We start from the raw sequence: 57,671 nt of genomic DNA on the forward strand, positions 1-57,671 counted from the left end.
TGGTATAATCTTTAAAAAGAAAGAAAATTTATATTTTATCAATTATTTTTCTTTCAATTTTATACGTGAAACTTACCGCAGGAAAATAAAACAGACCGACATTAGAAACCGATCAGGTGAAAGGAGGATGTCATATGTTACACAGCACACAGACAACGAAAAAACACACAGGAAATTTGATTCTGAGATTCGGAATGGCAGGCCTCCTGGCGGCCGGATTATTTTTTTCCGCTCCGTATTCGGCAGCAGCCGAGACAGTTCCAAGTGCAGAAAATACAGACGCCGGTGAAATTACCATTCACTTCACCCATTACGATGCACAGGACCTGGAATTCTATCTGAACACCGATCAGGCGGCCCTTGCTTTTACCGATGCTGCCCTGACATTTCAGGATTCCACAATGGATGCGCCGGTCACCATGTCATATCTTTCCGATGATGGTTCCTATGTCCTGTATCAGAACAGCGAACCGGTCGAGGAAGTAAACGGAACGTTCTCCGTATCGATGGTTACGGAACCTGGCTACACACTGGATATGGATCAGATTTCCTTCTATGTTAATGGACAGGCCGTTTCCAATGGCGGTTCCGTTGTGATTACGGATTCTTCGGCGGCGATGACTTCTCTTGTTTACTGTACCGCAATCCCGGAAACACCGGCAACTGACCCGGAGCCATCTCTTCCAGAAGAGCCATCTGCACCGGAAGTTCCGGAAGAACCGGCCGCTCCAGAACCATCCGTTCCGGAACAGCCATCCGCACCGGCAGAAACCCCAACCGTGGTACAGCCATCTGCTTCGGAACAGCCGGCACAGGAAAATATTCTTCCGGAAACCGCAGCTCCTGCATCCAAAACCGCACCGGAACAGGTTCCTGCATCCGAACCGATCGCAGCAGAACCGATTGCCAGCGCAGTTGTTACAGAAGACGAAGAAGTTGATCTTTCCACCATCACCCGGAAGTTACCGCATCCGCTGTTACTTCTTCCAGCCAGCTTCCAGCCGCAACGCAGATTGTACCATCTGTCAGAACAACAGACCCGGATGCACAGATTATTACTTCGGAAACTGCAGCTCTTGAAAATGCCGCACAGACCGAGAATACACAGACTGCACACACAGGAATCGGCTCCTGGTTCCATCAGCGAACAAATCAGATCCTCGCAGTCATGATCGCTGTGATCCTGCTTCTGATCCTGATCGAATCACTTCTGGCACTAAAGGATTCCATGAATCAGAAAAGATCGCATCGCTTCTATTAAAAATAAGGTCCATAATAAAAAATAAGCATACAAAAAGAAGGAACGTATCTCATGAAACATGGGATACGTTCCTTCTCTTATATTATTTTTTATCCTCTTTTTTTCGCAGCCGCTTTCTGAATCTCACAGAAATCGTGCAGCGCCTGACGGCCGATTTTTACAATTTTACGGATGTTGATGGAATTTGTTCCTCCCTGACGCGGCTTGAAGCTGATCGGGATGAAACGGATTTTCCGGTGAAAATACGCTCCGAAGGCAGTCAGCAGTGCGTTCGGCAGATTGTAGTTTTCCGGCATCAGCGGCAGATACTCGGCCACGTAGTCTGTTTTCATCAGACGGAACGGGGCATTTGCATCCGGCACGGATACGTGGAAATAGGTCCAGAGCACCGCGCACAGCACTTTTTCCACGACAGCGCGGGAAAAGCCGTCGCCGCGGCTTGTGCGGTTTCCGAAAATGGCGTCGTAGCCCTCGCGGATCTGCCAGAACTTTTCGAACTCCTCCGGATCGGTCTGACCGTCGGAATCGGTCTGGAAGATATAGTCCGCACCGTTTTCAAGTGCATAGCGGTAGCCGTACAGAACGGTGGAACCGTGGCCGCCGTTTGGCTTCGTCAGCACGGTGAGCAACGGGTGGGTTTCGCACTCTGCTGAAGCAATTTCATACGTATCGTCGCGGCTTCCGTCGTTGATGATCACAAGACGGGACGCACCGCCGCCGTTATGCTTCTCCACGACGGGACACCATTCCTCGATCGTTCTTTTGATATTTTCCGACTCATTATAGGCTGGTATTACAATATATAAGGTATCCATTGGTATTCTCCTTGCATTTCCTTCCATCCATTATACAGGATTTCTTTTCATTGCGAAAGATGCACTCATGGAGAAAATTTCCCAGTACCGTTCGTTTGTTATTCTTCCCACAGTTTCTGCGGATAACGGCCCTCGTCTTTTAATTTCTGCAGTGCTGCCATGACATTTTCTTTGTCTTCTTTGTACGTTACGCCGTACCAGTTATCATAGGAGCGGAGTACGGTGACTTCCGCTTTTTTCTCCTGCAGCAGTTCATCGACAACGAACGGCAGGAAGTATTCGCCTTTTAACGGGTTGGTTTTGTATACATTCTCGAGGAACGGCAGGAAGCGGCGTTTCAGCTCGATCAGAATGCTCGGTGTGAAGCCCCAGAGGTTCATGGAAACGATGGTTCCCTGCGGCAGTCCGGTCCAGGTTGCGCCGTCATCCTCGGTGTATTCGGCCTGTCCGCCGTGGTTTTCGATTCTTGTGCGCTCATGAATGCCGACAAGGTGGTTCTGGTCGTCTGCGGTGCAGATGCCGCGGGCTACGTGGCCATTGTCGGTCAGGGTTTTGTACAGGTCGTAGGCAACCATCGCGTACTGATAGGTCGCGCCGTCCTGCTCGGTTGTCAGCTGACGGTAGATCTCCTCGAATGCCGTTCTTCCATAATAATCATCGGAATTGATGACTGCGAACGGTGCGCCGTCGATGGCTTCTGCCGCACAGAGAATCGCATGACCGGTTCCCCACGGTTTGACGCGGCCTTCCGGCACTTCGTAGCCTTTCGGGAGAACGTCGAGTTCCTGGTAAACATACTCTACATCCATGTATTTCTCAATTCGCTTGCCGATGCCCTCGCGGAATGCCTCGTCGATGGCTTTTTTGATGATAAAGATGACTTTCTCAAAACCTGCCTGTTTTGCATCATAAATGGAAAAGTCGATAATCATATTTCCGTACGGGTCAACTGGATCAATCTGTTTTAATCCGCCGTAACGGCTTCCCATTCCTGCTGCCATGATGACTAATACTGGTTTTTTGCTCATGATGTTCTCTCCTTTTTATTCTCCAAAATAAACTTTTAATCTCTCCGCAAAGTCTGCCGGGATTTCTCTTTCAAATGGAAATGGTTCTGCATCCGCCAGATACTCGGCGATTTCGCCCAGGACACCGGCGCTCCGGTTCAGTGACCAGGCGGAGATCCAGTCGATCGTATCGTGGCAGGTATGCATGCCGAAACCATCGCGGTTCAGCGTCATCGCCGGGATGCCCTTCCATGCGAAGGTGTTGGAATCGCTGCTCCAGATGTTGTTGATGAGCGATACGCCTTTGTCCGCCTGTTTTAAGTGCTCCATGATCGCGTCGCATGCCTCTTTCGTTGCTGCCACGCCAAGCACGGTTCCGCCGATGGCCTGTCCGGCGAGGTCGACGTTCATGTTGAAGCGGTGCTGCGCCAGCTCGGCTTCATGCGCTTTCACATACGCCCGGCTTCCGCAGAGACCCAGCTCCTCCGCGCCGAACCAGATGCATTCCAGTGTCCGTTTCGGGCGGTTTTCGGCGAAGTAGTGTGCCAGCTCCATGATGATCGCTGCGCCCGCCATGTTGTCGTATGCACCAGGTCCCTGCGGAACGGAATCGTAATGAGCCGTCAGCGTCAGGATTTCCTCTGGCTGCTCGGTTCCCGGGATGCGCAGGATGATATTTTTCGACGTTCTCCTGATTTTTTTCTGCTGTAAAACGAGGCGTGCACGGCTCGTTCCCCGTTCTACCAGTTCCATCGCATCAAGATAATGAATGACGGCGCACGGCAGTTTCGGATTTTTTACGCCGCGCAGGGTGCGGTAGTCCGGCAGACGGTCCTCATCTTTGTCCAGTGGCGTTCCGGTCAGGATCAGAAATCCGACGGCTCCTGCTTTTTCCAGTTTTTCATAGTTTTCTGCATTGGCACCGCCGTTGATCAGGACGATTTTCCCCTCTGCATGGGAAAGGCTGACCGGGTCGCCGTTTTCTACGTAGAGGAATGGTGCCTCCACGCCTTCCGGAGCGGTATTGGCTGCCGCGAAGCAGCCGCGGACGGTGTATGTTTTCTCATATGGCTCTGTGACCGTAAAGACAGCTTCGTCAACCTGCCATGTCTCAATCTCGAACGGCTCGCGGCGGATCTGCAATTCGCCCTGCCCCCATTTTTCTGCGATTTCAGAAAGTTCTTTTTCGATCCGGCAGGCTGCTTTTTCTTCGCCTTCCGTTCCGGCTTCGCGGATGTAGTTAAACTGGCTGACGAACGCATACTGCCGCTGGCCGCTGATGGTATTTGCTTTCATAATAATGTTATGTCCTTTTCTTTTCTTTTTTTATTTTCTTAAAGTTCTTCCAGTACCACTCTCGCGCTGCGTACGGCTTTGACGTCCGTGCGGTAGAGGGTGTATTCGCTTAAGGATGGAAGTCCCATGTTCACATTTTCTTTCCGGTACTGCATCGGGCTCGCCAGTTCGATTTTTCCGGACATATGGTAGGCGGTCACGCCGGTTTTCGGATACAGCTCGCGGATCGCATCCGCGCAGATACCGCCGCCCGCCTGAATACGGATGCGTCCCGCCGCCTGGCGCTGCAGTTCGGCGAGAAGCTCTGCTCCTTTTACCGCACTGTTCTGCTGACCGGAGGTAAGAATGGTGTTCATACCAAGCGATACCGCCTGCTCAAGCGCTTCTTTGGGATCGCGGCAGACATCAAACGCGCGGTGCAGCGTCACGGACATGCCGTCGGCTGCCTCCATCAGCTGTTCCATTGCCGCCATATTCATCGTTCCATCCTCTTTCAGCACACCGACCACAACGCCCTCTGCACCAAGTTCGCGGTACATCGCGACTTCCTCGCGGATTTCTTCTAATTCATATGGGGTGTAGCAGAAATCCCCGAACCGCGGGCGGATCAATGCATGAATCGGAATGGTTGTCTGTCTGCGGATCACCTCAAACAGCTTCGAACCCGGCGTTGTTCCGCCGATCACCAGATTCTGACACAGCTCCAGCCGGCTTGCCCCGCCTTTTGCCGCCGCAAGCGCCGACTCCGCCGAGTCCACACAGACTTCCAGGATATAATCGTTCATAAAATTCCCTCTGTTTTCGTAATTTTCTTTCTCTATCATACCCTATTTGAGGCAATTAGGAAAGAGCTTCTTTGGTTCACTTTCGTTCACTTCTGCTTCTGATGCAGATATTTTTCTCTCGTTGCCATGCCGCCGCGAATGTGGCGTTCAGACTTGTTCACATCCAGAATTTTCCTTGCCTCTGCCGCCAGACCCGGATTCACTTGTACCAGACGTGATGTCAGATCCTTATGCACGGTACTTTTGCTCACTCCGAATTTTTTCGCCGTCTGCCGTACGGTCGCTTTCGTCTCAATCATGTAAATTGCTGTCTCCACAGCACGCTCTTCGATATAGTCCCTCACAAAAAGCCTCCGAAGACGCTGTTTTTACAGTGTATTCGGAGGCTTTGATGGGTATGTCTTCTATTTTATTATTTGTAATATACCCATACCGCTTTTGTCTGTTCCAGCACCTGATCGATATCCCAGGTTTTTTCGGAATTTTTTCTGCTGTTTGGGTCGTTGATTTTCAGTCTGCCATTCTGCAATCCGGTAAGAACGATAAAATGACCGTTGCTGGTAAACTCCCCGGGTCCCATCAGGGCAATGATGGGGTTTCCGGCCTGCAGGTTGTTTTCCACCCGTTCCCGTTCCACAGGGATTTCTTTGCTGGAAAGGCCGATCTGCCGGGCTCCTTCCAGCATCAGAGACCAGGCGGTTCCGCTGCCGTCTACGGCATAGCCGTTCTGTGAGGCAAAATCGGCGACCCAGCGCGGATTTTTTGTGATATCGCCGGTCATGAAAATGGCAACCATGGAAAGTGCTGTCGGTCCGCAGCCGCTTAATCCCATCACTTCACCGGCATATCGGTGATAGCCCCATCTCTGATCCCACTGCAAGAGAAGCGGAACCTCCGATGCGGATGACAGGTCGCTCAGGTCAATCTCCGGCTCCTCCTCTTTTTTCAACGGATATTCTTCGACGAACGTCTCCGTCTCATTGTTTCTCTCGTAAAGCGACAACAGCTCCTCCGGGTACTGATCCATTGAAATGCCGTTTGCTTTCGCATACCGCTGGATCGGATTCTGCCGGAAGCGCCGCACACCGCCCAAAAACAGAAGACAGCCGAACAGCAATAGCAGCCCGCGGATCCGCCATACCTTTCTTTTTCGTCTCCGTGCTCTTTCTCTTCTTTGTATTATCCTTCTTTGTGTCATTCTTTTTTGTTCTGCTATCTCTTGCCATTCCAGTGTATTGTTTTCACGGATCATGAAAAATCCCCCTCCCGATCTTATGGTGTACTCCCAAAATCTTTCTGTGCCTGATTTTGTGAGATGATTGAGAGTACATTCTTCCTTTTCATCATAACAAATTTCCGATTTTTCTTTTTGTATATTTTCCGAAGAAAAACTGCTTTTTTTCCGTCTGCTTTCTTAAGATTTTTTGTATCTGTGCAAAGCCATGCGAAACGGAAGCAAAACCGCAAGCAGGAAAAAGATGGCAAATTCCGGAAATATCATTGAGAAAAAAGTTCAAAAATGGTAAAATAGGAAAAACAACATCTTTAAGCGGAGGATAAAACAAAATGAAAAAACTGAAAGTAAAAAAAGGCAGCACCTGTATGGCTTGTCTTGCCTGTGTGGGAGCATGTTCTGAGGCATTTTATAAGGTATTTGATCCGGACAAGGCATGTCTGCAGATCGTAGAGAAAAAGGCTGTCCGCCCGATCGCCTGTCCGCAGTGCGGTAAATGTGCCGAGGCCTGTCCGGAAGGCGCCATTACCCAGAACCCGAAGGGCGTTTACATGATCAACAAGAAAAAATGTACGGGATGCGGAGCCTGTGCGAAGGCCTGTCCATTTGGCCTGATCGTAAAAACCGAGGGAAATCCGGCTTCCAAATGTATCGCCTGCGGTATCTGCGCGAAAGCCTGCCCGATGGATGTACTGGAAGTTGTGGACGAATAATGATCCGAACTCTTAGATATCGCCAGGATCTCGTGTAAGCACAGATCCTGACTCATTGCTCACATAAACATAAAAATGCACTGTGGAACGTCGTCGGACAATTCCACAGTGCATTTTTCTGTTAAACGAAAAACAATTGATTCCCGCTCGCCGCCTGGCAGAATGATCGATGCCCGTTTCCGCAGACAGCATTCCGACAAAAAGGGACAAAATTTACAATTTTACTCCCGCGCCAGCAGAACCATCGATTTTGCCGGAAGCATCATGCTTTCTTTCATCTCTGCTCCATCCTCTGCGCAGCGTTTTCCATCGCAGAGCAGTTTCCAGTTTCCTTCCGGAAGTTTCTGCAAAGCTTCTTTTTCCCATGGATTGTAGAAGACGCAGACTGCGTGGCCATCCGGGTATTCCAGTTCGTAACCTGCGATCTGGTTTTCACGGAAAAATGTCTTTTTACAGTCCGGCTCGCACGTTCCGTATGCCTGAAATTTTCGGCGCAGAGCGAGAAGACCACGGTAATAGTCCACCAGCTCTTCCTGCTCTAAGGCGCGTGTCCAGTCAATTTTGTTGAGCTGCCACGACGATTTGAAGCTGTTTCCTTCGCCATGCTTCGTGCGCGCAAATTCCTCACCCGCCTGGAAAAACGGCATTCCCTTGCAGGTCATCACAATGCCCGCCGCCAGACGGTTCATCGAAAGCGTCCGCTCATCCATCTTGCCAAAATCCGGCTCCGCATCCTCCTTCCGCTTCGGATCGGACAGTTTTAATTTATCCCACAGTGTATAATTATCATGTGCCGACACATACGGAATCAGCTGGCTCGCATTGCGCGGCTCGTAGGCTCCTTTTCCGTCCATCCAGCCATCTGTCGCAGAAAGTATTCCTGCGGAAAGACGCTCTTTTCCATTGACATAGCCTCCCTCTGCGGCAATAAAAACGCTTCCCTTGATCGAATCTCTCGTATCGTCGCAGAACATGGAAATGCCATCCATCAGCCTTCCGATATTCTGTTTATCCGACGGAAAATATCCCTCCTGCATTGCGCTTGCCGCTGCTTTCCACGGTTCACCGTAAACCAGAATCTCCTCGCCGCGCGGCATCCGGTTCAGAGCTGTGCGGATCGCATTCATGGTCTCCGTGTCATGCAGTGCCATCAGATCGAAGCGGAAACCGTCGATATGATATTCCTTCGCCCAGTAACAAACCGAGTGAACCATAAAGCGGCGGAACATCTCCCGCTCACTTGCCGTCTCGTTTCCACAGTCGGAGCCATTGGAAATCGTGCCATCCTCCCATTCACGGTAATAATAATAAGGAACTGTTTTCTGAAGCGGCGAATCGAGATTATACGTATGATTGTATACCACATCCATAATCACGCCGATGCCGGCTTTATGCAGTGCCTGAACCATTTCCTTCATTTCCCGGATACGTACCTCTCCGTGGAAAGGATCGGTTGCATAGGATCCCTCCGGCACATTGTACTGCACCGGGTCGTAGCCCCAGTTGAACGCTTCCGCATCGTCTTCCGGCACACTTCCGAAATCGAAAACAGGAAGCAGATGCACATGAGAAATGCCAAGCGACTTCAGATAATCGAGCCCTGTCGCATGAATTCCGTCTCCATTCAGCGTTGTGCCTTCTTCCGTAAATGCCAGAAACTTTCCACGGTGCTTATCCGAAACACCGGAATTCGGATCGCTTGAAAAATCCTTCACATGAAGCTCATACACACAGCGGTCCTCCGGCCGGATTTCCGGTCTTTTATCCTGCTCCCAGCCCACCGGGTCCGTCTCTGCAAGATTTACTACCATACTCCGCTCCGAATCAACACCGGAAGCCACGCCGTACGGATCGACCGTATCAAAAACGCCATCTGAGTGCAGAATGTGATACGTATAATACGTTCCATACCGCGCTCCCTGCAATGCACAACTCCAGACACCCTTTTCACCGCGCGTCATCGCAATCGAGGCTATTTTTCGGTCCCCGTGCTCCCGGCTGCTGCCACGTGAAAACAGCTCCAGCGAAACCTCCATTGCTGTCGGCGCCCAGAGCTTCCACTCTGTCACAAACTGTTCATCCTTTTTCGGCATCTGCCAGTTTCCATCACATTCCCTGCTCTTCTTCACCGAGACACCGAGGTCATCCCCTTCATACGTAAAGTTTTCCACAAATTCTTCCGATTCAAAAAAGCTTTTCCACTCCGCCGGCGTTCTTTTCACCACCGCATTCATCTTCTTTCCCTCTATTTCTTTGTAAACTCGCAGAATCTCTCCGACACTCCACGCCTGCGCATAGCAGCCCTTCGACATCACCGGCGCCGCACCATCATAAATCTCCGCCAGATGAAACAGGCATCCTTCCTGCATCCAGCTCGCAAGACGCTCCAGTCCGCGATGCACTTCCTGTTTTCCCTCCTTCGGGAAATAGTTCAGCACCGCGCGGAAATACGCCCCAAGTGGAAATCCCCAGACTGTCCCCTGATGATATGCCCTGTCACGCTCCGGCTGACTTCCGCCGATCCATGGATGAAACGCCGGATCCTCCATCTCCAATGACCGCAGTCCTGCTGTCGTATACAGCTTTTCTTTGACCTCCTGTAAGATCCGCTGCCCCTGCTTCTGACTCACCATCTGAAACGGAAGCGCCAGCACAAAGACCTGATTGCATCGAAACTGCTTCTCTTCATACGTGCCGTTCAGCACATCCTTCAGATATCCTTCCTCTTCCATCCAGAACTTTTCGAGGAAACTCTTCTTCACCTGCTCCGCAAGCTTCCCATACGCCGATCCATCCTTTCCGACAAATGGCGCCAGCTCTTCCAGAATCCTCAGACCATTATACCAGTACGCATTAATCTCCACCGGCTTCCCGTGACGCGGTGTCGGCAGCTCCTTGTCAATCCGCACATCCATCCACGTCACCTGCTCCAGACCGCCCCCGGCCATAATCAGCCCGTCACTGTCCATTTTAATATGGAAATCCGTTCCCTTCTGATACCAGAACACAATATCCTCCATCACCGGAAACGCCTCACGTACAAACTCCACATCTCCTGTCTCAAGGTAATACTCATACACCACATCCAGAAACAAAAGTGCCGCATCCACCGTATTATACATCGGAAGCGCATCCCCCTCCGGAAACAGGTTCGGCATCAGTCCTTCTTTTGTATATGCCATAAAAGTCCGAAGAATGCTCTTACACTCCTCATACTCCCCAATTGCCAGCGTGCATCCCGGAAGCGAAATCATCGTATCCCGCCCCCAGTCCGCAAAATAAGGAAAGCCAGCCATAATACTCTTCCCGCCTGTCGATGCCCGTTCCGTAATATACTGACTCGCACTCACCGCCAGCCGCTTTCCCACCGGATCAGAAATCCCGGACTTTTCCGCAATCGCCTCCTGCCGCTTTTCTTCCTCTTCTATCCACAGCGCAATCCTTTCCTCATCCCACTTATCCACATCATCCGCGAGACTATACACAACAAAAAAGACCTGCTCCCTGCCGTCTCCCGTCATCTCAAACCGAATCCGGTGATTCACGACAGCACTTCCGATGCCATCTCTTCCATCCCGTGCATCCTGCTCAAAAAACAAATCCCTCCAGACCTTCTCCTTCTCCATCTGAAGCTCCCCATTCGTTCCATAAGAAAGAATCACACCGTTGCTCGCAATACACTTCCGGTCCACCGCAAAATCCTGCCCCTCCTGCAGCTGCTCCCCCTTCGCCGCAAACCGCATCACCGGCCGAACCGAAAAACTCCCCTTCTTCCCACTTCTCACCCGATACCGGACAAGAACCGTATTCTCCCCCTGAACCATCCCAATCGTCTTCTCAATTTCAATCCCCTTCACCCGGTAAAACCATACCGGCAGACTCCCCATCTCAAATCCTTCCAGAAACCGAAACCCCTCCACATTCTGCGTCCGATTCACAAACTCCTGTGAAAACAGCTCCGTCTCCTCACCATCCACCTCCAACGTCTCCCAGACATTCGAAATCAGATGCTCCCGCACCGTAGGCGCCTTCAATGCTCCCATTAACAGCGCCTGATCATTCCTCGCCGCATTCCCCATCACCGTCAGCGAACAATAACCTCCCAGTCCGTTTGTCAGCAAAAAACACTTCTTTTCTCCACTCCGGAAATCCATCCACTCCGAAGCATTCAGTCGAATCCTATCCATGCCCCAAAACCTCCATAATTCGTACAATGTGTTCCCGGAACTTTTCTGTTCTCATAAATCAATCACAAAAAACTCCGAAAATATTTTTTTCATTCTATCTCCAAACTTTGCACCAGTCAACAAACTCACGCCGATTCGCCCTACGGGCGAATCCAGCCCCTCTCCCCGTCCTCCAACACACTCTCCCCTTCCACACACAACAATCTCACGCCGATCTGCCCTCCGGGCAGATCCAGACCACTCCTCCCGTCCTCCAACCCCAGGATCTGGCTCCGGCGTCGTGGCACCTGCCGCGCAGACAGGCGCATTGGCATCGGCGGCATGCGGATGATGCACGCGTGGGAGGCAGTGGAGTGAGGATGACGGACGGCCATCCAGGCCGGAAGTCAAGAGGCTCTGAGACGGGAAATCATCAGATTTCCTGTCGAATAGCCTCGGTTCCTCAATCCACCGCCTCCCACACGTCATCATCCGCCCGCCGATGCCACCGCGCCCGTCTGTGCGGCAGGTGCCACGGCGCCGGAGCCAGATCCGTCCCTCCCCCCACACACAAATAGAGCAGCCGACCCCTCATCGGCTGCTCCACACATCATCCTTTGACGGCTCCTGAAAGCCCATCTGTATAATATCTCTGCATTACAACAAACAAAATCGCAATCGGCACCGAAATGCAAACCGCTCCCGCCGCAAAGCAAGTATACCAGCTGTCGATATACTCCTTCTCCAGCATCTTCCACAGACCCAGTGCAACCGTATAATACTTCGCATTCGCTCTGCAGATAACCTTTGCGAAAATAAAGTCCAGCCACGGTCCCAGAAATGCACTCAAAGTCGTGTACACAATAATCGGCTTACTCAGTGGAATTGTCACCTTCGTAAATACCTGGAATCTCGTTGCTCCATCCAGATAAGCCGCCTCATCCAGTGCCTTCGGAACCGTATCAAAAAATCCCTTTGCAAGCAGGAATCCCGCTCCGGAACCGCCCGAGTACACCAGAATCAATGCCACACGGATCATCGATCCCTCCGAAAGGCCAACTGCCTTTAAAATATAGTAGACAGCAACCATCGACATAAATGCCGGGAACAGACCTAAGATCATCGCGATGTTCATGTAAGTCTTACGGATTTTAAAACGCATTCTCGACATACAGTAAGAAACCGAAAGCACGAATACCGTAGAGATCAGACAACTGAACACAGCAATGATAAACGTATTCTTAAACATCTGCGGAAAGTCCAAAACCTGCGTATCTGTAAACAGACGCACATAATTATGAAGCGTATATCCCTTTGGGAAAAAGCTGGTAACATAAGATCCCTTCTGTGTGCTGAAGCTTAAGAGTGCAATCCACAGAACCGGAATCACCCATACAATCGCAAGCAGTGCCAGAACCACATGTACAACCACATCGGAAATCATTCCGCGCGCTTTCATGGAGTGTGTTTTTTTCTCTTTGTTATTCATTATTGGAATCCCTCCTCGTTCTTGTAAGAACCAGTATTCCGGTACGTGATCAGTGAAACTACCGCCAGAATGACAAAGGTAAGAATACCGACAACCGCACCAACGTTAAAGTACTGTAAGTCAACCGTCAGCTTGTACAGCCAGGTAACCAGAAGGTCCGTCTTTCCGGCGGTTGCTCCGACCGGAACCGGTGCTCCTGCAGTCAGCAGATAGATAACGTTGAAGTTGTTGATATTACCCGTAAACGTTGTAATCAGATACGGAGTCGTGACAAACAGCATATACGGCAGCGTAATTTTAAAGAAAATTGTCACAGGGCCTGCGCCGTCCACACGGGCTGCCTCGTAAAGCTCACCCGGAATGTTCTGTAAGATACCGGTAACCTGCATCATGGTAAACGGAATACCAACCCAGAGGTTGATGATAACAACCGTTGCTCTCGCCCAGGTCGCATTTGTCAGGAACGGAAGCGGACTGCTGATCAGACCGGCCTGAACCAAGAGGTTGTTGATCAGGCCGTTGTCCTTTAACATCGTACGCATCAGAAGAAGAGAAACGAACTGCGGAATTGCAGCGGAGAGCATAAAACAGAATCTCCAGAATCCCTTGATGCGGGTTGTTTTACGATTGATGACAATCGCAAGAATCATACCAAGAATATAGTTCAGGAAGGTAGCGAGCACAGCCCAGATCAGGGTCCATCCAAGAACAGACCAGAATGTCTTGCCGATCGAGTTGCCCATGCCAAGAACCGTACTGAAATTTTTCAGTCCAACCCAGTGAAAAATCGTCAGATGGTCGCCGACTTTACTGTAGCTGGTGAAAGCCATACAGATCATAAAGACCAGTGGAAGGATTGTGAAAATCACAATACCGAGAATCGGAAGTGTCAGCAGGGTCCAGTGCAGTCTCTTGTCAACGAGTGCTTCCAGATCCTCTTTGATGGTGTTGATATGTTTCCCTTCCTTTGCACGACACTCTACCTCATAAGCGCTCTTCATATTGACACGCCAGATCATAAAGAAGAGAACCGTAATAAAAATCGTTGCTACTCCGTAGAGCAGGAACAGAATTGTCATATCGCCGCCGGTATATTCATAAATACCCTTGGCCTCGTTCCACACCTCTTCCTGCGCACGGCCGCCCAAGGTGATGAGATGATAGAGATTGTTGATACCGCCTTCAATCATAAACAGGAGATACGCAATTTCTACTGCCAGAAATAAAATACCCTTTACGATCTGTTTGTGAGCCAGATTTCCCAGTCCCATGACAAACATGGAAAGTTTCGTGACCGCATCGCCCTTTGTGATGGCTTTTGTCACCGGATAGGGAGTCTCAAACTCTTTGGCGCGTTTTTTCAATGATGCCATAATCTATCCTTTCCGAAAGACAGGCATTGTCAATCCTGGTGTCTGACAATGCCTGTGGTTTCAATCCTGTTGATTTCCGAACACTTCAGTGCCTGTCTTGCTTACTCGACTGCAGAAGTATTCATGCTTGTGTTCAGTTTCTCTGTCATTTCTGCAGCGTTATCATGGGTAACTTCACCGTTGACCAGAGATTTACCAAAATTCTCTGCCGGAGTCCAGTAGTTGCTCATATTCTTAACGAACGGCTGGATGATAGAAGTATTGTTGAAGGTATCGTTCTGAGCAGTTACCAGTGCATCGTCTGTGATCTGGGAAAGCAGCTCTTCGTTACACGGAACTACGTTTCTCAGTTCATAGTGTGCTTTCTGAGCATCTGCGCTTCCGAGATATCTTGCAAGAGCAACTGCAACCTGCGGATATTCACAGTTCGGATTCACACCGATTGCTTTAGAACCGGAGAAGGATTTCATCTGTTTCTCCTCACCGTTGATGGTGATCGTCGGAAGCTGTACAACACCATAGTTGTCGCCGAGTGCCTCTTTGACTGCGGACGCATCCCAGGAACCGGAGAACATTGCTTTTACAGAACCGTCACGCAGACCGGAAAGACCGGATCCGTCTGCATCAGATACGAAGTTCGGATTGTTTACCAGGTCAACCAGGTAATCGGTTACTGCTTTTGCTTTATCGCCTTCGAAGTCAACGCCTGCTGCCTCGTCTGTTCCGTCCTCACCGAACAGCGTACAGCCGTTTGCTACGTAGAAGGAAGCAATGTACCAGGAGTTTGTAATCGGGAAGGAAATCTTGTCTTTTGCGATCATGGTATCCAGGTTTTTCACTTCATCCTCAGTGAATGCAGATTTATCATAGTACATAAACCAGGTGTTTGTGGTGAATGGTACACCGTAGATATCGCCGTCAACGGATACGGAATCTACAATTGCCTGAGAGTTGTTCTCTTTTACCTCCTCAACTGTCTGTCCGCCGAGTTTTGAAATTCCGTTTGCAGCGATCAGGGATGTCAGGTTGTCGTTTGCAAACATGTAAACATCTGCTGCTCCTTCCACGTCCTGTGTTACGGTATCTTTTGCATCGCTCTCTGCGCATACACCGTAATCAAAGGTAATGTGCCAGGATGGATGCTCCTCTGCAAACTGATTGCACATGGTCTGCAGCCACTCACCGCTGTCGCTTGCCTGATCCTCTGACGGAGACCATACGGTAAGGGTTGTGGTAATTTCCTCTTCCTCTGCTGCGTTGGAAGCAGATGCGCTTGTGCTTCCTGCCTCGGATGTGCTCTTGGAATCGTTTCCGGAAGCGGCATTTGAAGAACCGCTGTCGCTGTTTCCGCATCCTGCCAGCATGCCAACTGCAAGTGCTGCGGTCATCATAATAGATACTACTTTCTTTTTCATATTGAAAATCCTCCTTATATGATTTTTCTTTCTGGAACGTCTGCTGTCATATCGCATTTGCTGCTTGGTATCTCTCGTTCTTGTTGATTTTATTATAGCAGTTGGCGGATTTTTCTGAAATATCAAGAATCTATGATCTATGTTGGATTTCTACGTTACATTTCTACACCGGAGCGTATCCGGAAAATCATTTCCGCAATCTGCAGAATTCTTTTCCGCAGCAGAAAAAGAGGCAGCGCACCGTTTTTCCGGTGCGTCCTGCCTCCTCTTCTGTTTTTTATTCTGTTTTTTCTTCTGTTTTTTCTTCCGCCTTCTGATCTTCCTGTGAACTCAGGCTTTTCCTTTCCTGAATCATCTCCTGAATGATTTCATCTCCGCCTTCCTCCTGCCACTCTTTTACAAAATCATCAAAAGAAGAAAGCTCAGACTCGCCCCGGATAATTTTTAAAAAGGTCTCCGACTCCAGTTCTTTTAAGGTGTAACGATATGCTTCTGTGGTCTTCGTCCGGGTCGGATAAATCGTATTCACTCTTTGAATCTTTTCGTCGCTCAAAAGCGAGCAGGCTTTGATACGGGATAAATACGCGCTCCACTCCTCCGCACTCGCTGTTTTCGGGTTCTCCAGATAGGCGCGGCATACCTTTTCGAACGATCTTTCCAGAATCTCCAGCTCATCCTCCGATTTTTCCCCGTTCAGTGCCGCCTGCAGATTTTCGTAACAGATCGTCAGTGCCTGATTATAGTCGAGATTGATTGCTAAGGGGCGTGCCGTCGGATCGATATTTCCCGTATAATATTGCTGAAATTCTCCCCTTGGATCATCGTAGGAATAGCGCATATAATCAAACATCACCGACAGGATCTTCGGCACAATCTCCGGATATTCATACCCTTTTCGCACTACCACATAATTTCCGGTCAGCTTTTCGTTGCAGTACCGCACACTTCCATCCTTCCCGGTCCGAATCAGAAACGGCTGCCAGTCGGCCTCCGGATCCGTCTCATGACAGCGCCAGAGCGGGTTGTTCGGTGCCCACCACGGTGCGAAGAAAATGCCGCAGCGTCCCTGGGCAATGAGATCGGCAATGTCATCCTGTGTGCGGATCAAAAAGTCCCGGTCAAGGACGCCCTCCTGGTACCAGTCTGCCAACATGCCAAGTGCGTCTTTTACATTGGGCTGAACGGAACCATAAACCGGCATTCCTTCCGCATCCGTCAGCCATCTTCCCGGATATGCACCAAATGAGGCAAAAATAAGATTCATGCCGTATTCCGAAGAAATGCCCGTGCCGCCGTACAGAGTTGTGCTGACTGCAAGACCGATGTTACCCATCTCCTGGTTTGCCGGATTCTCCTCTGCAAACGTCAACGCAATATGTTTCACATCATCGATCGTTTCCGGTACGGAAAGTCCCAGTTTTTCCATCCAGTCCTTCCGCACCCATAGAAGATTCGGACCGTCCGAAATGTTGGTTTCCGGGAATGCCATCAGCTTTCCGTCAAAGGTACAGCCCTGCAGAATCTCCTCACCGTAGCTTGCATAAATATCCTTGATACGGTCGCTGGCACAATTTGCATAAACCTCTGTAAGATCGGCAAGCTGATCGTTTTTCTGCATGGCATTCATCGTTTTCTGATCCACAACCATGATATCGGCAATGTTTCCTGTTGCAATCATGGTAGAAATGCCAACGTTATAGGTATCACCGTAGTTTCATAAACATCCTCGTTCTGTACATTAATGATTTCGCGGATCAGGCGTGTATAGGCATTGTCCTCATAGGTTTCTCCCTCCGGGAGATTGGAATTATTCACACCCGTCATTTTTGCCAGCGTGTACGTGATGGTTTCCGGGTAACGTCCGTACGGCGTTGTTTTCGCTTCCGTAAGAGCCGCAGCCTCATTTCCGGCAGCATCGGAAACAGAATCATTCCCTGCTGCGCCACTTTCTCCGCAGCCACCCAGAATCGTTCCCGCTGCCAGCAATACAGCGAGGCCTGCCGCAATTTTTTTTTGCATCATGCCTGTACCTCCCTTTCCACACCCGGAATCCGTACCGTCACTTTCGTTCCCTTTCCCGGCTCACTCTCAATCGAAAGACCATACGCTTCTCCGTATTCGAGCTGAATCCTGGAATTGACATTCCGCACACCGTAGCCGCTGCTCTTCTCCGTCAGAATGGTCTGTGCTTTTTCCTGTTCCATGCCAACGCCATTATCCGCCACGGAAAGCACCACACAGTCTCCGTCGCGCCGTCCGCTGATTGTGATCACGCCTGGCTCACTGCCGCGCCGCCGGTCAATTCCATGCGCAATCGCATTTTCGGCAAGCGGCTGCAGAATCAGGTTCAGTGTACGGTAATCCAGAATATCCTCCGCCACATCCATTTTGACCGTAAAGCTGTAGTCGTGAAACATTTCCTGAATCTGCAGATACGAACGCACATTGTCGATCTCCTCGCGGATGGACATCGTATTTTTGCCTTTGTTCAGAGAAGTCCGGTAGTACCGCGAAAGCGCCAGCGTAGCCTTGCTGATATCATCCGAACCGATTTCCAATGCTTTCCAGTTGATCAGCGACAACGAATTATACAGAAAATGCGGGTTAATCTGCGCACGGAGCGCCGTCATTTCATACTGCTTCTGGCGGATGCGGCTCTCATAGACTTCCTGAATCAGCTGACGGATACGCGACAGCATCTGGTTAAAGCCGCGCGTCAGATCACCGATCTCATCTCTTTCCGTAGAAACCAGCTCTACTTCCAGATTTCCTTCGTCTACCTCAGCCATTGTCATTTTCAGCCTTTCAAGGCGGTGTGCCATATTTCCGGAGAATCTCATAATCACGACCGCAGAGAAAAGGACGCAGCCCGCCCACATCAGAAGAACCATCAGAAGAATCGGCTGCATCGGACTGATGATGCCTTTTTTCGGCAGATAGCACGCGGCATGCCATCCATTCTGCTCAATCTCCTTTTCCAGGAGAATGTAATTCGCTGTATTCTGCTTCTCTTTTTTTTGTATCTTCTGAAAGTCTGAAAATTCCATCTGGTATTTTGCATTCCTGGTCATCTTCTGATTTTCATACAGCACTTCTTTGCCCTCATTGTAGACGAAAACACCGTAATCCTCATTGACTGCAAGCTCCATGGAGCCAAAAATCTTACTGTAGTCCATGGAAATGTACAAAAAACCGCCTTTTCCGTCATCAATCAGCGGCATCGAGCGCACCAGAGTCACCGTTCCCTGATTCATATCGGCATACCAGTGAACATCATTGTCCGCCGGCGCTGTCCATTCATCATTTTCAATCTCCTGCGCCGGGCGCAGATACGTGCCGTGCGGAATAACGGAATCACGCACATAGACTGTAGACTGTCGGATTTCCGGGTAAAAATAACTTAAGGAATCCATCATCGGATCAAACTCTTTCACCATGCGCTCGTATGCTTCGAAGCTGTTTTTGTCTTCTGCCTTTATAATCTGAACAATCGTCTGGTCGAATGCCAGATAGTCCGACATACTCTGGTGCAGCGCAAGCTCCGTATTCACATCGTCCACTGCCTGATCAAAGGTGGTCTGCAGATTTTTGATCTCACGCTCGACAAGTACACGGCGCATCTGGGTGTAAAACAGTGTGAACATCAGGCACATTGGGAAAAGGCCTGTGAGAACATAAGCCACGATAAGCTTCCGGTGTACCTTCATATCTGAAAATGCTTTTTTTATTCTGCCGGCAAATGATGTCATCTTACTCCCCCTGATCCCGGTATTTCTGCGGGCTGATTCCAAAAAATTCGCGGAAGCTCTGACAGAAATAGGACACATTCACAAAACCGCATTTTTCGCAGATTATACCGATTTTCTCATTCGTATTTTCAAGCATCTCCCGCGCACGCTCCATGCGGAAGCTTTTTAAATAACGGCTCAGGTTTTCTCCTGTATTTTTCTTGAAAATGCTGCTCAGGTAATTCGGTGTCATGCCGACCTCGCGCGCAAGCTGGTCGACGCCCATGCCGCTGTCAGAATAGTTCTCGCGGATATACTGTTTGATCTGCTCGACTTCTCTGCGTTTCGCAACACCACCGTCCGCGCGGAAGACCGTTTCAAGCCGTTCAATACCCATACGGACTGCCTGAATCACACCGGCCATGTTGCTGCTGTGATACAGGGCGTCAATCTCACGGTCCAGCTCCCGCTCATCTTTTCTCTCGAGATTGTCGTAAATCTCTTTCAGCAGATTGGAAAACATAAACTTAATGTAAATCTGGGAGAAAATCGTCTGATGTTCATACTTCTCGCAGAACTGATCAAAGTGTTCCCGCAGACTCTCCAGATCCTTCATGCGAATGTCCTGCTGGATCTGGCGGATCAGGATTTCAGCATCAATCTGCACCAGCACCTCAGACTGCTCCTCCTGAAAGGGAAGGAAAACGTGGTTTCCCGTGTGATAAAAGCGACGCTCCATGAGCTGCTCCGTCTGCGCAAATGCATCGTAAAGCTCACAGTCCGGCGTGATCTCACCCGACACGGCCAGAAAGCATTCCTGATCCCACATTTCGCGGATATACCGGTACAGCTTCCGTCCGAAGGCTTCCCAGCCGCCATCCGGCTCCTCGCTGAAAAAAAGAATGGACTGCTGTGGGTTCAGGTTCAGATAGTGAAAGGGCATCTGCAAATCGCTCTGCATCTTTTCAATCTGTTCGCTGTTTACCTGTTCAAAATAGTTGTTGGCACACTCCAGCAGTACCATACGGCAGAAATCCCGGACAAAGCTCATATCGAGAAGCATCTGTGTTTTCTCCTGCATTGCGCTGCGGCTCTGCCCATTGACCATCAGATACAGCAAATGTTCCCGCAGAAACTCCATGCTTTCGTCCTTCCGTTTTTCCTCACGCTCACTTTTTGCAAGCTTTTCCGTGATTTCACCAACCACCTTTTCAAATTCTTCCGGGTTGACCGGTTTTAAAATATAGGCGGAAACACCGTAGGAAATCGCCTTTTTTGCGTAGGAAAACTCATCATACCCGCTGAAAATCACCGTTTCCGTCCCCGGATACGCCTCATGAATCCGGGAAAGAAGCTCAATTCCATCCATGAACGGCATATTGATGTCGGTCAGCAGTACGTCAATTTTCTCTTTTTCAAACACCTCCAGCGCTTCCTCTCCATTGGAGGCCTCCAGAATATTCTCCCGGATATTCATCCGCGAAAGCAGCATCCGAATGCCCTTTCGCTCTATCATTTCATCATCTACAATCAGATATGTGTACATGCATCGATCCTCTTTCTAAGCAGCCTGCCTAAAGCGGCGCATACTGGTTTTATTATACCATTCCCGCGGCAGAATTGCATAGCATTTACCGCTCAAAACCGTTACCGGAAACGCAAAACCAGAGCCGGTGAAAACATTCTCATCCGACTCTGGTTTTTCTATTACATGATTTCAGGACACCACTCATCCTGTCCCGAATCAGGCCTTCGTCCTCTCCCTTTTACTTCTGATATTCCTCAATTCTGCAAACATGTTCTTTTGTCTTTTTATTATAATTAATTCCTACCAGAAGCAAGTTTCCCTGATATTCTTCCAGACTTCTGCAATATTCTTTGTCCTTAATCTGCGCAAGCGCACCCTCTGCTGTTTTGTCCCATTTCAGTTCTACAACCAGCGCCGGTTTGTCCTGGTATCTTTTTCTTGGTACGAAAACAAGATCCGCAAACCCTTTTCCCCCAGGCAGTTCACGGTAAACCGTGTAAAAATTCCGTGCTGCATACAGCGCCAGTGAAATCGTATAGCTCAACGCATTTTCATCATTGTACTGAAGCTGTGACGTTTCAAAATGTGCCAGCCGAATTCCCTCTGCTACCTGTGTTTCCTGTTTTTCCCACACAGCCTGCAGAAGATCTGCGGAATTTTTCAGTGCCTTTGAAATATCTCCCCATTGGGAAACGGTTACCGCACTGGCATATTCTGACTGTACCTCGGCATTCGGAATAAAAACATATTTATTCTGTTCCTCATAACCAAGATATCCAAGATGAATCAGCAGTGTCAGCACATCATCCTCTGTCCGGAAAGTTGTCATATCATTCGTAAAACTGCCCGTGTTCACCGGAATCTTTTTCCCTGCCATCATCTGCAGTACGTCATCCCGAGGCCGTCAAAATTCAGATCAATATACCACTGTAGTGCTTCAAATGTTTCTGTCTGATTCCAGTAATTGCCGATTTTCCGGAATCGCATGGCATTGACAACCGAACGCGGGCTGTAAACCGAACTTTCTCCCGGGAACGAATAGCCGTCATACCAGTTTTTAATTTCTGCCAGATCCATCTGATACCGGCCGCAGAGTTCTTCTACTTCCTGCTCCGTAAATCCTACATATTCTGCGAGCGGCCCTGGATCAAGCATTGTAAATTCATCAAACATATTCAGTGCAGAATGGGTTCCATATTTTTTGATCGGCAGAATACCCGTCAGATAGGCAAGTGCTACGTAAACCTTATCTTTCAGAAAATCCCGCAGGAAATCAAGATACTCTTCCTGTGCTTTTTTATCCTGCTGATATTCCCGGAAAACACAGTCCCATTCATCAATGATAATGACAAACGACTGTTTTGTTGCCGCATAAATATCCTGCAGCGATTCTACCAGATCCGTATCGTCAAAGTAGTCCACGTCCGGATAACTGTTTTTCAGTTCCCGCAGCAGCATTCTTCGAACACGGTCAATCACCTGGCCAATTTCCTTGCTCCGGCTCAGAAATTCCTGCATATTCAAAAAAATCGTAGGATATTGATTTAAGTGCTGTGCAAATACAGCATTTTGAGAAATTTTCAATCCAGAAAAAAGTTCTCTGGAATCGCATTCCTTCCCATAATAAGCCGTCAGCATATCCGCCGTCATAGATTTTCCAAAGCGCCGCGGACGGCTGACACAGACATATCTCTGCACAGTATTAATCACCTGATTGGTATACTCGATCAGCCCTGTTTTATCCACATAAATTTCGGACTGAACCGCTTTTGCAAATTTTTCATTTCCCGGATTCAGATAAACTCCCATATTCCACCTGCGCCTTTCTCTTTCTACCTCTATCATACGATATTCTTGCCTTAAGTTCAATTTAGCATAAGTTGAAAAATGCCAGAATGTTTTTAACTGAGGCAAAACATTCTGGCTGTTTTTTCTGGGATTGCTATGAGTCAATTAATTAATGAATAAAGAACGCGTCCTCTTCCTCGTCTTCCACAACCGGTGTCATCGGGTTATACTCGGTTTCCACCAATTTTTTCACCAGCTCGTGATCGAAGTTGCGGCGGATTTCACAGGTTCTGTCGAAAATCATGGTTGCTTCATCCCCTGGGGTGCATGCCGGCCAGTTCGGGAGGGATGGGGTTTCCGGACTTCCGTAGCGGGCAAAGTTGATCCAGGCGGTGGCCATACGCTCCTGCAGACGGTCTGTTTCGCCCGGGACATTGCATACGGCGATGCGGTTGATGTTATGGAATACGAACGGAATCTCGGCACAATGCCATGCGGCTTTTCCGCCATCGATCGGGAATTCATAGGTAAACTGGTAGGAATAGGTCGGCGCTTCTGTAAACTCCGATTTCTGACGAATGAATTCGATCGTGTCCGGACGGAAGAACGTATCCACAGACCACAGATCCACAATTGTTTTGTCCGGATATGCTTTTTCAAAAAGAGAAATCAGCTCCGGCGTTGCATCACCATATTTTCTCGTCAGGAACGCAATCTGTTCCTCACGGTTCATCTCATGTTTTCCCGGCACAACCGGTCCAAAATCAAACTCACCGATGTTGGTTCCTGCCAGCACAGGAATCGTTTTAGCGTGATCCGTAAATCCGCACTTGATCGGATTTCCGCGGAACCAGCCGTTCTCCATCGGTCCCTGTCCGATATAGCAGCCTTTCGCAGCAACCTCTGCCTCAACTTTATTGTACGCATTTGACAGCTCATAATACGGGATCGTCTCAAGCTTCTCCACCTCGGACTCGTCCAGATTCAGTTCTTTTAACAGAGCCTTCACAATCGCGGTGCCGTCTCCGTCCTCTTTCTGATAAACCTTTGCCTCATAAACACCGCTCTCGATGATACCCTTCTGGAACAGGCCGTCTGCTGCCGGCGTATTCATCAGCGTTGCCACCTTCATACCGCCGCCGGACTGACCGAAAATCGTAACATTCTCCGGGTCTCCGCCGAATGCCGCGATATTGTCATGTACCCACTGCAATGCAGCTACCATATCTGCGTTTCCTGCATTCGCAGAATTTTTGTATTTTTCGCCAAACGGCGAGAGATCGAGATAACCGAGGATATTCAGCCGATGGTTCACGGAAACAACAACGACATCACCGAACTCGCTTAAGTGATCCCCCTCATATGCCACATGCTCAATCGCAGAGCCGGCGCTGAAGCCGCCGCCGTGGAGCCATACCATGACCGGCTTTTTCGCACCCGGATCAAGACTCTGTGTCCAGACATTCAGGTTCTGGCAATGCTCGTCCTGCGGCCAGTAGCGATGCGGTACCAGCACCTCCATGTTCGGCTCATCCTGCTTTAAAAGCGGGCATACATAGCCGTATGCCAGTGCATTTTTGATTCCTTTCCACGGTTTCACCGGCTGCGGCATCTGGAAACGATCCGCCTCGGCGTAATGGATTCCATGAAACGCGTATGTCGTATTCAGGCGGAAGCCGCGTACCTTTCCCGCCTTTGTCTCTACTACCGGATCTGTTTTACTGCATACAAAATAATCTCCCATATTTCAGTTACCTTCTTTCTATCCTGTTCTGTGACGCGCAGTTTCCAAAAAACCACCGCAAAATCCCCCTGATCTTTCCGTTTTTGCACCGGTCTTTGAAGCATCTGTTGTTTTTGCATTTACGCATCTGCTCCTTATTATACCAGACAATTTTTTCAGAAACAATTCTTTTCACTTTTATTTTCGGCTGTTTATATCAATAAAGTCCGAAAATCGCGTCAAAAACTGATATTTCCATCACAACTTCAAAGTGCTACAATAAAAAAGAAGGTAAAATCAACGTAAAAAAGGGGACTACTATGACGAAAACAGTACAAAAGAGCAAAGCCCGCGATATGACCCAGGGCTCTATCTGGAAACAGCTTCTTCTCTTCTCGCTTCCGCTGATGGCCGGAAATCTCTTCCAGCAGCTTTACAACACCGTTGACAGCATCGTTGTCGGCAACTTTGTCGGCAAGGAAGCACTCGCCGCCGTCGGCTCCGTCGGTCCAATCATCAATTCTCTGATCGGCTTTTTCATGGGACTTTCCACCGGTGCCGGTGTCATTATCTCTCAGTATTATGGCGCAAAGGCGGATGAAAAGGTCAGCCGCACCGTCAGCACGACACTGGTGATGACATTTTTTCTCTCTATTGTCTTTACTATTCTCGGCATCTTCATTACACCGTACATGCTCCGCATGATGAGTACGCCGAACGACGTCATCCGCGAGTCAGCAACGTATCTTAAAATTTACTTTGGCGGTGTTGCCGGTCTGATGTTCTACAACATGGGCTCCGGCGTTCTCCGCGCTGTCGGCGATTCCCGCCATCCGCTGTATTTCCTGATTTTTTCCGCTGTTATCAATACCGTGCTCGATCTTTTGTTTGTCGTTTCCTTCGGCATGGGAATCGAGGGTGTGGCGCTTGCAACCGTTATTGCACAGTGCCTTTCGGCGGTTCTGACGCTGTATGTGCTGACCACAACAGACGGCCCATACCGCATCTGTTGGAAAAAGCTCTGCATGGACTGGTCTTTGCTGTACCGCATCGTCTGCGTCGGACTGCCGGCAGCGATCCAGCAGATGGTGACTTCCGTTTCCAACGTTTTCGTGCAGTCCTATATCAATGTATTCGGCTCGGATGTTATGGCAGGCTGGAGTGCCTGCATGAAAATCGACCAGTTTATGATGCTGCCGATGATGAGTGTTGGTCTTGCTTCGACCACCTTCACCGGACAGAACGTCGGTGCCAGCTACATTGACCGTGCAAAGAAGGGTGCTACAACCGCATTCCTGCTTGCTGAGCTTGTAACCATTGTGATGATGATTCCTCTGCTGATTTTCGCTCCGCAAATGGTCTATCTGTTTAACCAGGAGGCAGCTGTGATTCGTTACGGAACCCTGTTCCTGTATCTCCTCTCCCCGTTCTACATTCTCTGCTGCGTCAACCAGGTTTATTCTAACGTCCTGCGTGGCGCAGGAGACACCAGAACACCAATGATCGTAATGCTCGGAAGCTTCGTCGTGTTCCGCCAGATTTATCTGTTTGTGATGTCTCATATATTTGATTCCATCATTCCGATTGCACTTGGTTATCCGGCGGGATGGCTGGTATGCAGTGTTCTGATCTATGCCTGCTATCGGAAATTCCGGTGGGATAAAGGAATGCGGAAAAACTGAAGGATTCCTTTCCTGACATAAGCAAAAGGGGCTGTCGCACTAAGAATGATATGCTCCCTTCTAGGTAGACAAGTGAAATAATAAAAACTTGTCACTTAGGAGGGAGCATATTTTATGTCCAAAAGAAAAGTATCTGTTGAGGATAAGACATATGCTGTAAATCTATATCTGGATGGAAAAGAAAGCCAACGGCGAATTGCCGATATGTTTGATGTAAGTCTCGCATCTGTCCAACAATGGATTCGAAACTATGAATCTATGGGAGCAAATGCATTCACATTGAAAGGAAATAAAAAATATTCCAAAGAATTGAAACAACAAGCAGTCTTAGATTATTTAGCAGGCTATGGTTCTCAGGATGATATTTGCAAAAAATACGGAATCCGTTCAAAAGCTAAGTTACAAATCTGGATAAAGAAGTATAATGGTCATGAAGAATTAAAATCTTCTGGAACAGGAGGAAACATTATCATGACCAAAGGAAGAAAAACCACTTTTGAAGAACGGGTTGAAATAGTACAGTATTGTATCGCACATGATCGTAATTATGCCCAAACAGCAGAACAATACCAGGTGTCCTATCAACAGGCTCGCAATTATATAGTCAAATATGAAGCTGGTGGAGTGGAAGCTTTAAGAGATAACCGTGGCAAACGAAAACGTCCCGATGAGATGAGTGAATTAGAAAAGCTGCGTGCTGAAGTTAAAATTTTAAAAGCAGAGAAAGAACGTGCTGAAATGGAGGCATCTTTTTTAAAAAAACTCGAAGAAATAGAGAGGAGGCGGGGCTAAGCCTGATCCGTCATGAACATATATATCAGGCAATCAAAGAAGAACACAAAGAACATAATTATCCAATCGCTGCACTTTGTAAACTTGGTAAAGTTTCTAGAGCAGCTTATTATAAATGGCTACACAGAGAAATTCCTAAAAGTGAGCAAAAGAATAGGCTTATTGCCGACGAGATAGAAAAGATTCACACAGACTCACCGGATAAAGGCTATCGAAGGATCAGGGATGATTTGGAACGATATCATGGTATTGATGTAAACGATAAACGTGTGCTACGCATTTGCCGTAAACTTAATATAAAATCAACTATCAAGTATTCTAACAACGGATGCACAAGACAGGCTGCAAGCCCTCAGTATATAGCTGAAAACATACTTAATCGGGAGTTCACTGCCAAAGCACCAAATGAAAAATGGCTCACTGATGTGACAGAATTCCATTATTATATTGGGATGGAAAAGCATAAAATTTATCTAAGTGCAATACTGGATCTATATGATAGACGGATTGTTTCGTATGTTATTCGTGATAAGAGCAACAATGCTTTGGTGTTTGATACGGTAGACAATGCTTTACTTAGAAATCCTGGTGCGCAGCCACTGTTTCACAGTGACAGAGGATTCCAATATACGAACAGGACATTTCATACAAAACTTGTAACTGCTGGAATAATACAAAGCATGTCGCGAGTTGCTAAATGTATCGACAATGGACCAATGGAAGGCTTTTGGGGAATTCTGAAGAGAGAGCGATATTATGGAAAACGATTCACTGATAGAGGTACTCTCGTAAAAATGATCGAAGATTATATAGATTACTACAACAATAAACGCTTGCAAAGGAATCTTGGAATTTTAACGCCAATGGAAAAACATGAAATTTACTTGCAAGCTGCATAAAAACTGCCAGCAGATAAATTTCTACTGGCAGGAAAAATTTATATTTTTTCAATTGTCTACTTGACGGGGAGCGGTTCAGAAAATGAACGTAGTGCGACAGTCCATTTTTTCGCATTATTTTTTCAGGAGTGCTGCTGAATGCTCTTTAATCAGAACAACTCTGCAATCGCCGCGATCTTCTCACAGTTTTCCGGCAGCGGACCATTGATTTTCGGTGACTGGCGCGTTGCCACGTAACAGCTTGCGATTCCGGCAGAGGCTGCACCGTGGCAGTCAGCGATGTCGTCATTTCCTGTCATCAGGCATTCTGCCGGATCGAGGTGATACTGCTTCAGCAGCATCTCATAAAACGCCGGATCCGGCTTTTCACACCGGCATCCGATGAGAGCAGGATTCCGTCAAAATATCTTGTCAGGTCGAGCAAGGAAATTTCCGGCGCGGTGAAAAGCGCCTGTGCGTTGGACAGCAGAAAAACCTTCTTTCCTGCGTCTTTTAAACGCTGCAGCATTTCCGGCACGCCGGGGAACAGTTTCAGTTCTTCTATCGAAATCGCACGGAACATTTTCGCCAGATCTGCAATTTCTTTTTCCGTTACCGAAACAGCTTGATCCTCAAACAGCTGCCGGAACACATCCGCAATGTCGATTTCCGGTACATGGCTGCCGCGGCATTCCATTTTAAGCGCAGCTTCCTGCTCTTTGATTTTTGTCTCATACGCCATCCGGAGTTCTTTCGGCTCATAGGCGGCCCCTTTCATGCCGAAGAACAGGCTCATTTTTTTCCAGAGATACGCTTTCTTTTCATTCGTATGTATATCTACCAGAGTTCCATATAAATCAAAAATATAATTCTGATACATCCTTCATCATCCTTTCTTACGGAAAGTTTTCCACACGACACGTATTCTACCAGACTTTTCTCCACAATTCCATGTCTTTTTTCCAGACTTCCTATCTTTTTTCTCCACCCGGGCTTTCCATCAGACCAGATCGTTGAACTCTGTTTTGCAAAAAAATTCCCCCGTACAGATTTTGTCCGCAACAGGGGAATTCATTACATCTCACAGTTTCCTGCGAATTGTAATCTTTGATTTACTTTCTCGCATCCAGCATTTCTTTCACCAGACGAATATACTCCGGTGTTGTTCCGCAGCAGCCGCCGACAATGCCTGCACCCGCGTCTACCAGAATGTTCATATATTTTGCAAACGTCGGCGCATCCATGCTGTAGATTGCCTCACCGGTCGGCGTGATTTTCGGCAGGCCGGCATTCGGTTTTACGATAACCGGTACTCTTGCCACTTTTTTCATGGAATTTACGACTGCCTCAAGCTGATCCGGTCCGACCGAGCAGTTCAGTCCTACGGCGGATGCTCCCATTTCCTGCAGTGTCTCAACTGCTTCCACAGCGTTTCCGCCGAACAGGGCAGAACCGTCTGCTTCCAGCGTCAGAGAACACATAATCGGCAGATCGCAGACAGAAAGTGCAGCATCCATAAAGACACACGTTTCGTCCACGCTCAGCATCGTCTCCGCTACCAGAAGATCAACGCCCGCATTTGCTACCGCTGTTACCTGCTCTGTGTAGGATTCCAGCAGCTCTTCATAAGAGAGATCGCCTTTTGGCTGCAGCATTTTTCCTGGTGTAGAAAAATCTCCCGCGATCAGCGCGCCTGTTCCGGCAAGCGCTTTTTTCGAGATGTCCACCAGGCGTGCATTCAGCTCCTCCACCTCGTTTTCTCTTCCATAATCCGCTAATTTCAATCTGTTTGCACCAAAGGTCGGCGCATAGACAATCTGGCTTCCCGCCTCCACGTAAGCCTTCTGTAAATTTACCAGAATATCAGGGTGCTCCAGAACCCAAAGCTCTGTACTGACTCCTTTTGGCATTCCCGCTTTTGTCAGATTTGATCCGGTTGCGCCATCCAATAAAATGACACCTGCTCCGGCAAGCTGTTCAAATTCTTCTCTTGTCATTTTCTTTTCTCCATTCTGCCCGAGTTACCTGCAGCACATGTCCGCGTATACTGACAAATCCCGGCTGTTTTTTCTGAACCTGCCGCACTTTTCGCGTCAAATTCATGTTCAGTATAGCATTGTATTGTTTTCCCGACAAGTAGAAAAGAGGTATCCGTTTTGGATACCCCTTCGTCTGTTTCTGTTCACGGATGTTCAGCAAACCCCGACATTCTCAATCATGATGCGCGTCTGAATGATGTGTCTCCGAATGATGCGTCTCCGAATGATGTGTCCTGCCCGAGCTGTTCCCCCCACCGGACGGGATATTCTTCGGTGACCCCGGAGACAAATTTGTTCCCTGGTTCACACGGGTTGCTTTCTGTCCATTTTCCACCTGCGAGGATGCCGATACCGTTGAAACACCCGAATCGGAACTGTTTTCCGTTGCAGCATTTTTTCCACACGCAACGAAAGCCAATACTGCTGTACCGACAAGTACGGAAATTACTGCCTTCTTCATTTCTCCACCTTCTTTCCTGGTACATCGTTTTCGCCTGAACATTAGAGCGTGTCTGAAAAATTATTTCCGCAATTTGCGAGATACACTCTGGTTGTAATTTCATTTTAAATGAACTTCTTACTATTGTCAATTTACTCTACAAATTCCCTATTATTTTCTTTTTTTGTAACGATTCAGAGCCATGCGAAATGGAAGAAAAATCGCGAAGCAGCCGGACCCCTCTCCCAGATCCGGCTGCCGTTTGTCCCGTATCGTATGCTTTTATTCTGCAGTGCTTGAAGACGTTGAAGCAGTGCCTGTGCTGCTTGTCGATGTCGTTTCGGTACTGCCTGATGTCGTGCTGTCAGACGTTGTACTGTCCGTTGCGGTACTGTCCGTTGTTGTGCTGTCGGTTGTGGTTCCATCTGTGGAATCTGTAGAAGCGCTGTCAACTGTCATCGTATACAGATCTGCGTCCGTTACTTCAAGCTTTTTCCAGTTGGATGCGACCTTGATATCGCTCTCCTTCACCCATCCGTCCAGTGTATCGTTGTACTTATCCGATTTGCGGTTGGAAATGATAGTCTGTCTTCTGGACTCGGTTTTATCCTCGTCGAATGCTTTATCTACACGGATCACATAATATGCATTGTCGCCTTCGATGACACCGTCATAATACTCGCCATCCTTCAGCTTTGCTGCTTCTTCCGCTACTTTATCTCCAAGAGAACAGGTATCGTCATCGTCTTTCTCCGATCCGGTTCCAAAGGATGTCTCGGAAGAGGTCAGATAAGAAACCTCAGAGGAGGAATCGCTGTCGGAACTGCTCGATGTGCTCGCGCTTGAAGCGTCGGATGCGCTTGTGTCGGAAGCATCGGAAGAAGAACTGCTCTCATCGGAGCCATCTGCAGAATCGGTGGAATCTGGGGTATTCTCCGCATTTAACTGATCGTTCAGCTCCTTGCGCAGATCGGTAAACGATGCGGCTGCCGGATCCTCAGACTCTTTTAAGAGATCCAGGAATCTCTGTGCGATTTCTTTCTTTGCCGCTTTTTCCTCGTCCGTCAAATCAATCGTTTTTCCATCGTCATCCTTCTCGGTTCCTGCTGTGGATACCGTGATGTAGCTGATGGAGGTCTGCTTTGCCTCTTCATCGGATACCTCGGTATCTACATCTGCGATGATCGGATCATAAATTCTGGTCTGAATAACATACAGCTCCAGTGCATCCTGGATGTCCTCAACGGTTGCGTGCAGCTTTTTCATCACATCGTCACCGTTCTTATCTGCGAATGCCTGTGCAGCCTCTTTCGCCTGCTGTTTTTCCTCGTCTGTCAGGGAAATTCCGTATTCCTCTGCGTGCTGCCGCATCAGAAGCTCTTTTTCGATCGTATCAAGAGACTGCTCCTTGAACGTTTCCCCGGTAGTCTTTCCATCGTCGCCTTCCTTGTCGTACATCTCAGACGGCATCTGCATTCCGTACATAGAGTACATCTTGGAATAATAATTGTACATGGTTGCCTGCTGATATCTCAGCATGAAATTTGCCTGTCCGAGTGTAATCGACTCGTCATTTACAGTAACTGCCGTTTTTGTTCCGTCCACATTGTCGGAACCGCAGCCGGTCAGTCCCATCGCTGCCATCGAAGCACTCAGCATAACGCAGACTGCTTTTGCTTTTAAATTTTTCATTACTTCCTCCTCATGCAGGGCGAAATGTATGCTCAAAAAGAGTTTTTCTTTTTACACGTTCGAATTTCCGGTCCTGCATCGATTTTTATAAACGCTTTTCCTATTATACCCTTTTTGTTGATACAGGGCAACTTTTTTCTTCCCTGTTCACGCCTTTTTCACACGATTTTGTGGTTATGCGAGTATTTCACTCCTGTGTGATCTGCAGCAGATCTTCCACCAGTGCATGGCTCTTCTCCAGCAGATCGATCTTTTCCTTTGAATTTCTCCGCCGCGGCGTGTAGACAAACGCCAGCGACTCCATCTGGAATTTCAGTTCGTCGCGGTATTTCTGCAGCAGCTCCGGAATCCGCGCCACATCGATTTTTGCATGCTGCTGTAAGGTGACTCGTACCGAATCGCCCATCTGTTTCAGCTCCGTCACATACGCACAGTGCGCCAGCGCTTTCAGTTCTGCAACAGCCAGAAGATTCTGTACATTTTTCGGCGGTTCCCCGAAGCGGTCGGTCAGCTCCTCCGTCATGTCCTCATACTCTTCCTTATTTTCAATCGCCGCAATTCGCTTATAGGTGTCAAGCTTCAGAGACTCGTTGCTGATGTAGCTGTCCGGAATATAGGCACTGACATTCAGATCAATCGTTGTCTCGAACGCTTCTGCCGGTGCGATGCCCTTCGCCTCCTGGACAGCCTCTGCGAGCATTTTACAATAGAGATCGTATCCAACCGATTCCATATGGCCCGACTGCTCTGCGCCCAGCAGATTTCCGGCGCCTCGGATCTCAAGATCACGCATTGCAATTTTAAAGCCGCTTCCCATCTCCGTAAATTCACGGATCGCATGGAGACGTTTCTCCGCTACTTCTTTTAGCATCTTGTTTCTGCGGTACATCAGAAACGCATACGACGTCCGGTTCGACCTACCGACACGGCCACGGAGCTGATAGAGCTGTGACAGTCCCATCTGGTCGGAATCGTGGATAATCATCGTGTTGACATTCGAAATATCGAGTCCTGTCTCAATGATCGTTGTTGACACGAGCACATCGATCTCTCCGTTGATAAAGCCGTACATGATCTTTTCCAGCTCACGCTCTTTCATCTGTCCGTGCGCAAAGCCTACATTTGCATCCGGCACGAGCTTCTGGATCGTGTTCGCCATATCCGCAATCGACTGGACACGGTTATAGACATAGTAAACCTGCCCGCCCCGCGCAAGTTCACGGTTAATCGCCTCGCGAACCATTTCTTCATTGTATTCACAGACAAAGGTCTGGATCGGCTGTCGATCCTGCGGTGCTTCCTCGAGCACACTCATATCCCGGATGCCGATCAGGCTCATGTGCATGGTACGTGGAATCGGCGTCGCCGTCAGTGTCAGAACATCCACATTTTTTTGCAGCTGTTTGATTTTTTCTTTATGCGTCACGCCGAACCGCTGCTCCTCATCGACAATCAGAAGGCCAAGATCTTTGAACTTTACGTCCTTCGACAGAACGCGGTGTGTTCCGATGACAATATCCACGAGTCCTTTTTTCAGATCCTCCAGCGTTTTTTTCTGCTCTGCCGGCGTGCGGAACCGGCACAGAAGATCAACGCGCACCGGAAAGTCCTTCATGCGCTCAACGAACGTATTGTAATGCTGCTGTGCCAGAATGGTGGTCGGAACGAGGTAAACGACCTGTTTGCTCTCCTGTACTGCCTTGAACGCTGCACGGATTGCAACCTCGGTTTTGCCGTATCCGACATCGCCGCAGATCAGGCGGTCCATGATCTTTTTGCTCTCCATGTCCGCCTTTGTCGCCTCGATCGCCGCAAGCTGATCGTCCGTCTCCTCAAACGGAAACAGTTCCTCAAATTCCTTCTGCCAGATCGTATCCTTTCCGAACTGATAGCCGGATGACGCCTGCCGCTCGGCATACAGCTTCACGAGATCCTGTGCGATATTTTTTACCGCATGGCGAACCCGTGTTTTCGTCTTATTCCATTCCTGACCGCCGATTTTATTCAGCTTCGGCACCTTTGCAGCTTCGCCGGACGCATACTTCTGCAGCGTATCGAGCTGGGTGGCCAGCACATAGAGGTTCGATCCGCCCGCATACTCGATTTTCATGTAATCACGCGTTACGCGGTCCATCTCAATTTTTTCGATACCGCGGTAAATACCAAGACCGTGGCTCTCGTGCACGACATAGTCACCGATCGAAAGATCCGCAAAATTTTGGATTTTCTGACCGGAATACTCCGATTTCTTCCGGTTTTTCTTCTTCTCTTTTCCAAAAATATCCGTCTCTGTAATCAGCACAAATTTCTGCATCGGATATTCAAAGCCTCTGCGGGCCGCGCCGTGGATCAGCATGACCTCGCCCGGTTTCAGAACACGCTCCTCATTCTCGCTGTAGAAGGCCGGAATCTCCTCATTCTGCAGGTCCTCTGCCAGATGCTGCGCCCTCGTCCGCGACGGACTCGCCAGTACAATACGGTAACCCGCTTTTTTCCAGGATTTCAGATCTTTTACCAGAAGCGGGAACTGATTGTTATACGAATTGACCGATTTCACCGTCACACTGAATTCGTCACGGATATTCCACTCGCCCTTCTGCGGCTCCATCAGCGATACGGCAACACAGCCGCGGCGGTTCAGTTTTGCCACAAGCTCCGCCGTACTGCACATCAGCTTCGCCTGTCCCGGCAGGAGGTATCCCTTTTCGAGACGGTGGCTCACGCTCTCCTGAAATTCTGCTTCCAGCGCATCGGCACACTCGATGATGCGGTTCGGCTCATCGAGGAAAATGCGGCTGTTCTCCGGCAGATACTCAAGAAACGAGACGGTCTCCGGATAAAAATAATGAAGATACTGCTCCGCTCCCTGCAGAATTTCGCCTTCTCCGATCCGGTCGCAGATTTCCTCTGCTGCACGGCGGATCCTTGCCGCTTCCTCTGTCATCATTTTGTCGCGGAATTTTGTGCTTTGCGCTTTCGCCTCTTTTTTTATAGCTTTTACGCCGCGCGCAATCGTATCCTCTGTTAAAATCAGCTCCGATGCCGGATAGATTGTGATCTCCTCGAGGTTTTCAATCGACCGCTGGCTCTCCGCATCGAAGCTTCGGATGGAATCTATCTCATCGCCCCAGAGCTCAATCCGGATCGGGTTCTGTTCCGTCAGCGGATAAATATCGAGAATGCCGCCGCGGACGGAAAACTGACCGGTCGACTCCACCTGAAAGGTACTCTCATAGCCGAGCCGCACCAGCTCTTTTCTTATTTTATCCAGATCGAGTTCGCTGTCATTGCGCAGATGGATGCAATGTTTTTCGAACACGCCAAGAGGCAGAAGAAAGTCCATACATCCCCCTACACTGGTGATGATGGTAACTTCCTTCCGCTCAAGAAGTGCCTGGATCACCTGAAGCCGCTGCCGGATCAGCAGATTTCCGTGAATGTCTGCCTGATAGAAAATCAGGTCCTTCGCCGGATAATACAGCGTCTCCGCATCGTACAGCCGGTAATCCTCATATAATTCTTTTGCTTTTAATTCATTTTCCGCGATCAGAAGCCGCACCGGGGCATCCTCGGAGAGGCCTGCGATCATGTGGGCTTTCTGGCTTTCCAGACAGCCCGAGATCACCGTCACACCTGCGGTTCCTTTTTTCAGATCACGGAACAGCTCGTCAAAACGGGCAATTTCTTTGATCGGTTCTAATAACGCTTTCATTTTCCTTACTCTGCCGGGTTTGCAGATTTGCGGTTATACTCATTCATAGCTGCGTCCACATCCCCGTTCAGCATCTGCTCAATTGCTTTTGCCGCATGCTCGATCGCCAGATTTACAAGGGGACGTTCGTCTTTCGTAAACGGACTTAACACGTAGTCCGCCAGATCCCAGTTTTTCGGTTTCTCACCGACGCCGACCTTCACACGCATAAAACGGTCGGTACCGAGATTGGCGATGATGTTTTTGATGCCGTTGTGGCCGCCCGCGCTTCCTTTTTTACGGATGCGGATCTGTCCCGGTGCCAGGCTGATGTCGTCATACACCACGATCAGCTCGCTCTCCGGATCTGCCTTGTAATAGTTTACCAGCTCCCGCACGGACTCACCGCTCAGGTTCATATATGTCATCGGCTTTGCAACGATAACCTTCTGACCTGCGATCATGCCTTTTCCGAACAGAGCCTTGTGGCCTGTACCGGAGGAAGAGATCTGATATTCATCGATCAGATAATCGATGGTATCAAATCCGACATTGTGCTTCGTCCCTTCGTACTGGCGCGTTGGATTTCCCAGACCTACTATAATATACATAAATTCTCCTGTCTTCAGACCATTTTCCGGCGCAGTTTTTATTCACGCTACGATCAAAGCGGACATTCGCAATCCGCTTCGCTACCTGCTCACAATCGAATAGCGGTTTCGCCGCACCGTAAAATGGTGTATTGTTTTTCCATCTGCCGGAAAGAAAGAACACGAATAAAAGAGCAGTCGTTTTCCTGCTCTTTTATTCGCTGAAACGCTTCGGCAATGCTTAGTTAAAATATACCAGCTCACTCTCCGGCTTTTTGGTCGGTTTGATTTCTTTTGCATACAGAACCGGGCCTTCGCCGTCGTAAACCTTCATGTAGCCCCACTTTACAGTTGCAGTCACGTCAACCCAGGAACCCATCACGAGAGATTTGGCGCTTGCGCATTTGCAGACATAGCCGATAAAAGAAGTATCATCTGCACAGCAGGTCATTGCCATACGGCCAGGAACAAAGAAATCGGCTCCGACATCTTTGCTCTTTAATACCATACCGCGGAAATGAACCGTCTTGCCCTCGTAACGCTCCGGGTTGTCGCCCATATCGACATACCAGATTCCGTAATCGGCGTCATCAATCTCGATCACATCGGCATCGGTATCAAACGGCATCTGATCCTCAAAAATGTTGTCAATTTCGCCTTCTTCGTTCTCAAACAGAACGTCGCATGCCTGGTTGACTACTTTGATGCTGCGGCGGAATGCCGGAAGCGGATCTTCCGGACGACAGCGGTTGAACATAACCATATCCGCATTTTTTGCCATCTCCATGAAAACAGATTTCATATTCTGCATATAAATCTGGAAGCAGCTTGCATCGACCGTCACAATCTCCTGTACAATGCCCCAGCCGCGCGGCAGCTCCATTTCTTCCAGTTTTTTTACACTCCAGAGCGGATTGTATTCCAGAATAATACGCTCCGGGCGATATTTACGGTTCAGTTTTTTCAGGTAATCTAAAGTAAACTGCTCCGGTCCTTCTACAATCTCCAGTACTGTATTGTGTTTGAGCAGTTCTTTTTCGTCATACTCTACCTCACCCTCCTCGGTTGTGATCAGAAGAGTCGGCCCGTCAATCTGGAAATATTCCTGTGCTACGGTAAAATTGATAAAAGAGGTTTTTCCACTCTCCAGAAATCCTGTTATGAGATAAATCGGAATTTCTACTTCGTCTTCTTCGTACATTTTGTACCTCCGTTGTCTTTGACGTACTCCCGGAATCTTTCTGCACTTGCTTTTGTGTCTGAGATTCCGGGCGTACCTTTTGCTTTGTCTCTAAATCAAGAAAAAAGCTGCCACATCGGATTTTGTTTCTGATGCGGCAGCTTCACTACAGTTCACAGGTACCCTGCGGACCGTAATTTTCGCAGCTACTTTGTATTTTTACAGTCCGAACAGCTCTGCCAGCTTATCTTCTGCTAATTTGGAACCGATGACACAGATTCTTCCGGTGAATTCCGGTGCTCCGTCACGTACTTCGTACTCTTCCGGAACCATATCGAAATAGATCCACTGTCCATCGGCGCCTGCTACCATACCTTTGGCACGAAGAACCATACCATAAGCGGTATCCTCGGAAAGTTTCTTTAAGATGCCTTCGATCTGCTCTTTGGTAAAGGTCTTCACAGTCTCCTGACCCCAGCTTGTGAAAACTTCGTCTGCGTGATGATGGTGATGATGATCATGACCGCATCCGCAATCGTCATCGTGGTGATGATGATGCTCATGGTCGTGATCATGGCCGCAGCAGCACTCGTCATCATGGTCGTGGTGATGATGCTCATGCTCCTCGTCGTGATCGTGGCCGCAGCAGCACTCGCCGTCATGGTCGTGGTGATGATGTTCATGTTCGTCCTCATCATGATCGTGATGATGGTGCTCATGCTCCTCATCGTGGTCATGGCCGCAGCAGCACTCGTCGTGGTCATGATGATGGTGATGATGCTCTTCCTCTTCTACCTGCGCAAGGTTGATGATGGCACCTTCCATCGTATCGAGTACTTTCTTACCACCCAGTACTTCAACCGGTGTGGTAATAATGTGTGCTTCCGGATTCAGTTCGCGGAGCATTTTTACAGCTGCCTCTACTTTTTCCGTATCGGCTTTATCGGTACGGCTCAGGATGATGGTTCCTGCGCTCTTTACCTGATTCTCGAAGAATTCGCCGAAGTTTCTGAGATACATTTTGCATTTCATAACGTCGACTACGGTTGTTGCGGAATTCAGGGCTACGCCTGCTTCTTTTTCTACACCGTCTACAGCCTTGATGACGTCGGAGAGTTTACCTACGCCGGACGGCTCGATGATGATGCGGTCCGGGTGATATTTGGTGATAACATCTTTTAATGCTGCGCCGAAGTCTCCCACAAGAGAGCAGCAGATGCAGCCGGAGTTCATTTCACGGATTTCGATACCGGCATCTTTTAAGAAGCCTCCGTCGATTCCGATTTCACCGAATTCGTTCTCGATCAGGACAACCTGCTGGCCTTTCAGTGCGTCTCCGAGGAGTTTTTTGATCAGGGTTGTTTTTCCTGCGCCCAGGAAACCTGAAATAATGTCTATTCTTGTCATTGATTTAACCTCTTTATCTTGTTGATTCCGTTTATAGTTAGCTGCAAAAGGGCCGAAGTTTATCCTCCGCCCCACACTCACGCTTATTATAGCAACCATAGAACAAAAAATCAAGAGAATTTCCCTTGCTTTTTCTGCATTTCACCATTATAATATATTACATGTCTTTTCTACTTTAACGCGTTGAATGGGCAAATCATTTTACCTATGAATGGGGGATTTTTTTATGAGTGGAACGAAAGAAAAAAAACTCAATCTGCCACAGTCACTGCTTTTGCTGCTGCTGATCATCGTATCCGTCGCAGTCTGTATCCGCCTGAAAACCGGCGGTCCTATGATCGGCCTGTTTGCAAGCTGGATTTTTATCTATCTGTTTTGTAAGATTTTCGGTATTTCTTACGCCAACATTGTTGCCGGCGCATACGATGCCATCCGTATGGTCGTCCCGACGCTCTGCCTTCTGATGGCCATCGGTGTCATGATCGGCACCTGGCTGCAGAGTGGCACCATTGCCACCATCATTTCCTGGGGCTTAAAAATGATTAACCCGTCCTGGCTGCTGCCTCTGACGCTGCTGTTCTGCTCCATTTTGAGTATTGTAACCGGTACTTCCTATGGTTCCGTCGGAAGCGCAGGTGTTGCCATGATGGCGATCGGAAACGCCATGGGTATCCATCCTGGCATGGTAGCCGGTGCTGTCATCTGCGGTGCCATGTTCGGTGACAAATTAAGTCCTCTTTCCGATACCACAAACCTTGCTCCGGCCGTTGCAGATGCCAAACTTGGCGATCATATCCGCTCGATGCTCTGGACCACCCTTCCAACGTATGTAATTACCTTAATTCTTTTTACTATTCTCGGTTTCCAGCAGACCAGCGGAAGCTATACCGAGGGAAGCATTACCGTTTACATCGATGCTTTAAACGGTGAATTCCAGCTCGGATGGATTACCATGATCCCTGCCATCCTGATTATTGTATTGCTCCTCTGCAAAGTAAATGCGATCTCTGCACTTGGTCTTTCCAGCTTCGCTGCCGGATTTGTTTCCTATTTTGTGCAGCACGATACTCTGCAGGGCATCATCCGCACAGCTTACAACGGTTACACAACCACAATCGAAGAACCGGTATTACAATCCATCTTAAACCGCGGCGGCATGGGAAGCATGCTCCAGTACGTAGCCATTATCTGCTTTGCTGTCGGCATGGGCGGCATGCTGGAAAAACTCGGTGTACTGGATCACATTCTTCAGGCGATTGTAAAGAGAATCAATAGCGATGGAAGTATGATCCTGGCAACGATGATTGTCGGTTACGTGACCAGCCTCATCAGCTGCTCCCAGCCGATGGCACACGTTCTGACCGGCCGTCTGATGGCACCTGTCTTTCAAGAGCGCAAGGTTGCACCGGAAATTCTTTCCCGCTGCCTCGAAGACTCCGGAACTATGGCTGGTCCTATGATTCCATGGCATGGCTACGGCGTATACATGGCCGGCACACTTGGTGTTGCATGGTCGGCATTTTTCCCGTACTTATTCCTGCTTTACCTGACCCCGGTTTTCAGTATTTTCTACGGATTTACCGGAATTTCCATTAAGCATCTTCCGGAAACCCAAAACAATGAATCAAAAGAAGAGAAATAAGGCAAAAGCAGAAATCGTAACAGAAAATCATAAACAGAAACAGAAACAAAAAAGAAAAGGAAAAGAGAAAGAATGCAGACAAAACTTGTTCTTCTCGGAACCGGCACACCAAATGCGTGTCCGAATGCCAACGGACCTTCCTCCGCTGTCGTGGTCGGTGACCGTGCTTATCTGGTAGATTTTGGCCCTGGCGTTGTCCGCCAGGCCTCAGCCGCCTATTTTAACGGCGTAGATGCCCTGCGGCCGGATCTTCTGACCGTTGCCTTCTGTACGCACCTTCACACAGACCATACCGCAGGATACCCGGATCTGATTTTTACTCCGTGGGTGCTGGAGCGCCCGGTTCCATTGAAAGTTTTCGGGCCAAAGGGCTTACAGCACATGACCGATCATATCTTACAGGCCTATGAAACCGACATTGATTTCCGAATTCACGGTTTCGAAAAAGCAAACGAATCCGGCTACCGCGTTGAGGTAACAGAAATTGAATCCGGCATTATCTACCGGGATGACCTGGTTACGGTGGAGGCTTTTCCGGTCAGCCACGGAACACTGGAATGCTACGGCTATAAATTCACCACACCGGACCGCACGATCGTCATCACCGGCGATACCGCTCCGCTGGATCTCGTGGCAGAAAAAGCGAAAGGCTGTGATATCCTGCTGCACGAAGTGGAATACGCCGCCGGAATTTCCTGCCGCGAACCAAAATGGCAGAAATACCACCGGGAAGTGCATACGTTAAGCACGGATCTTGCCGGTGTTGCAAAAAAGGCAAATCCGAAGCTGCTCGTTACGTATCACCGGATTTACCATATGAATGTACAGGATAACCACAAAAACCTTGCCGCCGAGATGGCATGGCGCGATGCCGCGATCTTGGATGAAATCCGGGATGCAGGGTATGACGGATATGTCGTGAACGGAAAAGACCTGGATGTATTTTAAAATACGGGGCAGCGTACCAATTCTGGTTTACGAATTAGTACGCTGCCCCGTTCGTTTTGGGATGAGCCCGGAGACGCTTTCTATTTTCATTTACCCGACTGGCAGATTCTACCATACTCTGCGTTATTTCAGAACTGTTTTTTCTGTCTCTGCCTGTGATTTACCACAGGACGCAGAAGAAAATACGCAAAAACAGCCAGTGATGAAAACCATTTATTTCTTTGACATTAACCTCCTCAGAACGTATAATCATAGTATTACAACTCTGGCAAAACAGCAGGATTTTCTGCTGTTTGTCGTTACAGGAACCTGATCCGCAGACGGCTTGCACAGTCTGCCTTTCGTTTGCGTTCCAGAAAGGATGTTTTATATGGCAGCTACTACTGCGAAACCCGTAAAAAGCGCCGGTAAAATTCCCGGCAGTACCTTGAAAATCATTGCGATGGTCTGTATGCTGATCGACCACACTGCAGCTGTACTTTTCGACCGAATCCTGATTTCCCGCGGTCTTCTGAATGCGGTGAACGCTTCGGACGGAGGCGCATCATTTCTCTCTACCGGAAACACAGCTGTGATTTATTATGCGGATATGATTATGCGCGCAATCGGAAGGATCAGTTTTCCGATTTTCTGTTTTCTGTTGATTGAAGGGTTCATGCATACGCATGATGTGAAAAAGTATGCGCTGAATCTTGGGATTTTTGCACTGGTTTCGGAGATCCCGTTCGATCTGGCATTTGCGGGAAAACCGTTTTATCTGGATTATCAGAATGTCTTTTTCACTTTATTTATCGGCCTTGTGATGATGATTTTCTGCAGAAAATCGATTCAAAAGCGCAAAAAGATGCCGGTGCATGGCAGAGGGCGAACTGGAAGGTTTCGGTTGGCAAGCTGCTGGTGATTGTGGCAGCCTGTGCAGTGGCCACGCTGTTGAAGACAGATTACAGTGCAATGGGAATTCTGACGATTGTGCTGATGTATAATATGAGAAAGAATAAAATGTACTGTATCGGAATCGGGTGTGCGGTGCTTACGCTGTTGAGTCTGAATGAAATCACCTGTTTTCTGGCTATGATTCCGGTGCATTTTTATAACGGAAAACGGGGATTGAATCTGAAGTATCCGTTTTATGCGTTTTATCCGGTGCATCTGCTGGTGCTGTTTGCGATTGCGGCGGTACTGGGGATGGCGGGGGTTGCGGTTGTTTAAAAAACGGACACCCGGAAGTGCACCTGCGCCGCCTGGGACTGTGCCCTGGGGCACAGTCCCAGACGACACAGACGCACTTCCGGGCTGACATTGAGGCGGGCGGTGGGGAGGTCTGGATTTGCTGCGCAAATCGGCGTGAGATTCTACTTAATATACTTCTTAACTTCCAACGGATACCCCAAAAGCTCTTCGCTGCGAATCACTTCAAAATTCTCCGGTTGAAAATCTTTGCGTAACGTCACAGTGTTCAGGCAATGATATCCCAATCTATGATAGAGTTTCATCGCTCCAAAATTTCGCGCAGCTACCTCAAGATAGACAGATTCAGAATACTTTTTTATCTCGCTTCGACCAGCGCAATCGCATGACTTCCGTATCCATTTCCCTGGTATTCCGGAAGTACGAAAAGATCTTCGATCCAGTCAACTTCCGCCCCGCGGCTTCCGAGATGCACAAATCCAATGGGGATCTCTTCTTTTAAGATAAAATAAAACACATGCCCTTTGTCTGTCCAGGCAGCAAGATTCTCCGCGGCCTCTTCGTCGGTTATAACATAATCACCATGAGCCAGCCAAAAGCCTCGAATCAGCTCTTTTGCAAGTTGTGCTTCGTTTTCATATTTCTGTAAAGCTATAATTTCATTCATTTTTTCATCTCCCTTGTTTTTTTAACCGAATCAAGTAAGTCCCAACCCCCTGCTTATTGCTTCGCGCAATGGAAGCAGGGGACTTGTTTGATTCGGTTAAACTATGATATACTCAAATCATCATGATACCAGGCTCAAAAAGCTAATGCAAGCTCGCTTGCAAGAGGATTTTTGAACTCTTGACCTGTCAAAAACATGACGAGGAGTGCAATGATATGAAAAAAGCGACAAATTTGATATCCTTTCTGATTTTAATGATGGTACTGGTCGGCTGTAGCAAAGAAACGGTCCATATCGACTTTCCTTTTGAAGTTGGAGATGTTGAAAATATCGAAATGTACCACTATGCGGGAGCACCGGTATCAGCAGAAAAGAAAATAGTCGTTGCAAAAACTGATATAACAGACTTGTATCATATGTTTGAAAACTTATCATTGACAGACAAACAAGTCGAGGAAATCACAGGAGCAGATGTGACCAGTTTTCGATTTAACCTTTCGGATGGGACAAACTACGAACTGGTTTATGTCTGCAATGGAGTCAAGAACGGAAAGCTGAAATCTTCCACGGGCAATTTTGAATACTTCACAAGTTCAGATATCGGCTCATATTGGTCAAATATGGATCTTGAATCAGTTCCAGTGAAAGAAAGTGAATTGCCGAAGTGGCATACCTGATTCAGCCTCGAAGGACTCCCTGTCATACGCGCTGGGGTGTTTTTATATATGATTCATCTCGTTTCCGTTTCTCATAAATCGCTTCCATCCATTCCAGCACATCCTCTTGGTTCTGCTGAAACGGTTCGCTGTGGCTCAGGAGAAAATACGGCGCACGCACGTTTTTCAGAACTCGGATTTCTGCCAGCAGGCGCTCGGCATTATAAACGGTCTGTCCGTTTTTCTGCGTCGCATATGCCGCATCCCCGAGAAAGCACCACGTCTCATCCACTTCCAATGCAAGCGATCCTTTGGCATGACTCGATGGAATCGGAAATAAATGTAACCGCACGTCACCGTCCTGAAACCACGTATCTTCTTCTATCACAGTTCCTGTTTTTGTATAACGAAACGTATTTTTCCCCTGGTAAACCGCTTCGCACGAAATCTCCGACAGATTCCCAATATGGTCGGGATGAAAATGGGATAAAATCACCCGAATTTTTTTTCCTGTCTGTTCTGACTTTTCCTGCAGAATTTCTGAAACCGCAGGATGATTTCCCACGTCATATACCCAGAAAAATGCATCACCCTCGATGATCACAACATTTGCCGAAAGTGGATGTTCTGTCGGTGTAAGATAGGAAATGTGATCGTTGATTGTCTGGATGTGCGGAATCTGTATCGGCTCTTTTCTTTCGTTCTTCATTCAATCAGCACCTCTTTTCCTTCGAACGCAAAACACAATGACCGACAGATTTATGAAATCTCTTTCATTCTCTGCCGGTCATGATATTAATGAAAATTAGTAGCTATCTTATTTTAGAAGCTGAACACCGCCACACCATACGCCGGAAGTGCATATGCAATCCGATATGGCTGGCCATCGCATTCTCCCTCTTTGGCACGGTAGGCTACCTGGCGTTTTTCGGTCGGGCCGCCGTATTTGACGTCGGAGCTGTCGAGTACCAGGCGGTACTGTTTTTTGCGCGGTACGCCGCACATGTAGTCCGGTCTCTCGACTGGTGTGAAGTTGCAGACAAACAGCAGATTGTTCTTGCCTGTCGGTGACCAGCGGACGAAGCTGTAAATGCTGCGGTCGCCGTCGTTGGCATTGATCCACTGGAAGCCTTCGTAGCCGCAGTCGTTCGCGTAGAGTGCCGGGTACTTGCGGTACATTTTCAGCAGGTCACTAAAGAAGGTCTGCAGATGCTGATGCCCCTCATCTGCCAGCAGGAACCAGTCGATCTCGCGTTCCTCGCTCCACTCGCGGAGCTGTCCGAAATCCTGTCCCATGAACAGAAGTTTTTTGCCCGGGTGCCCGAACATGAAAGCATAGCCTACCATCAGGTTCTGGAATTTTTCCTTCAGATCGCCCGGCATTTTATTGATCATCGAGCATTTCAAGTGGACAACCTCATCGTGCGAGAGCACCAGAATGTAGTTCTCGGAAAATGCATAGGTCATGCCGAAGGTCATCTTGTTATGGTTGTATTTGCGGAAGTATGGATCGAGCTTCATGTAATCGAGGAAGTCATGCATCCATCCCATGTTCCATTTGTAGGAGAAATGCAGGCCGCCGTCCTCTACGCTTCCCGTTACCTTCGGCCACGTTGTGGACTCCTCGGCAATCATGATGACACCTTTGTTTCGTCCGCGCACCAGGGTATTCAGGTGTTTGAAGAACTCGACGGCTTCGAGATTTTCATTTCCGCCGTTCTTGTTCGGCACCCACTGGCCCGGCTCTTTTCCGTAGTCGAGATACAGCATCGAAGCAACAGCATCGACACGGAGACCGTCTACGTGGTACTCTTCTACCCAATAAAGCGCATTTGCCAGCATAAAGTTTTTCACTTCATTTTTTCCGTAATCAAAGATCTTCGTTCCCCACTCCGGGTGCTCGCCCTTTCTCGGGTCGGCGTACTCATACAACGGCTGGCCATCAAAATCAGCAAGGCCGTGCGCATCTTTCGGGAAATGTGCCGGTACCCAGTCCAGAATAACACCGATTTTATTTTTATGCAGATAATCAACAAGATATTTAAACTCTTTCGGTGTTCCGTAGCGGGAGGTCGGTGCGTAATAGCCCGTTACCTGATAGCCCCAGGAACCGTCAAACGGATGCTCTGCAATTCCCATCAGCTCTACGTGGGTATAGCCCATTTTTTTTACGTAATCGGCAAGCGAATGTGCGAACTGAACGTAATTGTAAAATCCGTCCGGGTTGGATTCGGACCATGGATGTTTCATCCAGGAGCCCGGGTGCACTTCGTAGATAGAGAGCGCGGATTTCTGAACGTCAAATTTTTTGCGGTTCGTCAGCCATTCGCTGTCACCCCAGCGGTAGCCTTCGATTTCCGCTACTTTTGACGCGGTACCCGGCCGTTTTTCGGATGTAAATGCGTATGGATCTGCTTTGTACAGTTCTCTTCCGTCCGGTGTGCGGATGTAATATTTATACATCATTCCCTCGGTCACGCCCGGAACGAACACTTCATAAACGCCGTTCTCGCCGACTTTCCGCATCACATTGGCATGGGCATCCCAGCCGTTGAATTCGCCGATGACAGATACTTCCGCCGCATGCGGAGCCCATACGGTGAACCAGGCTCCTACTTTGCCGTCTTTTTTGTCCAGGTGCGCACCCATTTCCGGAAATATCGTAATGGGTTGCCTGGCCAAATAAGTACTGATCCAGTTCAGAAAATCTTGGCTGATAGCCCGCCGGTTTTTTTGGCGCTTTTCTGGTTTTCGCTGTTGTTTTTGCCGTTGTTTTCGCAGTTTCCTTCATAGAAAAAATCCCCTTTATGCTTCTTTTTCAATCAGAACACAGCCGCACGGAGGTACTTCAACAAAAAGTTTTCCATTTTCTGGAGAAATGGCTTCTCCGGTTACCGCGTTTTTCCATGTTCCGTCGCAAGATGCAGGAATCCAGACTCCCGCACTCTGGTTTTCATCATTATTTACTGCTGTGATCAGAGCGTCTGTCTCATCCAGGCGTGCAAAGGCATACTGGCGGTTGGTCAGCATGAGTTCGCGGTATCTTCCCGTTCGTGCTGCAGGATGTTTTTTTCTGACGTCTGATAATGTTTTGATCCATGCCGGAAGTTTTTCTGCCGGCGGATTTTTCTCCAGTTCTTCCAGATTCAGCGCCGGACGCAGCGGATCGTCGTTTCCGCCTTCTTTTCTTCCCTCGATGCCGAATTCCGATCCGTAATAGATGGACGGGATGCCCGGCAGGAAGTACAGCAGCGCATAAATTGGAATCATGTTTTCTTTTACGTTCAGCTTGCTGGCCAGACGGTCTACGTCGTGATTGTCAACGAAGCTGTACAGTTTCTTTCCTTTGTAAATGCCGCCGTTTTCGTCAAATTCGCGGCGGATCGTATGTGCAATTTCGAAGTAGTTATAATCGTTATGTCCCGAATAAAGTCCTTTGTGAAGCTCGTAGTTTGTGACACTGTGCAGCAGATGCTGGCCGTCTCCGATGTAGCGCGCATAGTCGCCGTGGATGACTTCGCCCATCAGCCAGAAGTCCTGTTTTTTGGCGGATGTGCGTGCGCGCATCTGCTCCATGAAGCCGAAATCCAGGCAGTCGGCGCAGTCGAGACGGATGCCGTCGATGTCGAATTCGTCGATCCAGAAGTCGATGACATCAAGGAGATAGTCGCGGACCTGCTGGTTCTGGAGATTCAGGTTGACGAGTTCGAAGCAGTTTCTCCATGCTTCGTAGGAGAATCCGTCGTTATAGCAGGTGTTTCCGCCGAACCAGATTCCTTTGTACCATCCGCAGTACGGGGACTGTTCTCTTTTTTCCTGAATGTCGCGGAAGGCAAAGAATTCGCGGCCGGTGTGGTTGAAGACACCGTCTACGACGACTTTGATGCCGAGTTCGTGGGCTTTTTTTACGTATGCGGCAAAGTCCGCGTTGTCGCCTAAGCGGCGGTCTACCTGTTTGTAATCTTTTGTGTCGTATCCATGTGTGGTTGATTCAAACAAGGGGCCGATATAGATTGCGGTACAACCGAGATCTGCGATGTGCGGAAGCCACTGTTCCAGTGTGGAAAAGCGGTGTACGGTTTCTTCCGATTCATTTTTCCTCGGCGCACCGGTCAGTCCGATCGGATAGATGTGATAAAATTCTGCCTCTTCATACCATGGTGCCATTTTGTTTGTCCTCCTTGTTTTTGGGTTATGAGTAAATTCCATACATGAACTGGTGTACCAGACGGTAGACTTCTTCGTCCCGGACGACGAGGTTGGAAAGATCGGATTGATCTCCTGCTGTCATCATCAGGTAGTGCATCAGGATTCCGGAGAAGCCTACGGCGAATTGTTCCTGACGGCCGTTCATGTTGCCGAGTTCGGCGCTGGCGTTGTCGAAGACGTCGACGCACAGGTGATAGAACCGGTCAATCATTGGGTATACGGTGCGGAAGCCTTCGCTTTTTCTTCCGGAATAGAACAGTGCCATCATCAGCATATGGAATTTCGGGTCTTCGGAGGCTCCGTTGAAGAAGGCACGCGCGATGCGGTACAGTTTTTCGGGGATGTTTTTCCCGGTTTCGGAGGCTTCGATGAGTTTTTGTTCCATGGGTTGAAAGTGCTCGTTTAGCAGGGCTTCGAGGAGGCCTTGTTTGCTGCCGAAGTAATAGTACAGGGTTGGTTTGGATACTCCGGCGGAGTCTACGATCTGCTGAACACCGACGGCGTCGTACCCGCTTTCGTAGAAGAGGGTCAGAGCTGAGTTCATGATTAGCTGACGATTGTCCATTTTGAATCCTCTTTGTTGCGGAAGGGACGCTCTCTGGAGTTCGCCTGGCCGCGGTGTGTTTGGGTGGTTGTTTGTTACGTGTGAGTTGGCATTTGTTTTGGTTTAAAATGCTTTTGTTGATTTTGTATTTAAGAAGTCTGCTTTTGTGTGTGATGGTCGAATTGCGTGAGTTTTTGGCAATTTTGACGAATTTTGTTGGATTTTGCAGGTTTCTTATGTGTGTTTCTGTTATCATTATACCAATCGGTATATAAAAAGTCAATGCGAAATATATAATGGATGAAAATAGATGCATAGAAAAAGAACCGGCGGGGAAATCTTTAGTTTAGTTCTCAGATTTCTCTGTCGGTTCTTTTCTTATTTTCCGATACTGTTTTTATACGAACTGAACCTCACATGACTAAAGTCACGTGCTTCAGACCGCTTTAGGCGGCAGACAAAATATCGGCGGATACGCCTGTTTCTTAGATCTTGCGCGGATACGCGCTTCTTCCATGCCGGATACGGCAGGTCTCCACATAACAGGTAGTCCACAGTATATCTGCCTGTGTTTATGCTGCTTTTCGCAGTTCCATTTCTGAAATTAAGTCTCTCAAATCCGCATAAACACATGAGGTTCTACTCTTTACTGCAGGAACTTTTGCCTCCAGCAAAGACCTTTCCGTTGCCGGTAAGGGTTTTAAAATTTCACGGATAAAATATCTTGCTCCAATATTGTACGATGCAGATAATCCTCCTTCTGCATTTTTTTGCATTTTCTCTTTTTGTTCTCCAATTGCTGTTTTCCTTCGGATGTCGTATAATGGAAACAGCATTTTTCAAATTCAAATTAAGGAGAACATAAACTGATGATACGATTTAATAATGACTACAATCACGGTGCGCACCCGGAGATTCTGGAGGCGCTGGGGGCTATTAATGGGAACAGTTATGGTGGATATGGGGAGGATGAATGGTGTGAGAAGGCTGCGGAGCTGATTCGGGAGAAGATTCATTGTGCGGATGCGGCGGTTCATTTTTTTCCGGGGGCGACGCAGGCGAATTTTATTGTGACGGCGGCAGCGCTTTCGCCGGTGCAGAGTGTGATTGCGGCGGATACCGGACATATTAACTGCCATGAGGCGGCTTCGATTGAAAATACCGGGCATAAGATTCTGGAGCTGCCGAATACGGATGGTAAAATTTCGGCGGAACAGATTGCGGCGTGTGCGGCGGCTTATTATGAAGGCGGTGAGCCGGAGTATCTGACGGAGCCGAAGATGGTATATCTTTCATTTCCGACTGAGCAGGGAACGCTGTATTCGCTGCAGGAGCTGACGAAGATTCACGAGGTCTGCCGGAAGTATGATATGTATCTGTTTGTGGACGGGGCACGGCTTGGATACGGGCTTGGATCAGAGAAGAATGATGTTTCTCTCGAGGATCTCGCTGCTCTCACAGATGTTTTCTATTTCGGCGGAACGAAATGCGGTGCGCTGTTTGGTGAGGCCGTTGTGCTTACAGCTGACTCGCTGAAAAAGCGGTTCAAAGCCTACATGAAACAGAACGGCGCTGTCCTCGCAAAGGGATGGCTGCTCGGACTGCAGTTCCACTGCCTGCTGGGGCATGATCTTTATTTTACTGCGACACGCCGCGCCGATGAACTTGCCATGAAACTCCGCAAAGCATTTGCGGCGCAGGGGATTCCATTCTGGGTGGAGAGTTTTACGAATCAGCAGTTTGTGATTCTCACCGATGCGCAGAAGGAAACTCTGGAAAAACGCTATATTTTCGAGCCAATGGGGAAATCCGCGGACGGCGGAAATATTGCGCGGTTCTGCACCAGCTGGGCAACGACGGAAGAGGAAGTGCAGACACTGATTGATGACCTCAAAGCTTTATAATTTTTGTCCAAAACGGCATTCTGCAAACACCGGCGATCTCTAAATCTGCTTTGCAAATTCAAAGAAAAAGCTGTACCGGTGTGCCACGAAAATGCAGATTTTGCCTTGTTTTACTCCGAGAAAGGAATCTTTATGTCTCATAAAATTGGTATTACCGCCTGCTCCAACCCCATGCATCCTTCCTTTTCCGCCGATCTGGCGCGTCTCTGTCAGATTCTGCGGGAGCTGGGCTTCGATCCTGTTTTAAGCCCCTGCCTCTACGACAACGGTTCCAGCTTTTCCGGCACGGGCGCGGAGCGGGCGGATGCGTTGATGAACCTTTACTGTGACCCAGAAATCACGGATATTTTTGATGTTTCCGGCGGCGATATGGCGAATGAAATTCTGCCGTATCTGGATTTTTCTGTCATCGCCGCCTCCGGCAGGCGCTTCTGGGGATACAGTGATCTCACAACGATTGTCAATGCTGTCACGACTGCGACTGGAAATGAGTCGATGCTGTATCAGGTTCGAAATCTGCTGTACGACCACAGCGCCGAACAGATCACTCTGTTCCAAAACGCTTTTTCCGGGCAGTCTCCCAGCCTCTTCGACCTCCCTTGCACATTTCTGCAGGGCGATCACATGGAAGGTGTGATGATCGGCGGAAATATCCGCTGTTTTCTGAAGCTCGCCGGAACGGATTTTCAGCCGGATTTCCGCGGAAAAATCCTGCTCCTCGAAGCCATGGGCGGCGGCGTTCCGCAGATGGTTACGTTTCTGTCCCAGCTGAAAATGATGCATGCCTTTGAACAGATCAATGGTATTCTCCTCGGAACATTTTCCCAGATGGAACGCGACCAGCTGACGCCGGATATGCCGCAGCTTGTCCGCCAGGCGGCCGGACCGGATCTCCCGATTGCAAGGACTCCGTATATCGGCCACGGCACGGATGCACATGCCGCCGTGATCGGCAAATTTTATCAGATTTCTTCTGACTGATATACATCCGCGTAGCGCACGCCGAACTCCTCTGCGTCTGCATGGCGTTCCATATAGATATCAATGTGGCCGTACGGCGTGCCGCGGTCCTCGACCGTATAAATTTTTCCGCCGATATTCAGCTTCGTTCCAAACGGCAGAACGCCGGTTGCAATGGTCCGGCCCTGCACCGGCATTTTTCCGGATGCGGTCGGGCCGCCCGCCCAGCGGCCACAGCAGACGGCGCAGTTGCAGTAAGCGGTCAGTTTAAAATTGCCGAGATATTTTCCCGAAGCGCTTTCCAACCGATCACCTGCGGTACTGTTTTCTGCACTTGTATTCTGCACATTTTCTGCTCCCGCCTTCTGTTTTCCACCATTCCCGTTTTCTGTTGTCTGGTTATCCACAGAGTTTCCTTCTTTTCTCCCATTATCCACATCTCCCGTTTCTATTTTGCTCTCACGCATTTCCTTCGAAATCACCCGCACAGCAAATTCTGTCGATTTCTCATAGTTAAAATCTGAAATCAGAATCCCCGTCGCCTCGCTTCCAGCGTGGATTACTTTTCCATCACCGAGATAAATCATGACATGGTAAATAAACCCGCTCTCCCGCTGGTAAAACAGCAGATCACCAGGCTTTGCCTCCTGCACCGGAATGCGTGTTCCAGCTTTCGCCTGCTGGCGTGAGGTTCTCGGAAGGGTATACCCGAAATTAGCAAAAATCTGCTGGGCAAAGCCGGAACAGTCGCAGCCGTTTGTAAGACTCGTCCCGCCCCAGACGTACGGATTTCCCAGGAATTTTTTCGCGTACTGCAGGACCTCGCCGCGCGCTTCGTCAGAAGAAAGAAGTGTTCTCGTCGTTGCATATGTATAGGTGTACGCCTTATTATTCCATGGCTTCACCCACATTTCCGCCATGGGAAAACTTTCCTCCTGCCAACGGTTTACCTCTTTTTCAGCCTCTTCTCCGCGCAGGAGATACCGCGCGCAGACAAATCCACGGACATCGCCGGATTCCACATAAACCCAGTCAGAATCCGCATCCGCTAAAATATAACAGAGGCTTCCCTTCGGCAGGATTCCGACGATTTTCTGATTTGTGCCTTTTCCTTCGCGGACGTGAAGCCAGGAATTCACATCGGCGATAGCATATGTTTTTTCAACCGTATGAAACAGCCACGGCATACGGGAAATCGTGACTTTTTCAGCTTCTGCCGCCTGCCACTCACTGTAGCTTTCCCGCGTGCGCTCAGCTTCCTGCTCTGCCGAAAAGACGGGTTCAGCCTCGGCGGCTGGCGGTTCCGCAGACTGTGATAAGTCAGAATCCGAAGAGACTTCTGCCGTCTTGTCCCCACCAGTTGCATCATCACTTCCTGCAGATCCGTTTTCTTCCTCCGGCGGTTCCATCTGCTCCCCATCTCCGCCGCCGATTTCTTCCTGCCCCGGCCATGGATCGTTGGAAATATCTTCCCCTTCGCCCGGCCACGATCCATCCATTTCACTGTTTCCCGGTGTTTCCGGCATGTCTCCCTGATCTCCCGGTTCTGGATTTTCCGGCTCCTCTGGCTCTGTCTCGCCTGCCTCTCCCGGTTCTGCATTTTCCGGCCCCTCTGGCTCTGTCTCGCCCGTTTTTCCCGGTTCCGTCATTCCTGCATTCTCTCTGCCGTCAGGCTCCTGCGGTTCCGGTTCCTCCGGACTGTCTCATCTTCTTTTCCCTCGGATCCACTTTCCTCTTCCATCTCATCATTCTGCGTACCTTCCGGTTCTGTCACCTCTTCCGCTTCCGCAGGTGCCTCCTCCGCCGCATCTTCCTCCACGCAAAAAGAAGCAGCCCCAACGGCTGCTTCCCCTGCAATCTCAATTCCAATCTGTCCCGGATCGGCCGTTTCCTCTTCTGCTGCATAAACGGCTGTCGGGTTTCCCAGTGTCACTGCGAGCGCACCGATCATCGCGGCGCGCACCAGCTCGGCGCATTTGTCGCCCATCATTGTTTTATCAACCATTTTCGCTTTCTCCTATTCAATTTGTCCGGCCAGACGGAATTGATCCGAACAAATAAAACAGAAGAAACACCTCTGGTATCGCTTCCTATTCCTCTGCTCGAAACAGTCTGACCGCATTTTTTTCTGTCGTCTCAATGACTTCTTCTTCCGAAATTCCCTTGAGTTCTGCGATCTCCTGCACAACGTACGGCAGATACAGAGATGAATTTCGTTTTCCCCGGTACGGAACCGGTGCCAGATACGGACTGTCTGTTTCCAGCAGAATGCGCTCCATCGGAGCCATCTGAACCACTTCTTTGATCTTCTTCGCATTTTTGAACGTCACCACGCCGCCAATGCCAAGATAAAATCCCATTTTCAGGTATTCCTCTGCCATCTCCACAGAGTAGGAAAAACAATGAATGACGCCGCCGATCTCCTCCGATTTTTCCTCTTTCATGACGCGGAGCGTATCGGCCGCCGCCTCCCTGCTGTGAATAATCATCGGAAGTTTTTCTTCCCGAGCAAGCGCAATCTGACGGCGGAACCAGTATTCCTGCTTCTCGTGATTCTCCTTGTCCCAGTAATAGTCAAGGCCAATCTCACCGACCGCGACCGCCTTTTCCATGCGGCAGAGTTCCCGCATCCGCGCCATCACGTCCTCGTTCAGATCGCCCACCTCATCCGGGTGAAGGCCGAACGCGCCGTAGATGAACGGATACGCTTCCATCAGTTTTCTTGTATTTTCCAGTGATTCCAGATTTGCCGAGACATTGATGATACGCCCGATTCCGTTTTCCTGCATCGAGGAAAGCAGCTCTGCGCGGTCTTCATCAAATTTCTCATCGTCATAATGTGCATGTGTTTCAAATATCATATCCGAATTTCTCCTTAAAAAAACGAAACAGAAACGGAAGAAAGCTCTGCATAGCCTTCCCCTGTTTCCGTTTCCACGTTTATCCATCCTATCGTTCGTTGTTTTCGTAAAAGTAAAGTGCGCCGCTGCGCCTGTGCTTATTATAACGCATTCATTTTTCCCGCGTCAACCAGGAAACGAAAAAAAGTCACTCTTCAACATGATCACCGCCGCGCCGCAATCTCATCCAACAGGCAGCCCGCCACTTCGTCTTTTCCCATGAGCGGAAGCTCCTTGATGCCGTCCTTCGTGATCAGCGTCACCACATTCGTCGCCACACCGAAGCCGGCACCCTCTGTCTTCAAATTGTTTGCCGCGATCATGTCCAGATGCTTCTTCTCCAGCTTTGCACGCGAGTTTTCCACCATGTTCTCGGTTTCCATCGAGAAGCCGCATACAAACAACCCCGGATGACGGTTCTTTTCCACCCATCCCAGAATATCGTCGGTGCGCTCCAGCGGAATGCTCATGTCACCGTCCTTCTTTTTGATTTTCTGATCCGCCACCGTCACAGGCCGGTAATCAGCAACCGCGGCCGCCTTAATCAGAATATCCGTCTCCGGCAATGTCTCCCGCACCGCCTCCAGCATGTCCTTCGCCGTCGTCACCGGTCGCATCGCAACGCCTGGAACCGGGGCTAATGAAACCGGGCCGGAAATCAGCGTCACCTGCGCGCCGCGGAGCATCGCCTCCCGCGCTATCGCGTATCCCATGCGGCCGCTGCTGTGGTTCGTCAGATACCGCACCGGATCGAGGGATTCCTGCGTCGGGCCTGCAGTCACGGTGACACGCACACCAGCGAGCGTCTTTTCGCGGGCAAGCTCCATCGCGATATAATCGAGCAGCACCTCCGGGTCCGGCAGTTTTCCTTTTCCGACGTCCTTGCACGCCAGCATTCCCACGGTCGGCTCGATGATGCCGAAACCGTATTTTTTCAGCGTCGCCAGATTATCCTGCGTAATCGGATTTTCCAGCATCGCCGTATTCATCGCCGGAGAGACCAGCTTTTTGCACTTCGCTGCGAGCACCACCGTTGTCAGCATATCATCTGCAATGCCGTGTGCCATTTTTGCAATCACATTGGCGGTAGCCGGGGCAATCATAATCAGATCCGCCGCTTTTGCCAGCGAAATATGCGTCACCTCATATTTAAAATCACGCGCAAACGTATCGACCACGCAGCGGTTGTTGGTCAGCGTCTCGAACGTCAGCGGGGTGATGAACTGCGTCGCGTTTTCGGTCATGATGACATGCACGTCTGCTCCGGCTTTCCGAAGACCGCTCGCCACATTTGCCATTTTATAGGCGGCAATTCCGCCTGTCACACCAAGTACAACACATTTTCCGTCAAGATTTTCCATTGTAACTCCGTTCTGCTGCCTCGAAGCAGCTTTTTTCCTATGATAGTTTTAGTATAGCAGACAGAAAAACAGATTACAACCAATCCTGTTTGCCATTGATGCAAAAAGGCTTTATAATAAAAGTACAAAAGAACTCTACTTTTAAAATAATCGCGAGGTATTTTTATGATTTTAGCCATTGATATCGGGAACACAACCGTTACGCTCGGCGGCGTCCGGATCGCACCGCAGCAAGCGTATTCCCTCGAATTCACAGCCCGGATTGACATCAACCACACCTGGTCTGCCAGCCAGTATGAATCTGCGATCGAGCAGCTTTTTGAAGACAAGAATCTTTCCCCGTCCGACTTTCGGGGCGTCATCATTTCCAGCGTTGTTCCGTCGGTTCTGACGCTTCTGCAGGAATGTGTCCGTAATCTGTTCGGCACAGAACCGCTGCTCGTCACATCCGAAAGTGATCTCGGCATGACATTTTCCATCCCGGAACCGGAAAAAGTAGGCCGCGACCGCCTCGTTGATGCAGCCTGGGCCGCCGCACATTATCCGCTGCCGGTCATCACCGTGGATCTTGGAACAGCGACGACCTTCAATGTCATCCGGGAAAACAGCGTCTTCTGCGGCGGCGCCATCGCACCGGGACTCGATATGGGACTTGGCGCCCTCTCCGAGCGGACCGCCCAGCTCCCGCGGCTCGACCTCCAGATCCCGAAACGCATCATTGGCAGAAACACCGAAGAATGCATTCTCTCCGGCACCATCGTCGGCATGGCCGCGATGCTCGACGGAATGGTCCAGCGCATCGAAGCCGAACTCGGCTCCCCCGCCACCCTCATCCTCACCGGCGGCGCGGCACGCTTCGTCGAACCGCTCGTTTTACATCCTCATATCTATGACCCGAACCTTCTGCTGAAAGGGCTGGCGTTCCTGTGTGAGCGGAATTGTGCAAATTAAAATCGTACTTCCAAATATTCATCAGACTTTTTCATTCTGCATGACGTTAAAAAGCGTGTCTGTTCTCCAGGCACGCTTTTCTCTATTTTTCTATGGAATCGCAACCCTTCTTTGTGTTGCCTCTCCGCTTTTCAGTTTTTCCTGATTCTCCTCTTTCAGTTTTAAAATACACGGGCGAATGCTTTCATCATACGTTTCTGTTGTCTGAAGTACATGACCATTGTATACAATCACATCATCGGAATACAGAAATACAAGCGCCATCTGATTCATCTCATGATCGTAGATCAGAACATACCAGTTATAATCATACAAAATCCTCTCTGTCATGTTGAATACCTGTTTTGGCTTCTGGCAGGAAATTTTTTCTCCGTAAATGGTCGAGAGAATTTCGTCCATCTCCTCCGGATGATCCTCGCGCGTGATCGCAAAGGACATTCCGGCTCCGGTGTCTTCCGGGATATAAAGATAAATCATCTCGGCTTTGTCCGTATCAAAGGTTTCGATTTCCTGCAGCAGTTCCTGATCCGATTTTTCTGAGATGAAATCTGCTGCCGTCAGGAAAACATCTGTCGTACCCCGCTCAGGACCAATGGGATTTTCTTTCTGTGTATACACCGCCGTCATTCTTTTTACCAGACATCCTGCAATCACGCAAAGGATCACTCCAGCTAACACAGTGATTTTTCTCTTTTTCATACGTTTCAAGGAAATCACCTCTCTTCCAAAACAGACATTCCGGGAACCTTCCAAAAGTTGAATTTTCTCTTTTCAGTATATCATGAATTTTTCCGGGACACACTCTTTTCCTTCTCCCTATGCACGGAAAAACTCCCGGCACTGCCGGGAGTTTATGACTTTCTTATTTCATAGTAACTATTCAGAACCCCATCTCGATTCCGCTTGCGCTGCATCTCGATGTTGCTTCTCGCCATATGAAATTCCAGAAAACCGTTCATTCATGCAAGCATGATTCACGATTTTCTTCCATTTCGCATGGCTCTGAATAGTTACATTTCATATTACTTTT

Annotated in this window: 48 protein-coding genes and 2 pseudogenes (1 of these 50 running past the window's edge); 13 read left to right on the plus strand and 37 right to left on the minus strand. The window is 48.9% G+C overall.

Annotation, left to right across the window (positions count from 1 at the left end):
• Nucleotides 1-134 precede the first annotated feature (134 nt).
• Complete coding sequence (locus DWZ60_RS13465) at nt 135-1,172, plus strand: hypothetical protein (RefSeq protein WP_117813394.1); 1,038 nt, start codon at nt 135-137, stop codon at nt 1,170-1,172.
• Nucleotides 1,173-1,350: 178 nt separating this feature from the next.
• Here the strand turns inward: DWZ60_RS13465 and DWZ60_RS13470 are convergent, their stop codons facing one another.
• The 6 genes from DWZ60_RS13470 to DWZ60_RS13495 all read right to left on the minus strand — a co-directional run bounded on the left by DWZ60_RS13470 (nt 1,351) and on the right by DWZ60_RS13495 (nt 6,416).
• Complete coding sequence (locus tag DWZ60_RS13470) at nt 1,351-2,076, minus strand: glycosyltransferase family 2 protein (RefSeq protein ID WP_118697406.1); 726 nt, start codon at nt 2,074-2,076, stop codon at nt 1,351-1,353.
• 98 nt (nt 2,077-2,174) lie between these two features.
• On the minus strand, nt 2,175-3,104 hold the full coding sequence (locus tag DWZ60_RS13475) for a nucleotidyltransferase family protein (RefSeq protein WP_055220899.1): 930 nt from the start codon (nt 3,102-3,104) through the stop codon (nt 2,175-2,177).
• A gap of 15 nt (nt 3,105-3,119) precedes the next feature.
• The gene (locus tag DWZ60_RS13480) at nt 3,120-4,379 is read right to left on the minus strand and encodes a M20/M25/M40 family metallo-hydrolase (RefSeq protein WP_119198312.1); all 1,260 of its coding nucleotides are present in this window, start codon (nt 4,377-4,379) and stop codon (nt 3,120-3,122) included.
• Between the two features lie 38 nt (nt 4,380-4,417).
• Nucleotides 4,418-5,164, minus strand: coding sequence for a copper homeostasis protein CutC (locus DWZ60_RS13485; RefSeq protein ID WP_117813453.1), 747 nt, complete (start codon nt 5,162-5,164; stop codon nt 4,418-4,420).
• 86 nt (nt 5,165-5,250) lie between these two features.
• Nucleotides 5,251-5,508 (minus strand): sporulation transcriptional regulator SpoIIID, encoded by a 258-nt coding sequence (gene spoIIID, locus DWZ60_RS13490; RefSeq protein WP_055220903.1) that lies wholly within the window; start codon nt 5,506-5,508, stop codon nt 5,251-5,253.
• Between the two features lie 68 nt (nt 5,509-5,576).
• Nucleotides 5,577-6,416 carry a C39 family peptidase gene (locus tag DWZ60_RS13495; protein ID WP_117805266.1) on the minus strand — a complete coding sequence of 280 codons (840 nt, stop codon included), beginning with the start codon at nt 6,414-6,416 and terminating at the stop codon, nt 5,577-5,579.
• A gap of 314 nt (nt 6,417-6,730) precedes the next feature.
• Here DWZ60_RS13495 and DWZ60_RS13505 point away from each other — a divergent pair, with 314 nt between their 5' ends.
• Entirely contained in the window at nt 6,731-7,111 is a 381-nt protein-coding gene (locus tag DWZ60_RS13505) for a 4Fe-4S binding protein (RefSeq protein WP_022463049.1), read from the plus strand.
• A gap of 221 nt (nt 7,112-7,332) precedes the next feature.
• Here the strand turns inward: DWZ60_RS13505 and pulA are convergent, their stop codons facing one another.
• The 10 genes and pseudogenes from pulA to DWZ60_RS13565 form a co-directional block, all read right to left on the minus strand.
• Nucleotides 7,333-11,298, minus strand: coding sequence for a type I pullulanase (gene pulA, locus DWZ60_RS13510; RefSeq protein WP_119221830.1), 3,966 nt, complete (start codon nt 11,296-11,298; stop codon nt 7,333-7,335).
• Nucleotides 11,299-11,887: 589 nt separating this feature from the next.
• Nucleotides 11,888-12,766: a sugar ABC transporter permease gene (locus DWZ60_RS13520; RefSeq protein WP_243026017.1), complete on the minus strand. Its 879-nt coding sequence runs from the start codon at nt 12,764-12,766 to the stop codon at nt 11,888-11,890.
• Nucleotides 12,766-14,139, minus strand: coding sequence for a carbohydrate ABC transporter permease (locus DWZ60_RS13525; protein ID WP_117761299.1), 1,374 nt, complete (start codon nt 14,137-14,139; stop codon nt 12,766-12,768). Before DWZ60_RS13525 ends, DWZ60_RS13520 begins: the two co-directional genes overlap by 1 nt.
• Before the next feature lie 101 nt (nt 14,140-14,240).
• Nucleotides 14,241-15,554 (minus strand): extracellular solute-binding protein, encoded by a 1,314-nt coding sequence (locus tag DWZ60_RS13530; protein WP_118660367.1) that lies wholly within the window; start codon nt 15,552-15,554, stop codon nt 14,241-14,243.
• Between the two features lie 277 nt (nt 15,555-15,831).
• A complete protein-coding gene (locus DWZ60_RS13540; protein ID WP_119221834.1) occupies nt 15,832-17,232 on the minus strand; it encodes an extracellular solute-binding protein in 1,401 nt (466 codons plus the stop codon).
• Complete coding sequence (locus DWZ60_RS13545; RefSeq protein ID WP_119221836.1) at nt 17,229-17,576, minus strand: hypothetical protein; 348 nt, start codon at nt 17,574-17,576, stop codon at nt 17,229-17,231. Before DWZ60_RS13545 ends, DWZ60_RS13540 begins: the two co-directional genes overlap by 4 nt.
• Complete coding sequence (locus DWZ60_RS13550) at nt 17,573-19,303, minus strand: sensor histidine kinase (RefSeq protein ID WP_158576405.1); 1,731 nt, start codon at nt 19,301-19,303, stop codon at nt 17,573-17,575. Before DWZ60_RS13550 ends, DWZ60_RS13545 begins: the two co-directional genes overlap by 4 nt.
• Before the next feature lies 1 nt (nt 19,304).
• Nucleotides 19,305-20,828 (minus strand): response regulator, encoded by a 1,524-nt coding sequence (locus tag DWZ60_RS18715; RefSeq protein ID WP_119221840.1) that lies wholly within the window; start codon nt 20,826-20,828, stop codon nt 19,305-19,307.
• A gap of 220 nt (nt 20,829-21,048) precedes the next feature.
• Nucleotides 21,049-22,619: pseudogene (locus DWZ60_RS20920) on the minus strand (AAA family ATPase).
• 148 nt (nt 22,620-22,767) lie between these two features.
• Nucleotides 22,768-24,342, minus strand: coding sequence for a carboxylesterase/lipase family protein (locus DWZ60_RS13565; protein WP_119221842.1), 1,575 nt, complete (start codon nt 24,340-24,342; stop codon nt 22,768-22,770).
• A gap of 299 nt (nt 24,343-24,641) precedes the next feature.
• Here DWZ60_RS13565 and DWZ60_RS13570 point away from each other — a divergent pair, with 299 nt between their 5' ends.
• The 3 genes from DWZ60_RS13570 (at nt 24,642) to DWZ60_RS13580 (ending at nt 27,694) form a co-directional block, all read left to right on the plus strand.
• Entirely contained in the window at nt 24,642-26,003 is a 1,362-nt protein-coding gene (locus DWZ60_RS13570) for an MATE family efflux transporter (RefSeq protein WP_117761313.1), read from the plus strand.
• Between the two features lie 114 nt (nt 26,004-26,117).
• Entirely contained in the window at nt 26,118-26,795 is a 678-nt protein-coding gene (locus DWZ60_RS13575) for a helix-turn-helix domain-containing protein (RefSeq protein WP_118720818.1), read from the plus strand.
• Between the two features lie 5 nt (nt 26,796-26,800).
• A complete protein-coding gene (locus tag DWZ60_RS13580; RefSeq protein ID WP_118750639.1) occupies nt 26,801-27,694 on the plus strand; it encodes an IS3 family transposase in 894 nt (297 codons plus the stop codon).
• 149 nt (nt 27,695-27,843) lie between these two features.
• Here the strand turns inward: DWZ60_RS13580 and DWZ60_RS20310 are convergent, their stop codons facing one another.
• The 9 genes from DWZ60_RS20310 to DWZ60_RS13630 all read right to left on the minus strand — a co-directional run bounded on the left by DWZ60_RS20310 (nt 27,844) and on the right by DWZ60_RS13630 (nt 38,711).
• Nucleotides 27,844-28,035 carry a hypothetical protein gene (locus DWZ60_RS20310; RefSeq protein ID WP_119206887.1) on the minus strand — a complete coding sequence of 64 codons (192 nt, stop codon included), beginning with the start codon at nt 28,033-28,035 and terminating at the stop codon, nt 27,844-27,846.
• Nucleotides 28,026-28,553 (minus strand): HAD family hydrolase, encoded by a 528-nt coding sequence (locus tag DWZ60_RS13590; protein ID WP_119221844.1) that lies wholly within the window; start codon nt 28,551-28,553, stop codon nt 28,026-28,028. Before DWZ60_RS13590 ends, DWZ60_RS20310 begins: the two co-directional genes overlap by 10 nt.
• Nucleotides 28,554-28,785: 232 nt before the next feature.
• Nucleotides 28,786-29,670: a homocysteine S-methyltransferase family protein gene (locus DWZ60_RS13600; protein ID WP_119221846.1), complete on the minus strand. Its 885-nt coding sequence runs from the start codon at nt 29,668-29,670 to the stop codon at nt 28,786-28,788.
• A gap of 214 nt (nt 29,671-29,884) precedes the next feature.
• A complete protein-coding gene (locus tag DWZ60_RS13605; protein WP_055220917.1) occupies nt 29,885-30,172 on the minus strand; it encodes a hypothetical protein in 288 nt (95 codons plus the stop codon).
• 261 nt (nt 30,173-30,433) lie between these two features.
• A complete protein-coding gene (locus DWZ60_RS13610; protein WP_119221848.1) occupies nt 30,434-31,843 on the minus strand; it encodes a SurA N-terminal domain-containing protein in 1,410 nt (469 codons plus the stop codon).
• A 187-nt stretch (nt 31,844-32,030) separates the two neighbouring features.
• Nucleotides 32,031-35,555: a transcription-repair coupling factor gene (gene mfd / locus DWZ60_RS13615; RefSeq protein ID WP_119221850.1), complete on the minus strand. Its 3,525-nt coding sequence runs from the start codon at nt 35,553-35,555 to the stop codon at nt 32,031-32,033.
• A 5-nt stretch (nt 35,556-35,560) separates the two neighbouring features.
• Nucleotides 35,561-36,145 carry an aminoacyl-tRNA hydrolase gene (pth, locus tag DWZ60_RS13620; RefSeq protein ID WP_119207696.1) on the minus strand — a complete coding sequence of 195 codons (585 nt, stop codon included), beginning with the start codon at nt 36,143-36,145 and terminating at the stop codon, nt 35,561-35,563.
• Between the two features lie 220 nt (nt 36,146-36,365).
• Complete coding sequence (locus DWZ60_RS13625) at nt 36,366-37,325, minus strand: TIGR03943 family putative permease subunit (RefSeq protein ID WP_119221852.1); 960 nt, start codon at nt 37,323-37,325, stop codon at nt 36,366-36,368.
• 198 nt (nt 37,326-37,523) lie between these two features.
• Nucleotides 37,524-38,711, minus strand: a complete 1,188-nt coding sequence (locus DWZ60_RS13630) for a GTP-binding protein (RefSeq protein ID WP_119221854.1) — start codon at nt 38,709-38,711, stop codon at nt 37,524-37,526.
• 226 nt (nt 38,712-38,937) lie between these two features.
• Here DWZ60_RS13630 and nhaC point away from each other — a divergent pair, with 226 nt between their 5' ends.
• The 4 genes from nhaC to DWZ60_RS18725 all read left to right on the plus strand — a co-directional run bounded on the left by nhaC (nt 38,938) and on the right by DWZ60_RS18725 (nt 42,510).
• Complete coding sequence (nhaC, locus tag DWZ60_RS13635; RefSeq protein ID WP_117813417.1) at nt 38,938-40,353, plus strand: Na+/H+ antiporter NhaC; 1,416 nt, start codon at nt 38,938-38,940, stop codon at nt 40,351-40,353.
• Nucleotides 40,354-40,425: 72 nt separating this feature from the next.
• Complete coding sequence (locus DWZ60_RS13640) at nt 40,426-41,301, plus strand: MBL fold metallo-hydrolase (RefSeq protein ID WP_119198301.1); 876 nt, start codon at nt 40,426-40,428, stop codon at nt 41,299-41,301.
• Nucleotides 41,302-41,671: 370 nt separating this feature from the next.
• On the plus strand, nt 41,672-42,202 hold the full coding sequence (locus DWZ60_RS18720; protein WP_243106607.1) for a TraX family protein: 531 nt from the start codon (nt 41,672-41,674) through the stop codon (nt 42,200-42,202).
• Nucleotides 42,203-42,204: 2 nt separating this feature from the next.
• Nucleotides 42,205-42,510, plus strand: a complete 306-nt coding sequence (locus DWZ60_RS18725) for a TraX family protein (RefSeq protein ID WP_243106606.1) — start codon at nt 42,205-42,207, stop codon at nt 42,508-42,510.
• A gap of 337 nt (nt 42,511-42,847) precedes the next feature.
• Here the strand turns inward: DWZ60_RS18725 and DWZ60_RS13655 are convergent, their stop codons facing one another.
• Nucleotides 42,848-43,156, minus strand: coding sequence for a GNAT family N-acetyltransferase (locus DWZ60_RS13655; RefSeq protein ID WP_119198300.1), 309 nt, complete (start codon nt 43,154-43,156; stop codon nt 42,848-42,850).
• Between the two features lie 215 nt (nt 43,157-43,371).
• Here DWZ60_RS13655 and DWZ60_RS13660 point away from each other — a divergent pair, with 215 nt between their 5' ends.
• Entirely contained in the window at nt 43,372-43,833 is a 462-nt protein-coding gene (locus tag DWZ60_RS13660; RefSeq protein ID WP_117813422.1) for a hypothetical protein, read from the plus strand.
• 22 nt (nt 43,834-43,855) lie between these two features.
• Here DWZ60_RS13660 and DWZ60_RS13665 read toward each other — a convergent pair whose 3' ends face one another.
• The 5 genes and pseudogenes from DWZ60_RS13665 to DWZ60_RS13685 form a co-directional block, all read right to left on the minus strand.
• On the minus strand, nt 43,856-44,521 hold the full coding sequence (locus tag DWZ60_RS13665; protein WP_243036540.1) for an MBL fold metallo-hydrolase: 666 nt from the start codon (nt 44,519-44,521) through the stop codon (nt 43,856-43,858).
• A 113-nt stretch (nt 44,522-44,634) separates the two neighbouring features.
• Nucleotides 44,635-46,603: pseudogene (gene glgB, locus DWZ60_RS13670) on the minus strand (1,4-alpha-glucan branching protein GlgB).
• Nucleotides 46,604-46,617: 14 nt separating this feature from the next.
• Nucleotides 46,618-47,979, minus strand: coding sequence for an alpha-amylase family glycosyl hydrolase (locus DWZ60_RS13675; protein ID WP_119221859.1), 1,362 nt, complete (start codon nt 47,977-47,979; stop codon nt 46,618-46,620).
• Nucleotides 47,980-48,004: 25 nt separating this feature from the next.
• A complete protein-coding gene (locus DWZ60_RS13680) occupies nt 48,005-48,586 on the minus strand; it encodes a TetR/AcrR family transcriptional regulator (protein WP_022461597.1) in 582 nt (193 codons plus the stop codon).
• Nucleotides 48,587-49,137: 551 nt separating this feature from the next.
• Nucleotides 49,138-49,401, minus strand: a complete 264-nt coding sequence (locus DWZ60_RS13685; protein WP_243038334.1) for a hypothetical protein — start codon at nt 49,399-49,401, stop codon at nt 49,138-49,140.
• 33 nt (nt 49,402-49,434) lie between these two features.
• Between DWZ60_RS13685 and DWZ60_RS13690 the strand changes: the two genes are divergently transcribed.
• Both DWZ60_RS13690 and DWZ60_RS13695 read left to right on the plus strand, forming a co-directional pair.
• Nucleotides 49,435-50,469 (plus strand): threonine aldolase family protein, encoded by a 1,035-nt coding sequence (locus DWZ60_RS13690; RefSeq protein WP_055225768.1) that lies wholly within the window; start codon nt 49,435-49,437, stop codon nt 50,467-50,469.
• A gap of 132 nt (nt 50,470-50,601) precedes the next feature.
• Nucleotides 50,602-51,450, plus strand: coding sequence for an LD-carboxypeptidase (locus DWZ60_RS13695; RefSeq protein WP_147397754.1), 849 nt, complete (start codon nt 50,602-50,604; stop codon nt 51,448-51,450).
• Here DWZ60_RS13695 and DWZ60_RS13700 read toward each other — a convergent pair.
• From DWZ60_RS13700 to coaBC, 4 genes are all read right to left on the minus strand, one after another.
• Nucleotides 51,432-53,078 carry an NlpC/P60 family protein gene (locus DWZ60_RS13700; RefSeq protein ID WP_119221863.1) on the minus strand — a complete coding sequence of 549 codons (1,647 nt, stop codon included), beginning with the start codon at nt 53,076-53,078 and terminating at the stop codon, nt 51,432-51,434. The two genes, DWZ60_RS13695 and DWZ60_RS13700, sit on opposite strands and share 19 nt — an antisense overlap.
• A complete protein-coding gene (locus DWZ60_RS13705; RefSeq protein ID WP_119221865.1) occupies nt 53,075-53,434 on the minus strand; it encodes a hypothetical protein in 360 nt (119 codons plus the stop codon). Before DWZ60_RS13705 ends, DWZ60_RS13700 begins: the two co-directional genes overlap by 4 nt.
• 85 nt (nt 53,435-53,519) lie before the next feature.
• Nucleotides 53,520-54,290 (minus strand): TatD family hydrolase, encoded by a 771-nt coding sequence (locus DWZ60_RS13710; protein ID WP_022461123.1) that lies wholly within the window; start codon nt 54,288-54,290, stop codon nt 53,520-53,522.
• Between the two features lie 203 nt (nt 54,291-54,493).
• Nucleotides 54,494-55,690: a bifunctional phosphopantothenoylcysteine decarboxylase/phosphopantothenate--cysteine ligase CoaBC gene (gene coaBC / locus DWZ60_RS13715; protein WP_117813435.1), complete on the minus strand. Its 1,197-nt coding sequence runs from the start codon at nt 55,688-55,690 to the stop codon at nt 54,494-54,496.
• A 165-nt stretch (nt 55,691-55,855) separates the two neighbouring features.
• Between coaBC and DWZ60_RS13720 the strand changes: the two genes are divergently transcribed.
• On the plus strand, nt 55,856-56,641 hold the full coding sequence (locus DWZ60_RS13720; protein ID WP_022461121.1) for a type III pantothenate kinase: 786 nt from the start codon (nt 55,856-55,858) through the stop codon (nt 56,639-56,641).
• Between the two features lie 90 nt (nt 56,642-56,731).
• Here the strand turns inward: DWZ60_RS13720 and DWZ60_RS13725 are convergent, their stop codons facing one another.
• Together DWZ60_RS13725 and DWZ60_RS13730 are read right to left on the minus strand one after the other, a co-directional pair.
• Nucleotides 56,732-57,340, minus strand: a complete 609-nt coding sequence (locus DWZ60_RS13725; protein WP_147326134.1) for a hypothetical protein — start codon at nt 57,338-57,340, stop codon at nt 56,732-56,734.
• 323 nt (nt 57,341-57,663) lie between these two features.
• Nucleotides 57,664-57,671, minus strand: the final stretch of a protein-coding gene (locus DWZ60_RS13730) for a hypothetical protein (RefSeq protein ID WP_117805290.1). Its footprint extends 703 nt past the window's final position; 8 of the gene's 711 nt are visible here — the last part of the coding sequence; its start codon lies beyond the right edge, outside the window; it ends in the stop codon at nt 57,664-57,666.

It is taken from the genome of Blautia sp. AF34-10 (assembly GCF_003477865.1).
GTDB classification, from domain to species: Bacteria; Bacillota; Clostridia; order Lachnospirales; family Lachnospiraceae; genus Fusicatenibacter; species Fusicatenibacter saccharivorans.

Coding starts and splice junctions, on each gene's coding strand:
- DWZ60_RS13465 (WP_117813394.1), top strand. CDS start 135: ATGTTACACAGCACACAGACAACGAAAAAACACACAGGAAATTTGATT.
- DWZ60_RS13470 (WP_118697406.1), bottom strand. CDS start 2,076: ATGGATACCTTATATATTGTAATACCAGCCTATAATGAGTCGGAAAAT.
- DWZ60_RS13475 (WP_055220899.1), bottom strand. CDS start 3,104: ATGAGCAAAAAACCAGTATTAGTCATCATGGCAGCAGGAATGGGAAGC.
- DWZ60_RS13480 (WP_119198312.1), bottom strand. CDS start 4,379: ATGAAAGCAAATACCATCAGCGGCCAGCGGCAGTATGCGTTCGTCAGC.
- DWZ60_RS13485 (WP_117813453.1), bottom strand. CDS start 5,164: ATGAACGATTATATCCTGGAAGTCTGTGTGGACTCGGCGGAGTCGGCG.
- DWZ60_RS13495 (WP_117805266.1), bottom strand. CDS start 6,416: ATGATCCGTGAAAACAATACACTGGAATGGCAAGAGATAGCAGAACAA.
- DWZ60_RS13505 (WP_022463049.1), top strand. CDS start 6,731: ATGAAAAAACTGAAAGTAAAAAAAGGCAGCACCTGTATGGCTTGTCTT.
- pulA (WP_119221830.1), bottom strand. CDS start 11,298: ATGGATAGGATTCGACTGAATGCTTCGGAGTGGATGGATTTCCGGAGT.
- DWZ60_RS13520 (WP_243026017.1), bottom strand. CDS start 12,766: ATGAATAACAAAGAGAAAAAAACACACTCCATGAAAGCGCGCGGAATG.
- DWZ60_RS13525 (WP_117761299.1), bottom strand. CDS start 14,139: ATGGCATCATTGAAAAAACGCGCCAAAGAGTTTGAGACTCCCTATCCG.
- DWZ60_RS13530 (WP_118660367.1), bottom strand. CDS start 15,554: ATGAAAAAGAAAGTAGTATCTATTATGATGACCGCAGCACTTGCAGTT.
- DWZ60_RS13540 (WP_119221834.1), bottom strand. CDS start 17,232: ATGATTGCAACAGGAAACATTGCCGATATCATGGTTGTGGATCAGAAA.
- DWZ60_RS13545 (WP_119221836.1), bottom strand. CDS start 17,576: ATGATGCAAAAAAAAATTGCGGCAGGCCTCGCTGTATTGCTGGCAGCG.
- DWZ60_RS13550 (WP_158576405.1), bottom strand. CDS start 19,303: ATGACATCATTTGCCGGCAGAATAAAAAAAGCATTTTCAGATATGAAG.
- DWZ60_RS18715 (WP_119221840.1), bottom strand. CDS start 20,828: ATGTACACATATCTGATTGTAGATGATGAAATGATAGAGCGAAAGGGC.
- DWZ60_RS13565 (WP_119221842.1), bottom strand. CDS start 24,342: ATGGGAGATTATTTTGTATGCAGTAAAACAGATCCGGTAGTAGAGACA.
- DWZ60_RS13570 (WP_117761313.1), top strand. CDS start 24,642: ATGACGAAAACAGTACAAAAGAGCAAAGCCCGCGATATGACCCAGGGC.
- DWZ60_RS13575 (WP_118720818.1), top strand. CDS start 26,118: ATGTCCAAAAGAAAAGTATCTGTTGAGGATAAGACATATGCTGTAAAT.
- DWZ60_RS20310 (WP_119206887.1), bottom strand. CDS start 28,035: ATGCTGCTGAAGCAGTATCACCTCGATCCGGCAGAATGCCTGATGACA.
- DWZ60_RS13590 (WP_119221844.1), bottom strand. CDS start 28,553: ATGTATCAGAATTATATTTTTGATTTATATGGAACTCTGGTAGATATA.
- DWZ60_RS13600 (WP_119221846.1), bottom strand. CDS start 29,670: ATGACAAGAGAAGAATTTGAACAGCTTGCCGGAGCAGGTGTCATTTTA.
- DWZ60_RS13605 (WP_055220917.1), bottom strand. CDS start 30,172: ATGAAGAAGGCAGTAATTTCCGTACTTGTCGGTACAGCAGTATTGGCT.
- DWZ60_RS13610 (WP_119221848.1), bottom strand. CDS start 31,843: ATGAAAAATTTAAAAGCAAAAGCAGTCTGCGTTATGCTGAGTGCTTCG.
- mfd (WP_119221850.1), bottom strand. CDS start 35,555: ATGAAAGCGTTATTAGAACCGATCAAAGAAATTGCCCGTTTTGACGAG.
- pth (WP_119207696.1), bottom strand. CDS start 36,145: ATGTATATTATAGTAGGTCTGGGAAATCCAACGCGCCAGTACGAAGGG.
- DWZ60_RS13625 (WP_119221852.1), bottom strand. CDS start 37,325: ATGTACGAAGAAGACGAAGTAGAAATTCCGATTTATCTCATAACAGGA.
- DWZ60_RS13630 (WP_119221854.1), bottom strand. CDS start 38,711: ATGACAAGAATAGACATTATTTCAGGTTTCCTGGGCGCAGGAAAAACA.
- nhaC (WP_117813417.1), top strand. CDS start 38,938: ATGAGTGGAACGAAAGAAAAAAAACTCAATCTGCCACAGTCACTGCTT.
- DWZ60_RS13640 (WP_119198301.1), top strand. CDS start 40,426: ATGCAGACAAAACTTGTTCTTCTCGGAACCGGCACACCAAATGCGTGT.
- DWZ60_RS18720 (WP_243106607.1), top strand. CDS start 41,672: ATGGCAGCTACTACTGCGAAACCCGTAAAAAGCGCCGGTAAAATTCCC.
- DWZ60_RS13655 (WP_119198300.1), bottom strand. CDS start 43,156: ATGAATGAAATTATAGCTTTACAGAAATATGAAAACGAAGCACAACTT.
- DWZ60_RS13660 (WP_117813422.1), top strand. CDS start 43,372: ATGAAAAAAGCGACAAATTTGATATCCTTTCTGATTTTAATGATGGTA.
- DWZ60_RS13665 (WP_243036540.1), bottom strand. CDS start 44,521: ATGAAGAACGAAAGAAAAGAGCCGATACAGATTCCGCACATCCAGACA.
- DWZ60_RS13675 (WP_119221859.1), bottom strand. CDS start 47,979: ATGGCACCATGGTATGAAGAGGCAGAATTTTATCACATCTATCCGATC.
- DWZ60_RS13680 (WP_022461597.1), bottom strand. CDS start 48,586: ATGGACAATCGTCAGCTAATCATGAACTCAGCTCTGACCCTCTTCTAC.
- DWZ60_RS13685 (WP_243038334.1), bottom strand. CDS start 49,401: ATGCTGTTTCCATTATACGACATCCGAAGGAAAACAGCAATTGGAGAA.
- DWZ60_RS13690 (WP_055225768.1), top strand. CDS start 49,435: ATGATACGATTTAATAATGACTACAATCACGGTGCGCACCCGGAGATT.
- DWZ60_RS13695 (WP_147397754.1), top strand. CDS start 50,602: ATGTCTCATAAAATTGGTATTACCGCCTGCTCCAACCCCATGCATCCT.
- DWZ60_RS13700 (WP_119221863.1), bottom strand. CDS start 53,078: ATGACGGAACCGGGAAAAACGGGCGAGACAGAGCCAGAGGGGCCGGAA.
- DWZ60_RS13705 (WP_119221865.1), bottom strand. CDS start 53,434: ATGGTTGATAAAACAATGATGGGCGACAAATGCGCCGAGCTGGTGCGC.
- DWZ60_RS13710 (WP_022461123.1), bottom strand. CDS start 54,290: ATGATATTTGAAACACATGCACATTATGACGATGAGAAATTTGATGAA.
- coaBC (WP_117813435.1), bottom strand. CDS start 55,690: ATGGAAAATCTTGACGGAAAATGTGTTGTACTTGGTGTGACAGGCGGA.
- DWZ60_RS13720 (WP_022461121.1), top strand. CDS start 55,856: ATGATTTTAGCCATTGATATCGGGAACACAACCGTTACGCTCGGCGGC.
- DWZ60_RS13725 (WP_147326134.1), bottom strand. CDS start 57,340: ATGAAAAAGAGAAAAATCACTGTGTTAGCTGGAGTGATCCTTTGCGTG.